This is a genomic window from Hespellia stercorisuis DSM 15480 (assembly GCF_900142165.1).
GTDB classification, from domain to species: Bacteria; Bacillota; Clostridia; order Lachnospirales; family Lachnospiraceae; genus Hespellia; species Hespellia stercorisuis.
Genome location: NZ_FQZY01000038.1, coordinates 1 through 42977, shown reverse-complemented (window position 1 = coordinate 42977; position 42977 = coordinate 1). Strand labels below are relative to the sequence as shown.

Genomic DNA, 42977 nt, shown 5'->3' with positions numbered 1-42977 from the left:
CAGAAGTCACAACCAAAAAGCGTGGTCGAAAGAAAAAGACCAAGGTACTAAATCTAATTGACAGACTTGTGAATTACAAGGCATCAGTCTGCTTATTTATAAAGAATCTCTGTGTTCCGTTTGATAATAACCTTGCGGAACGTGATTTGCGCATGATTAAGGTTAAAACCAAGGTCTCAGGATGTTTTCGCAGTGAGGAAGGCGCACAGGAATATCTTACAATCATGAGCTATATTGGGACTGCTCATAAGCATGGAATAAATGCTTTTACAGCAATCAGAGAAGCCCTTTTAGGGAATTCCGATATCATCTTTAACTAATGGAGTTCTGAACAGTTACGAATTTCTTATAATAAGCATTCTCCAGCGGCACATCATATTCATCGATCAGAATAATTGCTTTCTTCCCGTAGCATTCATACAAGCACTTTGACAAAAATTTCAAAGATGTCAGGTACGATGCGTCCTCAGCTGTTCGGGACATGATATTATAAAAAAGTGTCTGATCAGACTCTAACTTTAAACTCTTCATGACATCAGCATGCCTCTGATACTCCTCCGCAATCGCCTCTTTCATTCTGCCAAATGCATCAGCATAATCCTTTTGTTTCGCCGACTTCAACGTAAGTGTAATCACCGGATACTGCTCCTGCTCCGAGGTATACTTCTCGCCTGCATCCATGATCCGCAGCCCCTCGAACAGGTGCTTTCGGCTCGTCCCATCCAAAGGCTTCTCAAAAAAATACCGGAGCATACTTAAGTTCAATGTCTTTCCGAAGCGGCGCGGACGCGTAAACAGGTTCACTTCCCCCTTCTTATCAAGTAACTCCTTGATTAGCAGTGATTTATCCACATAATAATACTCTTTCGTAATAATCTTTTCAAAATCATCAATCCCTATTGGTAATGGTGTATACGTCATCACAGAACCTCCCTTGCGTAAAAAACTGTTATATATGTTTTCATCTTAACATCTATAACAGTTTTTATCAATGTGTCAATCTTGTAAATAAGCATTTCGGTTCTTGACTCTGGAACGTCTGCTTTACCGCCTGTTCAGATTCGCGATCTCTTCCTCTGTCATATTCATCATCGCAGACATCAGGCACACTCCCGCTGCACCGCACGCAAATGTTTCTGCCATATTCTGCTCTGTGATTCCTCCGATTGCATGTACCGGAATCTTTACGCTTCCGCATACCTCACGCAAAAACTTAGTCCCTCTGGGTGCAAGCCCCGGCTTGCAGCTTGTCTCATACACATGACCGGCTGTCACGTATGCTGCACCGAGGCGCTCCGCCTCCACCGCTTTTTCCGCAGAGTGCACGGAGATTCCCAGTACCCGGAAGGACTGCCTCACCTCCGGATCAGTAGCCCGCGCATCCGGGAGAGAAAGGTGGATCCGGTCACAGCCCAGATGTTTTGCTGCCTGTACGAAGTGATGCAGCATGCACTCTGTATCGTATTTACTACAGATATCCAGCACCTTTCCGGCAAGCTCCTCATACTCTGACTCTGTCATATCCTTTTCCCGCAGGATGATCCAGTCCACACCGCCCCGACACAGCACTTCTATCTGCTCCAGGAAATCCCCCCGGCACAGCTTCCGGTTCGTCACGGCTGTTACCATCCGGTTTGTCTCCCTACACATAGATATAATCGCTCATGACCGGCTGCAGTCCTTGTGCCTGAATTGCCGCATAGACTTCCTTCACACTTCGACCGTCCGAGATCTCGAACTGCTCGTCTCCCCTGGCGTCCTCATCCTCCAGATGTTCGCCGATTCCGACCGATACTCCCGCTGAGATCTTCGTCGCCGCGATTTGGATCAGATGATTCCGCACCCGCTCGCACTCTCTGGTGGAGATTGTAATGCTCGCAAAGGGCATGAAAATGCGGTATGCGGACACCACCTGCAAGAGTTGCTTTTCGTGTACATCCATCGGATTGATTTTGTCGTTGTTCAAAATCGGGCGCAGTCTCGGACAGGAAAATGCGATCTCTGCATGGGGATATTTCCGCTGGAGAAGGTAAGCATGATAGCCTGTCGCCACCGCATCCTTTCGGAAATCATCCAGTCCCAGGAGTGCCGCGAATCCCACGCCGCGCATGCCCCCTTTGATGGCCCGCTCCTGTGCGTTGAACCGGTAAGGAAAGATACGCTTATGCCCGGACAGATGCAGTGTCTCATATTTATCGGAATTATACGTCTCCTGAAATACCGTCACGTAATCCGCGCCGCACTGATGAAGATATGCATATTCATCCGAGTTCATAGGGTATACCTCCAGACCGATCACTTTAAAATACTTTCGTGCAATCTTGCACGCTTCTCCGATATACTCCACATCTGACATCTTCCGGCTCTCCCCGGTCAGAAGCAGTATCTCCTGCAGTCCCGATTCTGCGATCACCTGCATCTCCTTCTCGATCTGCTCCGGGTTCAGCTTCGCGCGGTGAATCTTGTTGTGGCAGTTAAATCCACAGTAAATACAGTAGTTCTCACAATAATTGGCAATGTAGAGCGGCGTGAACATGAAGGTGGAATTTCCGAAATGTTTCCTTGTCTCAAGCTGTGCTCTCTGCGCCATCTCCTCCAGAAACGGGAGTGCCGCCGGGGATAGCAGTGCCTCAAAATTCTCCGGGCTGCACACCTCTGATTCCAGTGCCCTGCGCACATCCGCCGCTGTGTAGCTGGATTCGTCGTAGGCATTCATCCGGTCGATCACCTTTTCCTGAATATCGGAGTCCAGCACCTCCATTCCCGGAAGATACGTCATGTGGTCAATTCTGTTTTTCTTCTGTAATTCTTTGATTTCTTCTGTCAAAATGCTTTCGTTTACTTTATTTCCCATCTTACTGCTCTCCCTGTTCTTTCAAAAATCCGGTCAATGGTGAGGATGCCGAGCCGCCCTTGTTGATCACACGTCCAAGGCCTGACAGATATGCCGCCCTTCCGGCTTCTATTGCCTTCTTGAACGCCTCCGCCATCACCGGAATATTTCCCGCTGTGGCAATCGCCGTATTGGCCATCACGGCTGCTGCTCCCATCTCCATCGCCTGGCAGGCCTGAGACGGGGAACCGATTCCTGCGTCCACGATGACCGGCACATCTACTTCATCGATCAGAATCTGGATAAAGTCTTTGGTGCAGATTCCCTTATTAGAACCGATCGGCGCGCCCAGCGGCATGACGCACGCCGCACCTGCCTGCACCAGGTCTCTCGCCACATTCAGGTCCGGGTACATGTAAGGCATGACCACAAATCCCTCTTTCGCCAGGATCTCTGTGGCTTTGATGGTCTCGTAGTTATCCGGAAGAAGGTATTTGGTATCACGGATCACTTCTATTTTCACAAAATCACCGTATCCCACTTCTCTGGATAATCTGGCGATCCGCACCGCCTCTTCCGCTGTTCTCGCACCGGAAGTGTTGGGAAGCAGCGTCACATTTTTCGGAATGTAGTCCAGAATGTTGGCACTTCCGCCCTCGTTCGCCCTTCTGAGCGCCAAAGTGATGATCTGTGCCCCGGCATGCTCCACCGCCGCCTCGATCAGTTCCAGGGAATACTTTCCCGAACCCAGGATGAATCTGGAATCAAATTCATGGCCTCCTAAGATTAACTTGTCATTTGTCTGTGCTGCTTTTGCTGTTGTCTCCATTGTTTTCCCCTTTTCTATTGTCTGCTATTTTCTCTCTTCATTGTTATTTTGCACTTTCATATGATTCTTGTTTCAGGCCTCCGCTTCTCCCACCAATATGCGCAGAATCATATTCGCCTCATGGGCTGCACACACACCGACCCGCGGTGCCATCAGGCTGCCCCCGCTCTCCAGTCCGTTGGTCTCATCGCCGCACAGATAGAACCGGGAATTAACCTTTCTCGTCCGAATCAGATTGCTGCTGTTAAACCCGGCCATTCCGGACGCTGCCACCAGCATTTTCTCCCGGGACAGTTCCTCGAAAAACACATCCGTCAGCATGGCCTTCTCCACCGCCTGATCAAAAGCCTCGCATATGATATCCTCCTCCGTAAACAGTGCTTTCGCATTCTCCGCTGTGATCTTCACGGTGTCTGTCTCAATCTTCAGATACGGATTGATCTCTCCGATAATTTCACGCAGCGCCTCCGTCTTATATCTGCCTATGTCTTTCATTCTGTACTGTTGGCGGTTCAGATTGCTCAGGTCGACTCTGTCAAAATCAATCAGATGGAGCTGTCCCACTCCTGCTCTCGCCAGTGCGACTGCCACGGTGGAACCGAGCCCTCCAAGTCCCGCGACTGCTACGCGCCCTGCCGCCAGTTTCTCCTGCACTGCTCTTGTGTGGCGCACACAGAGCGTCTCATATACCTCGTCCCTTGTCGGAATCATCTGCATCACCCTCCTCCCACAAATGTCACGACTTCCAGCGTGTCATATTCGCTTAAAAAACAACTCTCATACTTTGATTTTGGAATAATTTCTCCGTTCAATTCCACCGCAATTTTTTTCAGCTCATATCCCTTCGCTTCTACAAGCATTGCCAGAGACATGTTTTCTGAAATATTTTCCTGTTTTCCGTTTATTTCGATCGTCATTCACTTCTCCTTCCTGAATACGCAGTGAGAGCCTGTGCTCCGCCCTGTTTCTTCCAGTGCACTGGCGTGTCCACTAAAAAAGAGGTTCACAAAGAACTACACCCGCGGTGGTGTACCCCTTCATGAACCTCTGATTCACTCTACGTTTCTCTTATGCAGTTTAAGCCTTCTCTAATAAAAAGGCGGTAAAAATAAAAACGATGAGCCTGATAGGGACTCATCGCATAAATGTCAATTATCTCCCTACGTTAGCATTACCTAAATCAGGTTCACGGTCTAAGCAGTATCAGCTTACTCTCAGCCCACTTCTGTGAGCTCCCTGTTTTTATTTCTATATGTCATTATAGCAGATTTTCTTTGGATTACAACTATAAAACAGATAAATGTGGTTTTTATTTTGTTCATGCTTGTACACTTTTTACAATTTTTCATCCAAGTAAATGATAATTTGCACCAATTGACCAACTGCTTTTTGTTTGCTATACTGTAACAGAAACATTGCTCTTTGAAAAAATCATATCTATATCACTGTTTAAAACATAGCTGGACTCACACGATATTTCAGGTACACTCCTGAAAATTGGACGCTTCGTGAACGTCCGCACCGCCAGCAGTATACCAGTCTTATAGTTATATGAAACAAAGATGTTTATGAACTTACATTTAGGAGGTTAATCATGAAAGAAACCCTATTAGTAAAAAACGTAAAATATCTTGTTACATGTGACGACAATGACCGATTGCTGGAAAATGTCAACATCTTCGTGCAAGATGGAGTCATCACCTACATTGGTGAGGATACTATGGAAGCAGATGATACGATTGATGCATCCCGGATGATTGTATATCCGGGTTTGATAAACACCCATCATCATCTATACCAGACATTCAGTCGGAATTTACCACAGGTACAAAATATGGAATTATTTCCATGGCTGAAAACTTTATATGAAATTTGGAAAAATCTTGATGATGAGGTAATCTATTATAGTTCACTTACCGGAATGGGCGAGTTGTTAAAATCAGGTTGTACAACTTGTCTGGACCATCATTATGTGTTTCCACAAAAAACAGGTTCTAATTTAATTGATACACAATTTCAAGCTGCTGATGCGCTTGGGATTCGTTTGCATGCAACAAGGGGCAGCATGGATTTAAGTGTCAAGGACGGCGGTCTTCCACCAGATTCCGTGGTACAGACTGTAGATGAGATTCTTGCAGATTCAGAGCGTGTGGTAAAAGCACACCATGACCCCAGCCGTTATTCCATGCATCAGGTGGCTCTGGCACCTTGTTCGCCATTCAGTGTCACAGGCGATCTTTTGAGAGAGTCTGCTCTGTTGGCGCGAACACTTGGGGTTCGCCTTCACACACATCTTGCAGAGACCCGCGATGAAGAAATTTACACACTGACACACTATCATCAGCGTCCGTTAGAATACATGGAGAGTCTCGGCTGGCTTGGCTCTGATGTCTGGTATGCCCATGGTATCCATTTCAACGAGGACGAGCTGGCACTTCTGGCAAAAACAGGAACCGGGGTTGCCCACTGTCCGATTTCCAACATGAAGCTTTCTTCCGGTATTGCGAAGATTCCGGAAATGCTGCGGCTTGATGTCCCTGTGGGACTGGCTGTTGACGGCTCTGCAAGCAATGATGGCTCCAACCTTCTGGAGGAAATCCGTGTTGCCTATCTGCTTCATCGTCTAAATTCAAGTTCAGACGCCCCTACCGGATACGACATTCTAAAACTTGCAACCCGGGGAAGTGCTCGAATACTCGGCCGCGATGACATTGGATGTCTCGCTGTTGGGATGGGTGCTGACTTTTTCATGATTGACATGAATCGGATCTCTTTGATTGGCACACAATTCGATCCCAAATCATTACTCGGAACCGTCGGGTTTAAGGGTAATGTCGATTACTCCGTCATAAACGGTAAGGTGGTCGTAAAAGACGGTCGTCTGTGCACGCTCGATGAGGATTCTATCATCTCCAAGGCAAATCAGGTAGTTTCGCACTATCTGGAAAAATAGTATTCTTTCCTTGCTAAATTTAAAACCTAATCCTCATACACCACTTCACCATCACAAATCGTATACTTCACCCTGCCGGACAACTTCATTCCGGTAAAAGGTGAATTGCATGCCTTCGACTTAAAGTCGGTGACCGTCCACTCCTCATGCTCATCAAAAATCACGATGTCTGCCGGTTTTCCCACTTTCAGTGCACCCGCATTCATGTGGTAAAGTTCTGCCGGCTTTGCTGTCATCTTCTCCAACAGGTGCATCATGCTCAGATGCCCCGCATGTACCAGATTGGTGATTCCCAGTGCCAGAGAAGTCTCCAGCCCGATCATTCCGCTTGGTGCTTTCTCCAGACCGCGCGCCTTCTCCTCCTCAGAATGAGGCGCATGATCCGTGGCAATAATCTGAATGGTGTCATCCTTTAAGCCCTCGATGATATCCAGTCTGTCCGCCTCTGTCCGTATGGGCGGGTTCACCTTCGCCAGAGCGCCCTTTTCCAGCACGATTTCTTCGGTCAGTGAAAAATGCTGTGGCGTGGACTCTGCCCAGACATCCGCCCCCAGTTTTTGTGCTGTCCGCACCAGTTCTACGGACGGGCCGGAACTGATATGCTGGATGTTGACGCGCGCGCCGGTATCCAGCGCCAGCATGCAGTCTCTCGCAATCATCACCTGCTCCGATACCGCAGGTGCCCCGCCAAAGTGCAGTTTTTCCGACACGGCTCCCTGATTGATTCCGCTGGATGCGATAAAGGCCGGATCCTCCTCATGGAGACTGATCGGAATGTCCAGTTCCTTCGCACGCCGCATGGCCTCCCGCACCACCAATGGATCCCGCAAAGGAATCCCGTCATCTGTGAGGCCTGCCGCCCCGGCCTCCGTCAGTGCCTCAAAATTCGTAAGTTCCTGTCCCTTGAATCCCTTGGAAACAGCTGCCGCCGACAACACGTGGATCGGTGTCGCCCGCCCCTTGTCGAGCACATAAGTCAGTGTATCCAGGTTGTCGATGACCGGCTTTGTATTCGCCATGCAGACTACAGTGGTGAATCCGCCCGCCGCTGCCGCTGCCGCACCAGTCGCGATGTCTTCCTTGTACGTAAATCCCGGATCCCGGAAATGTACATGAACATCCACCAGCCCCGGCGCCACGATCAGCCCCTTTGCATCGATCACCCGCTCGTAAGCATCCCCCGGTTTCCGGTCTCCGATGGAGACAATTCTGCCCTCTTCTATCTCTATATCGGTTGTCTTTTCCAGCCCCGATTTCGGGTCGATTACGTATCCGTTTTTGATAAGTATCATATGAACTCCTTTCGTTTTTGCAAATCATGCTTTACACTTTGCCGTGCAAATCTGATATCCATAAGTATACTATGAATCTTTCCTCACAACAACTCGAAATATTTAGTATAAGTGACATTCGAAATATTTCGTATAAGAGGCTAATCTGCTTTTGCCATTTTCCTCCAGTTAATGTAGCCATACACCGAATTGAACAGATACGCGGACCACATTACGACCAGTGTAATCGCCCCGGAATCGCCTTTCATCAGCGCCATGCCCCACAGGATTACAGATGCCACATTTACAATGACCCACATCACCCACTGCTCGGAGTATCTCGCCAGCATGAGGAGCGTAGCTATCACACTCAGCGTTGTGGATGTCGCATCGATCATGGCGAAGCTGCCGCCCAGCATTTTTAATACCATGCTGTAGCCTGCCACTGCCGCAATCGAGCCGATGATCAGGATGATCCAGCCCTTCGGGGTCAGATTTCTCGCCTTTACCTCTTCATTTCCAGATGCCATATTTTTTCTCCAGCTGATGAAGCCGATAATGATCATAGGCACCATCAGGATATTGTACATTACTTCGCCGTAAATGTGGGACTGAAAACAGAGGAACGCATAGGTTACCGCCTGAAACAGACCAAATGCATAATTCTCGATTTTCCCTTTTGCACACAGTACCACACTGATCGTTCCCGCCAGACCGCTGAGCAGCGCAAGGATACTATCGCCCCAGATAAGAGACAGCACAATCATTAAAATACTTGATATGGTCAGCCATGCCTTTTCAAACATCGTCCAATCACCAAAAAACTTCTTTACTCTCTCCATCTACTTTTCCTCCTGTGCTTTCCATTTTTCAAATACTTCTTTTGTTATTGAGGGACCTTGAACGCTCACTACCAGCGCCGATATCTGGTTGGCGGTGCGCACTGCACTCTCTGCTTGCGCCCCTGACTGCTCCATTGCGATCACCGCTCCAATATGGGAATCCCCCGCTCCGATAGTGTCAGCCACAACAGCCGTTCCTGACTCGATGATTCTTGTTTCATCCTTCTCCCGCAGAAGTGCTCCTTCCCCTCCAAGGGTGATGATTACTGTATTCTTTGTGCTTTCCTGCAGTTTTTCTGCCGCCTGCGCTGCATCCACTGCTCCGGTGTAGTCCAGCGCCTCCTTCTCATTGAGGTGCAGGACCGGATGAAGCTGAAAGATGCGCGCATGTTTTTCTTTTTCTATATAGCTAATTCTCGGGCCAGGTGCATAGTAGACCTTCAGTTCCGGATGCATTTCCAAAAACCGGATAATCTTCTCTCCGCCGGCTCCCTCGATCTCGTATCCGCAAATATATACCGAATCATACTCTTTTGTATCTATGAGTTCGAACCATTCTGCTTCAAATGTACACTCGATTCCCGGAAGGGTAAGGAATGTCCGCTCTCCGTCCGCCTCCACCATGCACAGGCAGTACCCGTTGTCACTTTTCTCACTCCGGATCGGGCTGACGTGGCCTGCCATCTCCAGTTTTCGTTCCACCATCTCAGCGTACATACCGCTCCCGATCGGTGCAAACAGTGTATACGGCACTTGAAAATGCTTCAGGATATCCGCCACATTATAGGCGCAGCCGCCTACCGTCATCTCCTGTGATTTTGCGTAAACATCCTCCCCGGTCTTAGGAAGTCTGTCAATCTGCATCACGATATCCAGCATTGCAGCTCCGATTACAAGACATTTTTTCATTGCAGTTTCCCCCGTTTCTCTTCTATTTTTTCCGCGTACTCTGTAAAATCCACTTCATTTGCCGTCTGAATCAGTCGTAGATCCGCTTCCGCAATTCCGTCGATTCCTTTGATCCCGCCGCAGATCGCGGTTGCCATGGCTCCGATGGTGTCCGTGTCTCCCCCCAGATTTGCACACATGAGGGCACACTTTTTCACATCAAAGCTGTAGTAGGCAATGGCAATTGCGCAGGGAACCGAATCCACCGTATTCACACCGGCCCCCATCATGTCATAGAGTTCCTGTAAAAATGCGGTCTCATCCTCCGCGTGTCTGTGCGCCAGCTCCACACCATAGCGGATGCGGGTTCCCAGCGATGCCGATACGGTGCTGGCTCCCAGCGATAACGCATACTCCTCAATTTCCAGAACATCCTGAATCATCGCATCCCGGTCTTCCTTCTCCATTACCGATGCAACTGCCATCGCGATCATGGCTGCACCTGCGATCGTGATATCACTGCTGTGGGTCACGGAAGAGACCTGCTTTACATAATCACACAACGCCTTTTTCTGCTCCGCACAAAAGAGTGTTCCGATCGGCGCGATACGCATGGCCGCACCGTTGGAAAGCGCCTGATCTGAGTAGACGCTGGCGTCTTCCCCTTTTTCAAACAGATCCAGTGTAATCTTCGACGTTGGACCCAGAATATTATTCTCAAACGCATTCTCCCGCTTTGCCCACTCCAGAATATGCCTTGCAATGTTTGCCCCATCCGGACGGAAGTCCGTCTCTATGAGACTGTCAAGAATCGTGATTGCCTGCGCTGTATCGTCCGTAAAATTTCCCCGATGATACTGATAAGAAATCTCATTTTCCGGATCCCCCTCCAGAAAATCCGTAATCGTTCCATATTTCTCAAGCACACGCCTGCGGCTCCACAGCTCCGGAGGCATTCCCATTGCATCTCCGATAGCCATCCCATACAATACACCTAAAATCTTTTTTCTCATGTTCTTCTCCTTTTTTTCTTTCCTTGTTCTGCTTGTTATAATAAGTCTTTTATCTTATTATGTCAATTGTGTAACTTAGATCAAAAACCACATTACAATTTGTGCAATATTGACAAAGCATTTACTTTTTTGGTTTTACATATTATACTGAGTGTAACAATATTACAGGAGGTATTTCTATGGGAACACAGCCCAAATATGAACTCATCAAAAATGATCTCATCCAGGCAATCACCGACGGCGTATATCAGCCCGGATGCGAACTGCCCAGCGAAATTGAATTAATTGATACCTACCAGGTGAGCCGGATCACTGTCCGGCGCGCCATGGATGAATTGTATCGTGCCGGATTTATTGAAAAGCATCAGGGAAAACGTGGATATGTAAAAGAAGCTGCCAAGCCGCAGGAATTGACCCGGGTCTCCAGCTATACCGAAGAAATTCTAAGACAGGGGATGACCCCCACCAGAAAAGTGATTGCATCCGGCCTGCGCCTGTGCACAAAAGCAGAACAAGCCACCTTGTCTCTCGACAAGGCAGCTCCTGTTTTTTTCTTGAACCGTATTATATATGCAGACAATAAACCGCTTTGTTACACATCCACCAGTCTGCCCTACCAGCTGTTCCGCGATATCGAAACGTATGATTTTGCTGAGAACTCACTCTATGATGTCATCGAGAATCAGTACGCAGTCAAAATCTCCTCTTCAAATGTCAAGCTGAAAGCCGTTCCCGCCGAACACGAGGTTGCCGAGTATCTTGATGTTGAGAAAGATGTACCGCTTCTGCACTCCTCCGCAGTCACATTCGGCATCAAGGATCATACCGAGTTTCCGATTGAATCCTTCTGCACGTATTATCGGACAGATCTGTTCGAGTACACACTGACGCAGAAGCGATAAATTAAAGCCTGTGTCCAGGTGTTATCCGTAAGACCGGCGGTCTGAAGCGGCAGGTCAGATACACAAAGTCTGCATCACTGAATCAGCGGCATAATATACGTCGACCAGACAAACGACAGCGGCATCACGATCACCATCGCCGGGATCATATCCGCCACCGGAAAATCCTTCACCTTGATCATACGAAAGCCGGTCGCCAGCAGAAGGAAACCGCCGCAGGCCTTGAAATCGTTGATCATGGCCGGTGTCGTCATCGGATAGATGATCACCGCCACATAAAATAATATCAAAAAAATAACTGCCTGCGGGATGGCGATCAATGACACCACCGCTCCCAGATTGCAGGCAAAGATTGCCGCCGTGAAGATATCCAGAATAGACTTTGATATCAACACGGTGTGGTCACCGCTCATCCCGGATACGATGGATCCGTAGATTCCTGTTCCACTGGCACAGAACAGTACGATGATGGTCACAAACGTATCGATAAACTCTTCCTCCGGCATGTCCGGATTTGAGTTCTTCACGATTTTTGATATCCCTTTCTGCATCAATACGGCACCCGCATTGATTCCTCGGCCGAGATGAATGACCAGACCGATTCCGGTTCCGACCACCATCGCAAAGATAACTGCAGGCATATTCTCCATCAGCCCGATGGTGCTGATTCCCATTCCCATGGAACAAACGCCGAATACCATGGTAATGCTGGTCTTAAATTCATGACTTAACTTATGTCCCGCCACTGTTCCCAGTACTCCCCCGGTCAGAACTGAGAACACGTTAATAATTACTCCAATTGGCATATTCATCGCTTACACTTTCTCCCCCTTAGAACGAATCTCTTCTTTGTATCTGTGATAAAAATCATTGGCTGCCCATTTTCTATTTTCCTATAATACCCTACTTCAAAATCTCCAGCAGTTCTTCCCGCGTAAAGCTGCCGCTGTCCAGCCCCTCGCCGCTCAGTATCTGATCGGCGAGTTCTTTCTTCCGGTCCTGCATCTTGACAATGTTCTCTTCGATACTCCCCTTTACGATCAGCTTGTACACATTCACCACATGCTCCTGGCCGATCCGGTGTGCGCGGTCTGTCGCCTGATTCTGTACGGCAATATTCCACCACGGATCATAGTGGATGACCACATCTGCTGCCGTAAGATTCAGCCCTGTTCCACCGGCTTTCAGGGAAATACAGAACACGGAGGTGTCGTCCTGATTAAATGCATTTACCATCTGTCTTCTCTTTTCCTTGCTGGTGGAACCGGTCAGCATATAATAGCTGATCTCTGTTTTTTTCAGTTCTTCCGTCAATTGGTCAAGCATCGATGTAAATTGGGAAAACAAGAGCACTTTGTGTCCGTTGTCCACTGCATTCTGTATAAATGTAACACACATCTCTTTTTTTGCGGAACCGCCCTTGTATCCATCCAGAATCAGCGACGGATCACAGCACAGCTGCCGAAGCCTCGTGAGTTCCGACAGAACTACGATCTTCGAAGTCTTAAATTCCTCATCGGTCTGTTTGTCCAGAAGAAGCTTCAGCCGCTGTACATGTGCATCGTATATCTTCTGCTGTTCTGTGTCCATTTTCGCGTAGACATTCTCTTCCAGCTTATCCGGAAGATCTTTGAGCACATCCTTCTTTAATCTTCGCAGCACGAATGGTTGGATCATCTTCCTGAGACGTTCAGTTGCTGTCTCATCCCGGTTCTGCACAATTGGAGTCTCCAGCTCTTCGCGGAATTTTTTGTATTTGTACAGAAAGCCTGGCATCAGATAATCAAATATACTCCACAGCTCACTCAGTCTGTTTTCGACCGGCGTTCCTGTCAGTGCCAGCTTAAAGGATGCGTTGACTGCCTTCACCGCCTTTGCCGCCTGCGTGTTATGGTTTTTAATGTACTGGGCCTCGTCGATGAATTGTGCCGCAAATGTAAGCTTCTCATATAATTTGATATCTCTTTTTAAAAGATCGTAGGAGGTGATCACGATATCGCTTTCTGTCAATCCTTCCAATGTCTGTTTTCTCTGGGCTGCGCTGCCCACCGCCATACATACCGAAAGCTCCGGTGCGAATTTCTGAAATTCTTCGTACCAGTTAAACACCAGCGAAGCCGGTGTCACGATGATCGTGCTTCCGCACCTTGGATTTTCCTGATACTCTGACACCAGAAATGTGATGACCTGGAGAGTCTTTCCGAGTCCCATATCATCTGCCAGCACACCGCCAAACCCATTCTGCTTTAATGTTTTCAGCCATAAAAATCCCTTTTTCTGGTATGCTCTCAATGTTTTATCCAGAGAATCCGGGATTTCAAAATCATTATCCTCCACGGTCTTCATGTTGCGGATCAGCTCCCGAAAGCTTTTATTCCGGACAGACGCGATTGCCGGGCTTTCCTTGAGCTGTGCATCCACATAGAGTGAGCGGTACTTGTCCACCTGAATGTTCTCCTGAGCAAACTGTTTATCTGATATCTGAAGCCCCTCCTTGAGCTCGAGCACATCCTCCAGTCCGGAGTTCTCCGCATTGATAAAAGAGCCGTCCTTTAGCCGATAGAACTTTTTCTTTCGATCATATTTTGACAGAATGTCAATCAACTCTTCCCGCGGCATTTCCCCGGAATCCAGCGTCAGGTTCATAAGCCCGCTTTCGATGGAAACGCCCACCGTGATCTTCGGCGCGGATTTTACTTCCATCCGTTTGATCGTGTCGGATACAAATACCTCCGCAATCTGCTGCATCCGTGGGATTCCATAGACAAGCAGTTCGTAGATGGCTTCTTCATCATCGATTGCCACAATGCAGTTCTCTTTGCTGTCAAAGGCATTGCCGTACTCATGTACCAGTGTCCGCACAGCGTACTCTTCTTCCATATTTCGGTTTGAAATATCCGTCGTCTCATAAAGTGAATACTTTGTTTCGCCATACTTTACGACCGGCCTGCATGTAATCATATTGGTCTGCGGTGCATCCAGATAGATCATAAATTCCGGAATCTGCACCCCGTACTGTTCCTTGTCAAAATTTACGACCTCACACTCGTAATGCTCCTCAAGCGCAGGCAGCAATTCTCTGCAAAAAGCCGGAATATCCGCATTTCCGATGAACGCATTTCCGCTCTGGAGCTGTGTCATCGCACCCACAAATTCCCGGAGGACTTCATTTTCTGTTATCTGTTCGATATATACATATCCGTCATGGAAAAACACCGTGGATCGATTTAATTTGTACCCCGGATATAACGAGACCTCCAGATTTACTCCGTCCTTGTTCCCCGTCAGCTTTAGCTTTTTGGACAGTGGCTTTTCCGAAATCTGCCATGTTGTGTATGGCATCCCCATCACCTGTGCCTGAAAAGACTGCCCGCGCATCAGATTCAGATAGTTCTCCAACGCGTCTCCACTCAGATACATCTCCCTGCTCTTTGGAGCCGAACGTCCATAACTGTAATAGCCATAATAGCTGTCGTTCCGGTATTGTTCCGCATTCTCTCTGGTCCACTGCTCCAGAAATTTCACAAGCTTTCGAGAGGCTTCGTCAAACGCTTCCATAGAATGAAGGAACTCCAGTTTCTTTCCATATCTGTACCTGTCCCGCCTGTCAATGTGATTTATAAGTTCAAACACATCCTTTACAACGTACATCTGCGTGATACCAATTTTAAAGGAGACATAAACACTGTCAGCCTCACAGAACATCGTCGGTTCCAGATGTACCTGCCCGTATGTATCCTGCTCCAAAAGCGGCAGCATACGCTCCTCCTGCCTTTTTCTGAGAAGCTGGCCAAGCACCGGTGTTGTCTCTGGCTTTATTCCCTTTTGAATCTTAAACCTGCTGCCCTGAAATATCCCCTCTCCATTCTCTGAGCATAATTCCTGCTGCCAAGTGTCGGAAGAATCCTCCATGTATTTCAAAAGAACGGCCACGCAGTGCTTGCAGATTCCACTGTAAGAGGCAAATGCCGGACACTCGCAATCTATATCTTCAATCTCATCGTCCAACAGGTTTACACTCATGGTCACTTCGTAGAGGCTGCCACCACTTCCCGCCACCACTGCCGCGATCTCATCATATTCTGCGTAGTCGTCCTCCGCAGCCGAAAAATGAAGGATCTTATCCTGTCTGTAAATCTGTTCTCCGCGGGAATATGAGCGGGGCCCTGCAAGTCTGGCTATCTGTTCTTTCTTAATCATCGGTTTTCTCCATGTTTTTTCTTTTATTTTACTTAACTGTTAATTCTCTAATTTCCGCTATATCTAAAGACTGGATGCATCTGGCGACCTTTTCAATCGAATCGCCTTCTCTCAACATGGCGAGCGCATTTTTTCTGGCTACTTCTTTGGTCACTTCTTCGGTCACTTCTTTAGTCACTTCTTTAGTCACTTCTTTGGTCACTGTTTCTGTCACAATTTTTCTGGTTGTCTTCACAGCCTCTTCCACAGCCTCCAGCTTTTCTTTTTCAAACAATTTTGCTACTTTCGTCATCATAATCCACTCCTTCATTTGATTTGCGACTTCATTATCAATTACTTTGTCCGAAAATACAAGAATACCACTCAGCAAAAAAATCTGTGTCTTCTCATCCTCGATTTCCTTTGCCGCAGAAAACAATTCCTTGATCATTTCTTTTTTCTTCTCTTTTCCCACATATGTAAGTGGCAAAATGACAAACGCCATCAATTCCTTATCCGTTAATTTCTCGTTATTTTGAATTTTTTCATCAAGTCTCACTCTTATTTCTTCCGAGTCCAATTCTGATAAAAATGCCTGCTCAATACATAGACTCACCGCCCCGGCATCCATCACTGCTTCTGTCTCCTGCGGTCTGACATCCGCAGTGTAGAGAACAATCATCCTCACCTTAATTTTACCACTTTTCTGATAACGCCGCAGTATACGCACAATATATTCCAAATATTTAAGTTTGTTTTTGGCTTTGTACGCACTCTCATAATCAATAATTGCAAAGCTCCCATCTTCCAGTCTGAAAATGTTGTCAATCCGAAGTTCATTTGCCCTGACTGCCGGAAGGTTTGTCGGTAATACTTCTACAATTCGGGGCAAGTGCACTCCATAGACTTCCAATGACTGTTTTGGAAACATCTCCGCAAATGTTTTGGAGAGAATATCCTTATTCTGATACGCTACTTCTTTCTTTTTTCTCATATGCATTTCCTTTCTTTTACATTCCTGATATGCAAAAGAAAGAAATACCCGTCTTTTTCTAAAGTATATCAGAGTATGCTGTTTTTTTAAACTGGTTGTTGAAAATATTGGTCGAAAAGACCGATGATATCGTCCTATATATTTCTGACGATAAAATGCTTTTACTTAAGCGAGAACTGCTGTAAGTAAAAGCATCATAACATACAAATCTATATTTGGCAATCAGGCAATTGGGGACGTAGTAAAGTTGCAACTTTACTACGTCCCCAATTGTCTTTCAACCTGTCCCTTATATACAAATCTATATTCTACTATTCATTTCATCCGAACGCCGGAAATATTTTGTGAACAGAAATCCACCAAATATCAGTCCATTCATAATCAGTGCCGGCAGGAGTTCTGACCATCCTGCCTGCTGATTCTGCAGCACATCCGCACTATAGTTCGCCGTGATGACCGGGATCAGATTATTATTCAGATAGTGTAGGATAACAGGCACCCAGATATTTTTCGTTTTCATGTATGCGTATGCCATGAAAATTCCAAGGGTGATACAGGTAATCTGCTGTCCTGCCGCACTTGCAAGTCCGGATCCCAGGCTATAATAAAAGAAATTAATCGGAAGATGCCATAACCCCCAGACGACTCCCACAACAATCACACCCAGGCGAAGTCCAAATCGTTTCTGCAGAAGCGGCTGCAGAAAATAGCGCCAACCATACTCCTCACCAAAAAATGCAAGAAATACAAGAAAGAAGTTGACCGGCAATGCCGCCAATGTGATCCATGTCATCGGATTCCCTGTAATCTCTTTTATAGCTGATAACTGTCCCTCGAGCGCATACGCAATTACCGTGCGCAAAAGATACAGGAAAACAAACAGAACAACGCAGAACACTGAACTCTTCCATTTTCTGAACCGGAGGCCATAAGCTTCTCTTTTTTCCTTTTTTTCTGTCAGGAGTAGAATCCATCCCAGAACACTTCCGGCCATAATCATCAGCTGTGCTGCCAGGATCCACATATTTTCCGACGGAGCAAACACACTTACAATGCTCATGACCGCCATCAAAGCTGTAAAAATCACCACCATCACAAAAAACCGTTTTGGAATCCGCAAATCCTCTTTTTTTGTAATCATGTACGCCAGCATCACTCCCGCCGCCGGGTACATCATCTGTGCATTCGCGAACACGCTCAGATCCACACCCTTCGTACTCCCATACCACATCAGCAGCCCCAGCAGATAGGGGGTTCCGAACGCAATCAAAACATAGATCAACAACTGTTTTTTCTCTTTTTCCGTAAACCGCATCCTCTTCACCTCATATTCCTTCATAATATTGCGTAAATTTCACTCTGTAACCTTACTTTATATTGAACTGCACCAGCTTCATATCCTCATCAAATCCGATTGTAAACTGTATCTTTCCATTTTCATACTGCCCGACCATCACGACGCCGCCATATGCCTCACCGGTCTTTTTATTCTCACTTCCCATCGTCACAGTCTTTATCACTTTCTGAAACGCTCCGTCCTTATCCAGATAGGGATCGCCCTGCTTTGCGAACTCTTTGGCAGTGATTGCGTCTTTCAGCTCCTTATTCCCCATGTCAATGATCTTCTGATACTCCCTGTCATTGAAATATTCAACCGCCTTCATTGACTCAGCCTTCACCGTCTCCTCATCAAATGCATTCGAAAGTTCTGTTCCGGCCGAACTGCAGCCTGTAAGCAGCACCAGCAAAATTCCAAATACCATAAGTATCGCTATTGTTCCTCTCTTCATTCTGTCCTCCTTTTTCCCTGCCACACCACTCAGGATGCATTCATGTTTTCCACTCTCTCCACATAGCTTTTTCATTTTCTCCGCTCCTTACCTTTTATGACTCTCTCTGGATTTTCTCCAGTTTCTCCGGAAACACCAGCGTAACAGCAAACATATGATCCGCCTGCGTCACCTGCATCTCCCCACCGTATTTTTCTACGGCGCCCCGTACATTTGTAAGACCCAGACCTTCATGCCCTTTTTTTGTAGTTCCCTCCGTGCTGCATTCTCCCGCAAATGGGTTGGTGAGCTTTATCATCGTAAAATCATGAATCTGTTCCCCCTGAATCCGAATGCTTCTCGTCTCCCTATCCGGCTGCGCCTCCACAGCATTATCCAGAAGATTTGCAAAGATCGTCGTGATGTCCATATCTGATATAAATTCCAAACTGATCCCCCCCAGACGGCACTCCACATGCTCTGGAAGAAACTCCTTGAATTTATCATTGAGTACGATGTTGAGCATCTTTGATTCCGCATAGAATTTCATTCCCAGTGAATTGAGCATTGCATGCATGTCTTCAATGTAGGGACTGTTCTCCATCTTCTCCGCCTGCTCGAGAACGGTCAAATGATTTCGGATATCGTGGATTATCTTTCTGGAACGGCTGTAATTGTCTTCCAGATCTTCATAGTACTGCAGTGTCAGCTCATTCTGCTGCTGAATCAGTTTCAGCCGATGCTTCAGTTCTCTGTTTTTTGCCACATCATACCAAAAATACAGACAGTACACATTGATCACGATCAGCAGTCCATCAAACAGCAGCATCCAGCCATACCCGTATCGAACCAGGAACACTTCTCCTGAAATCGCATAGAGAAACATCAGTGCAGTGCTGAACACCGGAACAATAATCATTCCCCTGATCTTCAGCTCTTTTCCGGCATCTGTGTAGCGGCTTTTCAGAAGCCGCCGCATCACAAACGTCACCGCCATGAGAAACGCAACCCGCAGTATAATCAGCAGAACTATTGTCAGCGGATACTCCACCTGTACGGCCATTGTAATCACAGCTACAGCATAGGCTGCCATATACTGTGCGGCCAGAAATTCCATCCAGAATATGATCTGGTAAAGGATTCCCGTCTTATTCTTATAATACAAAGTTCTTCCGATTCCAACGTAAAAGAGTGTCATCACGACTGTCGTCAGAATATCATTGCGAAATAACGGCAGCACCGTGGCCAGAACTCCATAAAAAATCCACGCGATTACCTTCTTCCATCTATCCACATCCTTTTCTCTCGGAATCGCATGAAGGAAACTCACAGAACAGCCCATGATTGCCAGCATGTCAAGCACAGTGAATACCAGCGACACAATTTTTACCATATTCCCCCCTCCATTCTCTCTGACAGATAAGATACCAGTTCCTGTTTCCATCCTTTCTGCTTCTTCTGGGCAACAGGAATCTCCAGCCCATTATCCAACAGGATAACGTTTCCCCGCACATTCTTCACATGAAACATATTTACTACAAAGCTTTGATGCGGCATGGAAAAGCCAAAAGGTTTCATCCGCTCCGCCACCGCTCCAATCCTGTCCTTCAGGTAATAGCTTTCTTCCCCTGTGACAATGCGCACTCTGCGATCTTCATATTCAAAGTAGCAGATATCCTCTGTCGCAAGGCACACCAGCCCTTTGACTGTCTCAAAATCCAGAATCGTCTTCTTTTTCTCCGCCATGGAATAGCGAAATATTTCCTCCAGCACATCCCGGATTTCCTGTTCTTTTACCGGTTTCAGCAAATACTGGAATGCATGAACACCAAATGCACCGGATACATAATCCCGATATGCTGTCAGATACACAATCCGGGTCTCCCTGTCGGTCTCACGAATTTTTCTGCCCGTCTCGATTCCATTCATCCCCTTCATATCAATGTCTAAAAAAATAGCATGATAGGGACGGTATCCTTCAAGCAATGCCTCACCAGACTGAAAGCAGTCCACCTGTACCTGCGGATTCCAGCCTTTTATCAGTCCGGACACCTCATCTGTTATCCTTTTTTCGTCGTCACAAACCGCAATCTGATACATTTTCTTCTCCCATCTCATTCTGTTGAATTTAGTGTAGCACAAATGTTTTTCTCTCAGAAGTCACTTTACCTGATTGCCGGAAAACATGTATTAAAATACCCTGGTGTTTTCCATATTGGCTCCGCAGGAGTCTTGTCTGCAACTCCCCCCCGGCAGCAGCTTCTGTATAAATTGATATACAAAAAAGAAGCGGCGGAATATACTGTTTCATATATTTCCCGCCACTCCACTGTACCCATCCTCACCAGGTTTCCTTCCAGAAGCGTTGAACTCCGTTGAACTCTCTCGTATGTTCTCATATGCTCTTTTATCCACTCCATCACTCGCAGAATCTCTTCCTCTTCTTTTCACTTGATAGTGACAAGTAATGAATGTAATGCTGTACTTACAGAACCTTCTCCATCATATAACCTTCACGGACTCCACCTGCTGCCATCTGGATTTTTCTACACCTGCAATAATCGTTGATTGTGTCCAGTACGATCATTCCCGGAATAATCGTGTGGATTCGATCTGGAACGATCTTGAGGATTCTGGCCATTCCTGCCTTCTTCCCGTGTCTTAATTCATTCAAAAGCTCTTTGATTTTGTCACATTCCATCACCGTGTTATCCACTGAACAGTCAAAATACTCATTGTACAGCTTCAGACATGCACGGTTTGTTCCGCCAACGCCAAGTGCCAGCCTCTGTTTTCCAATCTGCAGCTTATCCAGTTCTTTTCTCACGTGCTCTCTGATCTCTTCGTCCTCATCTTCTGTCGGGAACAGTCCCTCCACATATTTAGAAAATGCTTTCAGCGAACCGATCGGTATAGAGTCTGCACTCTCCACCTTCTCATCTTTGAAACACACCAGCTCTGTACTGCCGCCACCGATATCGATCACGATCCCGGTCTCAAAGTCCGTACCATATGTAGCTCCGGCAAAATCATACATGGCTTCCTTTTTGCCGGATATAATCTCCACCTCAATTCCGGTCTTGTCATAAATCTCTTTCACGATTTTTTCCGTATTATCCACGTTTCGCAGTGATGCAGTCGCTGTAACATAGAGGCGGTCCAACCCGATGCACATGATGATTTTCTTAAAATCATCCAGCGTATCGACCACTTTTTTGATGCCTTTCTTGCTCAGGCAGTTGTCTTCATCCACATATCCGGCCAGTCCTGCCATACTCTTTTTATGGAATGTGGGTAATAATTTTTTATCCACGACGCGGTAACAGGAAAGACGCATCGTATTCGATCCAATATCAATAATTCCGTACATAATTTCCCTCCAATTTTACATAATCTAGTTACAGGCTAAATTCCACAGTGTCGTTCGATTCCGCTTCGCTCCATCTCCTCGCGGGCTTTTGTTTACTTGCATTGTGCTGGTTGCCCGCAGTGTCGTTCGATTCCGCTTCGCTCCATCTCACTCGCGGGCTTTTGTTTACTTGCATTGTGCTGGTTGCCCGCAGTGTCGTTCGATTCTGCTTCGCTCCATCTCACTCGCGGGCTTTTGTATGCTTACATTGTGTATGTTGCCCGCAGTGTCGTTCGATTCCGCTTCGCTCCATCTCACTCGCGGGCTTTCGCCCTATCAGCAGATGACAACAAGCATTTACTTATGTGCGAGCACAACGTAAACGCTTGTTGTCATCTGCTGGCACTGCTCATTGCTGTCGCGTACATTATACCATATCTTCTGTTCTTTCGAATACTGTTTTTTCTTGAAAAGGCAAAAAGGTAGTGCAGAGTTTCCTCTGCACTACCTCGTTAAATATTATTTTGATTCGCTGGTTCTGAGCACTGTGTCTTACTCTGCAACATCTGCGTACATGAAGTACCAGTAACCGTATGGTGAATGCCAAGAACCTGTGATTTTGTCACTCTGTAACCAGAAGTCATTGTAGTAAGCAATCGGAATACATCCGTTGTTCTCCATCAGCACATCCTCTGCTTTGTGGAGTGCCTCTGATCTCTCTTTTGGATCCAGTGTTTCCGCCGCTGTCTCCATCGCTGCATCGTAATCCGGATTAGAGAACTTACCATCGTTGTTTCCGTTGCCGGTTGTGAACAGTTCCAGAATGTTGGAAGGATCTGAATAATCTCCTACCCATCCGTTACGGGAAGTCTCATAGTCTCCGGCACGTCTCATCGGTGTGAAGCTTGCCCACTCTACGATCTCTACATTGAGTGTGATGCCGATCTCTGCCCATGCCTGCTGAAGATACTCTGCTACCACTTTATGATAAGCCATATCGTTTGTTGAGTATGTGATGGTCGGGAGGCCTTCTCCATTCGGATATCCTGCTTCGGCAAGTGCTGCCTTTGCTTCTTTCAGGTTTTCATCAAATGTCTTAGAATCAATGTATGGTTTTCCGCCATTCGCATTTTCTGAGAATTCAGAACCATCGGTGTCTAACCATCCCGGGCCAACGATAGATGTTGCCGGTGTATAGGTTCCCTGCATCAGTTCATTCGCCACATATTCTCTGTCGATAGAAAGGTTTAATGCCTTACGTACCAGTGCGTTGTCAAATGGTTCTTTTAAGTCATTCAGACTTACATAATATGTTCCGATAATCGGATCAATGTAGAAGTCATCCTGTCCATCCAGAGAAGGAATCTCTTCTGTCGGTACGTCCTTGATCATCAGAACTTCTCCGGTCTGGTATGCACTGTAGGCTGCATTGGAGTCTTCCATCAATACCCATTTGATGCTTCCAAGTTTAATCGCATCTGCATTCCAGTAATTTTCATTCTTGCTCATGATGATGTGTGAACCAGGAACCCACTCTGTTACGTTGAAAGGCCCGTTGGATACATACATCTCAGGATCTGTTGCCCATGCATCGCCATTTTTTTCGATTGTTGCCTCCTGTACAGGGCTCAATGTTGCAAATGCTGCCAGGCTCTCGAAATAAGTACATGGTGCTGAGAGTTCTACCACAAATGTCTTGTCATCCGGAGCCGATACCGCCAGCGCATCCAGGTCACCTGCTACCGCTTCGTCAAATCCTTTTACCACGCCAAGTACGGTGGATGCATAAGGTGCTGCTACATTCGGATCACATACACGTTTCCAGCTGTAGACAAAGTCGTTTGCTGTCAGATCACTTCCGTCTGACCACTTCAGACCATCGCGCAGGTGGAAGGTCCATGTGAGACCATCCTCTGAGCTCTCCCATTTTTCTGCCTGTCCGGGAGCAATCTGATTGTCCTTATCTACTGTCAGAAGACACTCAAAGTTGTGCAGAATCATGTTGCCTCCGTCTACCGCCGAGTTCAATGCCGGATCCAGTGTCTCCGGGTTCGGTCCAACCTGCACTGCGAGCTGCTTTCCTTCTGATGATCCTGACGATGATGTGGATGCTTTATCCTTAGAGCCTCCGCATCCTGCCAGACTGCCGACAACCAATGCCATCGCCAGCAATAATGCTACTTTCCTTTTCATTTTTACCTCCTCTTGAAAGCATGAAATACTTTCTTTTTATTTATTGTACTTTGTGGCACGCCACATAGTGACCGGTACTTACTTCACGCCATGCCGGTTCCTCCGCCGCACACTGCTCTGTAGCGTATGGGCATCTAGTACGGAAACGACATCCGGAAGGCGGATTCAGGGGACTTGGTACATCCCCCTTTAAGATAATTCGTTTGCTTGCTCTGCTCAGCTTCGGATCCGCAATCGGGATCGCCGAGATCAGGCTCTGTGTATATGGATGCAGACTGTGCTCTGTGAGCTCGTAGCTGTCTGCCAGCTCCACCAGCTTTCCGAGATACATGACACCGATTCGATTGGAAATGTGTTTCACGATCGACAGGTCATGAGCGATAAACAGATAGGTCAGTCCCATGGACTCCTGCAGCTCCTCAAACATGTTGATTACCTGCGCCTGAATGGATACATCCAGCGCAGAGATCGGCTCATCACACACGATAAACTGCGGATCTACCGCCAGGGCACGGGCGATTCCCACACGCTGTCTCTGTCCGCCGGAAAATTCATGTGGATACCGGTTCGCATGTTCGGAGTTCAGTCCTACCTTGCGCAGCATCTCTATGATCTTGTTCTGTCTGTCCTCTTTGCTTGCAGCCAACTTATGAATATCGATGGCTTCTCCCACGATATCACCGACCGTCATACGTGGATCCAGACTTGCATAAGGATCCTGAAATACGATCTGCATTTTTCTGCGATAAGGGAGCATGTTCTCCGCTATCTTTTTCTCACTGTCAAAAATCACTTTCCCGTCGTATGTGATACGCCCGGAAGTCGGCTCATACAGACGAAGAAGCGTACGTCCCGTCGTCGTCTTTCCACAGCCGGATTCGCCTACCAGTCCCAGTGTCTCACCCTTATTAATAAAGAAAGAGACATCATCCACAGCCTTTACATATTTTTTCTTCTTTCCAACTCCACCTGCCGGGAAGTATTGTTTTAAATTATCTGCCTGTACTAATATTTCACTCACTGTACGTTACCTCCCTCAAACTCTTTCTTCTGATGCATCCAGCAGCTTGTATAATGTGTATCACTAAATTCCGTAACAGGCGGCATCTCGCGAAGACAGATCTTCATACAGGAGTCACAGCGCGGTGCAAACGGACATCCCTTCGGCGGATTCAGCATATCGATCGGTGTTCCCTCGATTGGAACCAGCTTCTCATGCTCCTTCGCATCCAGTCTCGGAATGCTCTTGAGCAGCCCCTTGGTATACTCGTGTCCGGGCTCATAGAATATCTCATCTGTCAGACCGTATTCAATGATCTTTCCGGCATACATGACTGCGATCTTCTCGCACATATTTGCAACAATTCCCAGGTCATGGGTGATCATGATGATTGCCATTCCCAGTTTATTCTTCAGTTCTACCATCAATTCCAGAATCTGCGCCTGAATCGTAACATCCAGCGCGGTCGTCGGTTCATCCGCGATCAGAAGCTTCGGCTCACAGGCCAGTGCAATGGCGATCATCACACGCTGTCTCATACCACCGGACAGTTCATGCGGATACTGCTTCAGACGCTTCTCCGGCTCGTTGATTCCAACCAGCGTGAGCAACTCGACTGCACGTGCCTGAACCTCTTCTTTTGATTTATCCGTGTGGAGCTTGATCACTTCTCTGATCTGATTCCCGATCGTAAACACCGGATTCAGACTGGTCATCGGGTCCTGGAAAATGATTGCAACTTCTTTTCCGCGGATGGTGCACATATCCTTCTCCGTCATGTCGTTGATCTTGTGTCCGTTGAACTCCAGTGTTCCGCCGATCAGACGTCCCGGATGTGCAGTCAGTCCCATCAGGGAATATGCAGTTACAGATTTGCCGGAACCACTCTCTCCTACGATTCCCAGCACCTCTCCCTCTTTCAGACGCAGGGATACGTCATTTAAAGCCTTGACCTCTCCAGCAGGTGTGAAGAAAGAAAGGCGTTCATTCTCAATATTTACCAGATATTCACTCATATCAATTCTTCCTTTCTTAGTTCTTCATCTTCGGATCGAATGCGTCACGCAGTCCGTCTCCCAGAAGGTTAAAGCTCAGTATGATCAGACTGATCAGAAGAGCCGGTGCAAAGAGCAGATACGGATAGGTGTTCAATCCGTTGATTGCATCACTTGCCAGACTTCCCAGCGACGGAAGGGGAACTGCAACACCCAATCCCAAAAAGCTTAAGAAACTCTCTGTAAATATAGAGGAAGGAATCTGTAATGTCGTGGTAACGATCAGTGTTCCGATACAGTTGGTCAGCAGATGCTTCTTGATGATACGTGCATTGCTTGCTCCCAGCGCTCTCGCCGCGGTCACGTACTCACTCTCCTTGAGCATCAGCACCTGGCTTCGCACCATACGTGCCATTCCGACCCAGTATAAAAGTGCGAACACAATGAAGATACTGATCAGGTTCTTACCCACAATCTGGATCCAGGTGAATCCCGGAACCTGGGAAAGTGATTCCAGTGGTGCCTTCAGTGCAAAAGAAAGCAGTACAATCAGCAGAATATCCGGTATGGTGTAAATAATATCTACAATACGCATCATTATCATATCCGTCCAGCCCCCGAAAAATGCAGCGACCGAACCATAAATGGAACCGATCAGCAGAATGATTGCCGTTGCAACCAGTCCTACGATCAACGAGATCCGGCTGCCCATCATAACACGGATTGCATAGTCACGTCCCAGCTTGTCCGTTCCCAGCACGTGTGGGAATACCTTCTCTCCCGCATCAATTGCCTGCTGTTCATTTGAAGAATAGGTCATCGGTGAGAGGTTGTTTGCTCCCTGAATCTGTGTTTCATATGAATATGGGTAAAAACTCGGCACAATAAACGAAAAAATCATGACTAATACGATTACGACCAGGCTTACCATTGCTATTTTATTCTTTTTCAGGCGGCGCAGACCGTCTTTCCAGAAGCCGACGCTCTCCCGCATGACGGTGAGGCTTTCTTTCTCACTGTCCGATGCCGGTGCAAAATCTTCCGGTTTCAGTTTTAATTGAAAACTTAATGGATTCTCTTTCATCTTCTATCTCTATCCTTCCTTCTACTTTAACTTAATACGTGGATCAACCAGCTTATAGACAATATCCACCAACACGTTCATGACGATCATCAGTGTTGCAAGGAAAATGGTTGTTCCCATAATGATTGGGTAGTCACGGTTGTTGATGGAACCGATAAACTGGCTTCCAAGCCCAGGAATCGTGAAGATTTTCTCCACAACAAAGCTTCCAGTTAAAGTATAAGCCATCATTGGTCCCAAATAAGTAACAACAGGAAGGACTGCATTACGCAGTGCATGCTTAAACAAGCTGATAAACTGTGTCAGACCCTTGGCACGTGCTGTTCTCATATAATCCTGTCCTAGAACATCCAGCATGGAAGAACGCATCAGACGCATAATGTATGCCGTTGGATAGAATGCCAGCGATGCAACCGGCATAATATAATTTTTCCAGGAGGCTAGCCCGAAGGTCGGAAGTAACTTCAGGTGTACTCCTAAGAAATACATCAGCAGTGTACAAATAACAAAACTTGGCACTGCGATACCACAGGTCGATATGACGCTGATCAGATTATCCAGAAACTTCCCTCTGTTCAGTGCCGCAATACAGCCCAGCGGTATACCGAGACAGACTGCCACAAGTATTGCCAGTCCTCCCACCTTTGCTGAAACTGGAAATTTAGATAGAATAATCTGTGTCACTGTACGTCCACGCTGCTTCAGGCTATCCCCAAAATCTCCGTGAAGCGCGTCTGTCATATATGTAATATATTGCTGTCCCAATGGTTTATCCAAACCATACTTCGCCTCGAGTGCGGCCTGTGCCTGCGGACTGATTGCTTTCTCCGACATAAATGGTCCTCCGGGAACCAGATTCATCAGAAAGAAAGTCAGCGTCGCTACGATAAACACCGTAACAATCGCCATTAAAACACGTTTGATAACATATTTCTTCATTTGTTGCCTCTCTCCTTCATTTCTACTTGTACATTTTGCCCGTCTTAAAACGGTATATAACCTTTATTATATAAAAAAAGCACAGCAAATACAAGAACAATTATTTTTTCAGAGTTAATTCGGTCTAAATATTAGTATATTATTCCATTTTTTTATATTAAATATAGCAAAAAAAGGGCTTTAAATCCTGAACTGACGGTTTTTATATTTTTTCTTCTATAAACATGAATGGAATATTTTCCCGGCGGCAGACGGGACTGTATACTTCTGTGCTCTGCACAATTGAAATGCAGGATTTACTTACGGACAGTCCATCTCGTAAACTCTGGCCTCATACGGTCGCAGCAGTCTCCATGTTTTTCCAGCCCCATTTTTCCTGCTGCCTTTCCCGCCGCTTTTCCCGTAGTTGCACAAAACCAGCTTTTTCCGCCATCCCCGGCATTCTTTCGGCATTCTCCACCTCAGATTTTTGGTGCTGAAGGAACACACGATCAGCAGGCTCTTTCCATGATAGCGGCGCTCATACATATAGATGCGGTTATCATACTTTCGAAATTCCCGGTAATCCCCCCACAGTGCCGTCTCGCTTTTCTTCCGGTAGTGCAGGCATCTGCGATAAAAATTCAAAATGCTGTCCGGTTCCCGTTCTTCTTTTTCCACATTGATTTCTTTATAATTGGGGTTCACATAAAACCAGGGCGTTCCCGTCGTAAAACCGGCATTGGACGAATCGTTCCACTGCATCGGTGTTCTGGAGGAATCACGACTCGACGCGTGGATCCTGGCCATCCGTTTTTCCCTGCTCTCCCTCCGATGAAAGCTGTGATAATTATTTTTGGAAGACACATCCATGTACTGATCAATAGAATCGAGGTGGATGTTGAGCATCCCGATCTCCTGCCCCTGATAGACAAAGGGCGTTCCCTGCTGAAACAGGTAGCAGACTGCAAGCATGGTTCCGCTCTCCCGCACAAACGCTTCATTTCCATAACGGCTGATGACCCGCGGATGATCATGATTTTCCAAATAGAGTGTATTCCACGCCTTGCCGTTGAGCGCGTGCTGCCATTTCCGAAAGGCGCGCTTGAGCCGCGTCAGCTTAAACGGCCGCTGTATATATTCCGTGAACAGACAGTCTGCCATCATATGATCAAAATGAAACATCAGATCCAGCGATTTTTTCTCGCCCGTCATGTAGGACAACGCGGATTCAGTGGTCGTCATCGGACCTTCCCCCAGCTGAAAACAGTCGTATTCCTCGCATACCTTTCGAAACTCTGCGAGATATTCATGAATATGCGGACCGTCTTTATATAGATGCATTCCGTTGGCCGCCGGGATGAGGGGCAGACCATTCGGAAGTCCGTCCGCCTTCGATATAAATGTGATCACGTCCTCGCGAAAGCCGTCCACTCCCATAGACAGCCAGAAACGCATAATCTCCTTCACTTCCTCCCGCACCTTCGGATTATCCATGTTCAGGTCCGGCTGTTTCTTCGCAAACAAATGAAGATAATACTGATTCCGCTCCGGCGCATACTCCCACGCCTTCCCCTCAAACAGACTGTTCCAGTTATTGGGCAGCCTGCCATTTTTGGCATCCTTCCATATATAGTAGTCACTGTATGGGTTGTCCCTGCTCTTTCTGCTCTCCACAAACCAGGGATGCTCATCAGACGTATGGTTGATCACCAGATCCATAATCACCTTCATTCCCATCTCATGTGCCCGGTCGAGCACCTTTTGAAACTGTTCTAAATCTCCATAATCCGGATGAATATTTTTATAATCAGAAATATCATATCCAAAGTCTGCATTGGGCGACGGGTACAGCGGCGAAAACCAGATGCCATCCACACCAAGTGACTGAATATACGGGAGTTTTTCGTATACTCCCGCGAGATCACCTATTCCGTCCCCATTTCCATCGTAAAAGCTGCGTATCCAGATCTGATAAAAAGACATTCGCTTATACCAGTCTTTTTCCATGTTCTCACCTCGATTTTCAGTATCTAAAACCACTTTTCAAATTCTTCCCTGATTTCATCCCGGAGTTCCCCGCCCGCTTCACTCACATTGTCTCGCATGTCGGAAAACAGGCGTCTGGGACGCGCCAGCATCTCCTGCGTATCCTCCAGCAGTTCCGCCGTAAATTCCCGGAAATGTTCTGCCACCATCTCACTTTTCCTGAGCATCTGTCCGCTCTTCTTTGCGTCGATGATCTGCCCATACCGCTCATGCGCCTCATGCACACTCTCATCCCAGGAAATATAGATCTCGTTCATGGCATTCTCTCCCACCTGACTCACATGAGGCATGTCCCTGCACACGTCCCGGAGCAGCGCACACATCGCTTCGGCGGTCTCCTCAATGATGAATCCGTTCCGATCATGTGTGATCCCCTCCGCGGCACAGCTCCCCTGAATCAGAACACTCGCAAGCCCGCATGCCGCAGCCTCCCTGACAACGATCCCATTTGTGTCATAGGTCGACGGAAACAAGAACAAATCCGCCCGGGTGTTCCACGCGCGAAGCTTATCACGGTCATATACCGGTCCAGTAAATATGCATGCACCCGGTCTGCTGCGATCTGTTTTTTCAAAAAGTCCGTATTCTCTGGCCTTCCCCTTCAGTTCCTCCTCATCCGGTCCACTTCCCACAAATACCATACGGAAATCCTGCCCGCTATCCGCAAGCTTTGCGAGCGCATCCAGAATCAGCGGAAGTCCTTTGTACTTGATGATACGTCCCACGAATAAAAACACCGGAATATCCGGCGGCAGATCATAACCTGCCGTCACCTGTGCCACCTGTGCAGAATCCACTCTCCCTTTTGCAAAATCCACACCGTTATTTACCACGCGGTAATCCCCCTCAAATCCGAGTGAGCGGAGATTCTCCCCCGCGCCGTGACTCACGACCCAGACCTCGTCGCAGGCCTCAATATTGCTGACAAGTGCCTCAATTGCCGTCCGCTGGATAAACCGGGACTTCACTGCTTTTGCAATGTCCACATCAAATTTTGTGTGATACGTAAATACCAGCGGAGCGTCTGTTCTCGCGCGGAGCATTCTGGCCAGTACTGTGGAGGAAACCGGACAGTGACTGTGAATGATATCCGGTTCAAACTCAGCCATATCCCCCAATTCCTTAATGTCCAGCGGATTTCCCGCACGGTACCCCTTCACGATTTTTGTGGTATCAAAGCTCTGGTAGGGAACCACCCGATACGGATAGACCGAGTAGTCTGTTCCCGGATACTCCGGCGTTCCCACCAGAACCTCCGCCAGATTCTGATTCTGCAGAATTTTTGCGTAATTCATAACAACATTTGCCACACCGTCAATGACGGGTGGAAAGGAATCGTTTAATAAGCATACTTTCATTTGAAATTGTCCTTTCTTTTTTGCCGCATCCAATACTTCTTTTCCTCTCTAATTATACTCAACTCCACACTTTATTACAATCAAATGTATCCCTCCCATTTTCCCTGCTTTCTCTCGAAAAAAAATGCAATACATCTGCAGCAGTCTGTTTTGCTGTCAAATATATTGCATTTTTTTCTTCACCGTTCAGGCGTATCACATGTATCTGTCTTTCACATCCTCCTCACGGATAACACCACATCCTATTTTCTCCCCGGCATTTCCCGAGGGCTGTGTCGTGAAGTCGTCCGGATGCCCGTGTACAATAACCGAACGCCCGATAATTTCTTCGATCGTGATCCTGCTGTCGTAGAAAGCCGACCAGGCATAACCTTTATTTCCAAGCAATGGCAGCATGTCGCCGCTGTGGTACGGATGCGGGGCCGGCTCTCTGGAATAGTGGTCTCCCGTCTGATCAAACGGAATCCTGCAGTCTCCTTTTTCATGAATATGCATCGCATAATAACCGGTATCTCCTCTGTCATTATTCTTTGGGAGGCCGAAGATCTCAGCTTCTATCAGTACTCCTGCATAAGGGGTATCGTAGAACTTCACCAGCCCGCTCAGTTGGGGATAATCGGTATTCCCCTGAATCCATGCCATCGCTTTCGGATGCATTTTATTTAAAATAGCGGTAAAAACTGTTCCGGGTGTATTGTCGCGCATAAAACACCTTTTTTATTCATTATATTCCGCCCGGCTGCTTTTGTCATTCTATGTTCTGTCATCCGTACTGGTCTGTCACGCCGCCCTCTACTCTGCCATCCGCACTCGTTTACTCTGTCACGCCGCCTTCTACGACCAGCTCATCCTCATAATCTGCACCATAGGTATCCACCAGAGTCTCTTCATAATCCTTGTGGAAGAACTGCTCTTCTCCCAGACTCTTGATTTCCCCGTTAATTGCATCGAGAAGTGTCTGATTTTCTTTTGTCACTGCCGGTGCGATGGTGTCCTTGCTCCCCAATGTCGCGATGCCGACTTCGTAACCATCGTTTTCACTGGCAAATGCAAGAACCTCCGTATTGTCGTTGACCCAGGCAACGCCGTTTCCATTCTCCAGTGCATTCTTGGCGTTGGCATAGGTATCATATTTCTGGAGTGTCAGATTCGGATAGTTTTCAATGAGATATGTCTCTGCTGTTGTTCCGGAGATCACAATGACCGGATCATCGGCAGTCAGATCATCTAAGCTTTTCACCACTTTGTCCGACGGTGAAACAACACCAAGGGATACATTCATGTACGGAAGTGCAAAATCCACCTCCTCTTTTCTTTCATCCGTCACCGTAAAGTTTGCCAGTATCACATCCACTTTTCCGGTCTGCAGATATTCGATACGGTTTGCTGCCTCTGTGGAAACGTAATTGGCCTTCACACCCAGATCCTTCGCGAGTCTGTCTGCGAAATAGATATCATATCCTTGATAATCCCCGTTTTCATCTACGTAACCGAAAGGACTTTTGTCTGAAAATACTCCGATATTAATTTCTCCGCTCTCCTTGATTTCGTCTAACGTGCGAAACACCTGCCCGCTTTTTGACGTATTCTCTGCTGAGCCCGATGCCAGTTCCGTTCCCGCCGCACCTGTCGATCCGGCTGAAGCCGCTGCTCCCCCGGAACCTCCGCATGCTGTAAGACCAAGTGTCAGTGCCACTGCTGCCCCGATTGCCGTAAGTTTTTTAAAATTTTTTATCATTCTGATTTCCTCCATAATTCCTTTATTTTTACACTGCTCCTGACGTGGAGACTCTAAATTCACTCCGCCGCTTCTTTGAAAGGCTATACAACCTCCTGGTTTCGCACGGCCTCAAATTCAAATATATTTAAAAACTGTTTTGTCCGCTCTTTCTTTGGATGTGCAAAGATCTCCTCCGGCGTTCCCGCCTCCAGAATCTTTCCTTCATCAAGGAAGAGCACTCTGTCTGCCACTGCCTTGGCAAACTGCATTTCATGTGTCACAATAATCATCGTACGCTTCTGTCTTGCAAGCTCCAGCATGACATCCAGAACCTCCCGCACCATCTCCGGGTCGAGTGCTGCCGTGACTTCGTCAAAGAGCAGAATCTCCGGATTCATGCAAAGAGCCCGGACAATAGCGACTCTCTGTTTCTGTCCTCCGGACAACTGCCTCGGATAGCTGTCCGCCTTATCCTTCAGGCCCACCCGTTCCAGGAGCTTTTGTGCCTCCTCCTTCACGGCGGCTTTCTCACGCTTCTGTACCTTCAACGGAGCCAGCATGATATTATCCAGAACCGTGAGATGCGGAAACAATTCGTAATTCTGAAACACCATTCCTATCTTCTGCCGGATCTGGACCAGATTCGTGCCCTCCGCTTCTATGCTTTCTTCCCGTAATTTTATGGATCCGCTCTGAATCTTCTCCAGGCCGTTCAGGCATCGAAGCAGTGTACTCTTTCCGCATCCGCTGGGTCCGATAATCACCACCACTTCTCCCTTTTTCACGACCAAATCCACATCGTTTAAAATCAGGTGATCCTCATATTCTTTTTTCAGATGACTGACCGTCAGTATCTGTTGTTCCACCGCTCTCACCTCCATTTTTGTTCCAGATATTTTGCCATCAGACTGATGGGCCAGCACGCCAGAAAATACAGGAAAAACACTACCAGATATATTCCAAACGCTGCATTGGGACTTGCCATTCTGTTTGCCTCGATAATCTGCTGTGCCACCTTGATCATCTCCACAACTCCAATCATCAGAATCAGACTTGTTGTCTTGATCATCCTCGTAATCAGATTGATCGATAATGGAATCAATCTGCGCACCGTCTGAGGGATGATCACGTACCGGTACGTCTGAAATCTGCTCAGACCAAGTGCCTCACTGCTTTCATATTGATGCACCGGTATACTGATCAGTGCACCTCTGACCAGATCGCTCATTTCCGCCGCACCCCAGAGGGTAAAAACTATGATCGCTGATAACTCACCGGTAGGCTGCCAACCAAACATCCGTGTGCTGCCAAAAAACACGATAAATAAAAGTACCAGCTGCGGCATGATCCGTATAAATTCCAGATATAATTTCAGAATGAACTTTATGACAACATTTTTCCCGGTCATCAGCGTTCCCAGCAGAATCCCCAGCGGAATGCTGACTGCAACCGCAATCAGGCTGATGCGAAGCGCCACACCGAGTCCGCCGAGAAGTCTGAGAAGGTTGCTGCCCTTTAGTAATACATTAATTCCCAAATCCGGCATACCGCACCCTCCTCTCCAGCCATGCTCCCAAAAGTGATACCGGCAGAAGAATCATCAGGTAGAACGCCACTAACAGCACCAGACTTTCTGTTGTCTTATAGTATAACCCTATGAGATCCTTCGCCGTAAACATCAAATCCATCAGGCTGATCGCTGAAAATACACTCGTCTCTTTCAACAGAAAGATTATATTCGCCAGAAATGCAGGAACACTGACGGAAACCGCCTGCGGCAATATCACATAGCGCATGACCTGGCAGGAGTTCATTCCCAGACTGAGCGCACTTTCTTCCTGTATCTTCTCAACAGCCTCAAACCCGCTTCGAAAACTTTCCGCCATGTAACTTCCACCTAAGAATGTCAATCCTGCAATTCCACACATTTGTGCATCTGTCGCAATACCGATTTTCGGCAGCCCATAATATAGGAAGAATAATTGTACGAGAAGCGGTGTATTTCTGCTTAATTCTATATAAACTGCCACAATTCTTCTGAGCACCGGTATCCGGTAATATTGGATCACCGCACAGAACAGACCCACCAGAATCGCAAGAAGGATTCCGGCAATTCCCAGTTTCAGAGTAAGCAGTGCCGCCTTTTCATACATCGGCAGGTATGTTTGTATGTATTCCCAGTTCATCGGAATGCCCTCTTTCTATACGCACAGTCTATTCTTCAAATGGAATAACAGCACCCTCATACGTATCATTGATATACTGCTTGATCTCATCTGATTTCAGAACCTTTACCAGTTCCTGAATTGCTTCGTTTTCTTCATTACCCTCTTTCACCGCAATGATATTCACATAAGTCTTCGCCGCCTCTGAATCAGATTTCTCATATGCAAGCGCATCTTTGTTTACGGTATAGCCTGCTTCCAGTGCATAATTTCCATTTAAGACCACGAATGCAACTTCACCGGTGACACGTGAAACTTGTGCTGCTTCCAGCTCTTCAATCTGAATGTTGTGCGGATTTTCTGTAATATCATTGACCGTTGCCTCCAGACCTGCATCTTTGCTCAGTGTGATCAGTCCATTGTCCTGGAGCAGAAGGAGCGCTCTCGCCTCATTTGTGGTGTCGTTCGGAACTGCAATAGTATCGCCATCTGCCAGATCATCCAGACTGCTCTTTGTTCCCGGATAAATACCGAACGGCTCATAATGAATGTCTCCGGCATCCACTAGATGCGTCCCTTTTTCTTCATTAAAACTCTCCATGTACGGAACATGCTGTGTATAATTGGCATCAAACTCACCGCTCTCTACAACTTCGTTGGGCTGTACATAATCGTCAAACACGGTAATGTCAAGCGTATATCCCTCTTTCTTCAGAATCGGCTTCGCCTGCTCCAGAATCTCCGCATGGGGTGTCGCTGACGCCGCAATCTTGATCACTTTTGTGTCACTTCCTGAATTGTTTCCTGCGCTGCTCCCCGAACCACTGTCTGCTGTCTGTCCGGCATTACTGCCGCAGCCCGTCAGTGCCGCCACAACAAGACTTCCTGCTACTACTGCTGATAATAATCTCTTTTTCATAATCTTTCTCTCTCCTCTTTTTTGTTCTTTCGTATTATTTACTTGTTTCCAATTTATCTATGATCAAATTTTGCTGCGAGATTCATCCCAACGATCTGGAATAACTGCACCAATAAGATCAACAAAATTACGGTTGCTATCATGATGTCCTCCTGATAGCGATAATAACCATAGCGGACTGCAATATCTCCCAGTCCGCCACCGCCGACCGTCCCCGCCATCGCGGAATATCCCAGGATCGTTCCGATTGCGATGGTTGCGCCTGTGAGGATTGAAGTTCTGGCCTCCACAAGCAAAACCTTCCATATAATAGTCAGCGTGGATGCGCCCATGGATCTGGCTGCCTCAACAACTCCACTGTCCACTTCTTTGATGGATGATTCGATCATTCTTCCGATAAACGGTGCCGCTGCAATCACCAGCGGGACGATGGTCGCTGTGGAGCCATAGCTTTTCCCAACGATGGCTCTTGTAAATGGAATCAACAGGATCAATAAAATCAAAAACGGAATGCTGCGCAGAATATTAGACAGCACATCCAGTATCCGGTAAAGGAATGCATTGGGCCTGATGCCGTCTTTATCCGAGACTGCCAGAATGATGCCCAACGGCAGCCCAAGAAGATATCCAAATCCCGTAGAAAATATCGTCATATAGAGTGTTTCCCCGATTCCTTTGATAATCATAGATAGTACTTCACTATTGAACATGTCTGTCCACCTCCTCAACTTCCAATCCTTTTTCCGTCAGATAGTTTTCTATCTCCCGTCTCCTGTGTTCTGGAATCCCCAGAAGCATTTCGCCTTTGGCAATTCCATTTACGTTTTTCGTATCTGCCCTCAAAATGTTAATAGGCTCTCCAATGTGGAGAATCATATTGGCAATCACCGGTTCAAACGCCGAATTTTCTGTAAATACGATCCTGAAAATCACCTCCGTCTCCATCCGGTTTCTTTCTTCCGGCTTTTCCAATTGCCCCTCTTCCGGCTGTCCGGCCCCCAACTGGGAGCCTGCAGCCGCATCTCCTATAATCAATCGCCTTCCCGCATCTGATTTCGGATGATTGAAAATCGCCTCCACATATCCCGATTCCACCACGCGGCCCTGTTCGATAATCGCCACTTTTTCACATATTTCCCGGATAACATCCATCTGGTGGGTGATCATCACAATGGTAATTCCATATTCCTGATTGATCTGTCTTAGAAGTCTCAATATCGACTGTGTCGTCTGCGGGTCAAGTGCGCTGGTCGCCTCATCACAAAGCAGAATGTGAGGATTGGAGGCAAGTGCCCTTGCAATTGCAACCCGCTGCTTTTGCCCTCCCGATAACTGGGATGGATAGTCTTTTTCCTTTTCAGTTAATCCGACCACCTGCAATAATTCCTTTGCCCGCTGTCTGGCCGCACTCTTTTTCTCCCCCTGAATGAGCAGGGGAAACACGATATTGTCCAGAACCGTCTTTTGCATCAGCAGATTAAAGTGCTGGAAAATCATGGCAATGCTGCGTCTTTTTTCCCGAAGCTGCCGTTCCTTCAGACTGCCCAGTTCATTTCCCTCGATGAATACTTTTCCATCCGTAGGTTTCTCTAAGTAATTCAAACATCGAACCAATGTGCTTTTTCCAGCTCCGGACATTCCGATAATCCCGTATATTTCCCCTTTTTCAATCTCAAGGCTGATATCCTTCAGAGCATCTACATTTCGCCCATCTGCCACGAACCTTTTTGAAATGTGGTCTAAAATAATTTGTGCCATCTCTTCCTCCTTTTGCATTCCCTTCCCCTGAACTCTCCTATTTCATAAAGCGGGCGTTCTGCCGCTGTTTCGAAAACCTGCAATTTTACTATCGCTTCATTTTGGTAGTTATAAGGGCATAATAATAGCAGATACACATATGCATATCTGCCTCTCCAAGTCTTATTTCCGCCATTTTACCGGTTTCGCTGACTTACTGAATAAACAGGTAATAAACACATACGTGAAGAAGCCACCCTGCACATGCACATCATGGTACACATGCCTTTGCAGCAGATCATCATATTCTTTCTTCTTTTTAATGTATTCATATGTGTTTCCCCTTTCTTTTTTATTTCATACTTTCTTGATAGGATTAATATGTTTTGAATTATACTCAGGAATCTGTCGTTTGTCAACACTTTATTTTAAAAAAGAAGCTTGCTTGCAAGATTATCCGCCTGCGGCGGGTCGATTTATCGACAAATTCCCTTCCGCCGCAGTGCGAACCCCGCGGAGCGTTTTTATATCCTGGGACATTCGAAGAAATTTCCCAGGATATAAAAAGCCCCTCTATCAGATTACAATCTGATAAAGGGACCTGGCTTACATATCTTTTCAATTTCTTCTTTTCTGCAGCTGCACTACCATTTAGTAGAGATTATATAATTTTATTCTTCTCTTTTATTCTCCGCCCCATACCACCGAATGGATGGCAGTTCGTTGTTCACTCCTTTTGTCATCAGTATTTGATGAATATCAATGATTCCATTGTGGAAGGTCGCTGCGCATGCGCTCAAATACAATCTCCACATGCGGATAAAGGTTTCATCAAACATTTTTTTGATTTCTTCCAGATTCTCCTCAAAATTTTCCAGCCACTTCAGAAGTGTCCGATTGTAGTGAAGCCGCAGATTTTCAACGTCCAGCGTATGGAAATTGTAGTCCCCCATATAGGACATCATTTCACGTAGGCTCGGAACGACCCCGCCCGGAAAGATATACTTCTTTATCCACGGATCACCGGGATGCTCCTGAAGTGCACTGATAAAATGCAGCAGAAATACTCCGCCCGGTTTTAATACCTGATTCGCACATTCCATATAAAGTCTGTAATTGTCACGGCCGACATGCTCCAGCATTCCGATGCTCACAATGCGGTCAAACTGCCGGCCGTATTTTGGCAGATCACGATAATCCATCAGTACAACTGTCAGATACTCCTGCAGGCCTTCTTCCTCGATCCGTTTTTGAAATTCCTTATACTGTTCCTTGCTCAGTGTGATTCCCATCCCATGTACTTTATATTTTTTTGCTGCTTCAATCAGCAAGTATCCCCAGCCACACCCGATATCAAGCAGGGACATCCCCTCTTTCAAGCACAGCTTTTCCAGGGTGTAATCGATTTTATTTAACTGTGCCTGATACAGGGAATCCTCTTCATTCAGAAAGTATCCGCAGGAATAACTCAGCGTCTCATCCAGCCACAGCTTGTAGAAATCATTTCCGATATCGTAGTGACTGGTCACTTCCTGCTTTTGATTGCTCTTGGCCGTGGAAGAAAACATCAGCTTTTTCAGTGCATTTTCATCTGTGGAAAACTTTCCCATCTGCCCCAGGAAATGATCCAGCGCCTCATAAAGGTTCCCCTCGATATCAAGGTCGCCCTGCATATACGCTTCGCCAAGCGCTAATGACGTACTCTTTAAGAGCTCTGCCATCGGAATCGCCCTGTTCAGTTTCACGGTAAATGCCGGCTGTCCTTCACCGATCATATATTCGTGGTTCTTAAACTTCACGCAGAATGGATTGTCACTGAACCGCTCAAGAAATTTTACCATTGCCTTTTCTTCTGCTATTTCTTCTACCTTTAACATGATATCCTCCATTTTTTTCACGAAATTCATTAAAACCTTTACACGCTACATATCCCATTATTCACTCAATTGCGCCTTCTATACCGGTTTTAATTCTTTTTGATCTTCTTATTCCGTTTTCTCATCTCCGCAATGATGAAGATGATTGATAACGGGAGGATTATCATATGGATTTATCTAAAGGGATTTCTACTCTGTTCTGAAAAATGCAAATCAGCTTTGTAATTACCTCCATCCATTCTGCAGTTTAATGAGAGCTCTGGGCAATATACGCACAAACCAAATTCACCACACCATCCGCTCCCACCCGGCTTTCATCGATACACAGATCGTAATTGCCGCCAAATCCCCACGTCTGCCCGGTATAGTATTTATGGTAAGACGCTCTTCTCGCGTCCGTCTCCTCCACAAGCCTCTTTGCTCTCCTCCGGGAAATATCATGTGCTTTTTCCATCTGCTCAATCCGGTAGTCCATCGGGCCGCACAGAAATATCCGGACCACATCCGGTTCCTCTTCATATACGAAATTTCCACATCGTCCAATAACTACGGCCGGTCCATTTCCGAGGGTGGTCGTAAGTGCCTTGATGGCAGTCTTCTGTGCCATGTCCTGCGGCATGTCCGCTGCGATTGCTTCGAGGAAAAGATTGGTCTCCCTCTCCTCAAAGAAACCGGGGTATCGCCCTGCCATGCTGCATTTTTCTGCCAGCTCTCTGATATGTTTTTTATCATACAGCGGCAGTTCGAAGTGTTCCGCCAGCTTCGCGCCGACAAGGTCTCCCTGACAGCCACACTGTCTTGCTATTGTAATAATCATAGGTTTTTTCCTTTCACTAAATAAACATTCCAAAAACAGATGCACCGACAACAGTCAGAATCCCCGACACTGCGATCGACAGCGAGCTCATGGCTCCCTCGATTTCTCCCAGTTCCATTGCCTTTGCCGTTCCAATGGCATGAGCGGCTGATCCCAGCGCAATACCCTTTGCTATGGGTTCCTTAATGTGGAAAATCTTCAGGATTATTTCACCGAAAATGTTGCCGAGCACTCCGGTAATCACAATCGCTGCCACCGTGATCGTAACATAACCGCCGAGTTCCTCCGAGATGCCCATTCCGATTGCCGTTGTGACGGATTTCGGAAGAAGTGTGACATATTCCTGATGATTCAGTCCGAATAAAAGTGCCAGAACAAAGACCGTAACCAGGCTGGTAAACACTCCGGATACGATTCCGACAATCACCGCCTGATAGTTGTCCTTCAACAGCTGAATCTGCTCATACAGTGGAATTGCAAGACAGACTGTAGCCGGCGTCAGAAGCCAGCTGAGATACCTGGCACCTGCGTTGTACGTATCGTAATCCACTCCCGATAGAAGCAGCAACACCATGGTGAACAGAATTGCCAAAAGCAATGGATTTAAAAATCCAAATTTAAATTTCTTCTTTAGATACATGCCGAGCAGATAAAACAGAATGCTGATCGTTACTCCTGCATATGCGGATGCTGTCAAAAAATTATTCATCTTTCAAATCCTCTTTCTTTTTTCTTGTGTGCTGCACGATCCACTGGGAACTCAGCCCGCTCACAGCCATGACTGTGATGATTGCAGCCATAATAATCACACTGACCGGAAGAAGCATCGGCTTTAATATCCCCCACGAAGTCATAAGCCCCACTCCCGCCGGCACAAACATGACGGGCATGATCTCAATTAAGAAGCGCCCTGCCTCTAGAATATCCTGCACCCGTATGATTCCCGTCATTAAAGATACAAAAAGAAGCGCCATACCATAAATGCTCGCCGGAATCGGCAACGGCAAAAAAAAGTTCAGCGCTTCTCCTATAAATGAATAAAGCAAAATAATTAGAAACTGTTTTAAAATTTTCATGATACATTCTCCTGTATAATATGCAGCGTCCCTCGCAGGTATTCAGTAGTAGTTTGTCTGGGACATTTCTCATATGAAACTTCGTTTCCTATGATTTCATCCGGTCAAAATCGTATGCAAAAAAACACGATACACTCTAGTTTACCCCTTTTCACAGAGAAGTCAACCATGCAATTTTAACCACTTTTTATCTGAAGCGTGACCCCAAAAAGATACGATAAAAGCACTGGTCCTGCCAAGACTTCAATACACCTCGGCAGTGCGACCCCCGCGGGCGTTTTTTTGTATCACCGGAAGTTCGAAGGAATTTCCTGTGATACAAAAAATATAGACGCAGACAAACGCCGATCTTGTTTTTGTCTGTGTCTATATTATAAAATTCCTTTTATTTTATATCAAATACTTGATTTTTATAGGCTTCCACACCCTAAACCATCACTTCCTTCATCAGCCTGTGCCAATTTTTGTATGTGATTTTTTCAATCTCTTCCTGATTGAATCCGGCTCTCTTCAACTCTTTTACGAGATTGGGAACACAGGACGCATCTTCCAGTCCGATCGTACATGTCGTATCCTGGCTGGCGTACAGACTCAGCGTATCTCCGTTTAGGTACTCCGAGAAATCAAAACCAAATCCGATATGGTCTACTCCGATCAGCTCTGCCATATGGACCACATGTCTCACCAGATTTTCAACCGTCTGGCTTCTTTCTTCCCTATGCACAAATTCATTGAAAGAATTTAGGCCCACAACGCCTCCTGTCTCTGCAAGGGCTTTCAACTGTTCATCCGTCAGATTCCTTGGATGATTGCAAAGTGCCCGACAATTTGAGTGAGAGGCAACAACCGGTCCGCCCGCCGCATCCATAACTCCCCAAAAGGACTCGTCATTTAAATGGGAGACATCCAGTAGCATTCCCAGATCCTGTATTCTTCTGACAGCTTTTCGCCCTGCTTCTGTAAGCCCACGTCCGGGTGTTCCTCTGACTCCTGTTGCCAGCAGATTTTCTTCGTTCCATGTAAGACCTGCATGTCTTACGCCAAAATCATAAAACTCATTGATGAGATCTATATTCTCACCAATACACTCTATCCCGTGAACCCTCACATGACTGAAGTCACGTGCTTCCTGTTTCGGCGTAAATCCCCACAATAAATGCTGGTCTTATGCTTACTCCACAGGCGTAGATTATACTGTTTGGACAGTTCCTGCCCTACAGTTTTTTGTTTGCTTTATAAGAATTTTT

41 protein-coding genes and 1 riboswitch are annotated in these 42977 nt (G+C 46.7%); of the genes, 3 read left to right on the top strand and 38 right to left on the bottom strand.

Annotation, left to right across the window (positions count from 1 at the left end; translation table 11 throughout):
• A partial coding sequence (locus BUB85_RS12795; RefSeq protein WP_143160656.1) for an IS66 family transposase occupies window positions 1–320 on the top strand: 320 nt, incomplete at its 5' end.
• Here BUB85_RS12795 and BUB85_RS12790 read toward each other — a convergent pair.
• From BUB85_RS12790 to thiS, 6 genes are all read right to left on the bottom strand, one after another.
• Window positions 313–921 (bottom strand): AAA family ATPase, encoded by a 609-nt coding sequence (locus BUB85_RS12790; RefSeq protein ID WP_073111086.1) that lies wholly within the window; start codon window positions 919–921, stop codon window positions 313–315. The two genes, BUB85_RS12795 and BUB85_RS12790, sit on opposite strands and share 8 nt — an antisense overlap.
• A gap of 123 nt (window positions 922–1044) precedes the next feature.
• Window positions 1045–1629, bottom strand: coding sequence for a thiamine phosphate synthase (locus BUB85_RS12785; protein WP_242945420.1), 585 nt, complete (start codon window positions 1627–1629; stop codon window positions 1045–1047).
• Between the two features lie 13 nt (window positions 1630–1642).
• Window positions 1643–2854, bottom strand: coding sequence for a 2-iminoacetate synthase ThiH (gene thiH, locus BUB85_RS12780; RefSeq protein WP_073111081.1), 1212 nt, complete (start codon window positions 2852–2854; stop codon window positions 1643–1645).
• 1 nt (window position 2855) lies between these two features.
• Window positions 2856–3662: a thiazole synthase gene (locus BUB85_RS12775; RefSeq protein WP_073111078.1), complete on the bottom strand. Its 807-nt coding sequence runs from the start codon at window positions 3660–3662 to the stop codon at window positions 2856–2858.
• 72 nt (window positions 3663–3734) lie between these two features.
• Complete coding sequence (thiF, locus tag BUB85_RS12770) at window positions 3735–4373, bottom strand: sulfur carrier protein ThiS adenylyltransferase ThiF (protein WP_073111098.1); 639 nt, start codon at window positions 4371–4373, stop codon at window positions 3735–3737.
• 5 nt (window positions 4374–4378) lie between these two features.
• Entirely contained in the window at window positions 4379–4579 is a 201-nt protein-coding gene (thiS, locus tag BUB85_RS12765) for a sulfur carrier protein ThiS (RefSeq protein ID WP_073111077.1), read from the bottom strand.
• Between the two features lie 223 nt (window positions 4580–4802).
• Window positions 4803–4910, bottom strand: a riboswitch (TPP riboswitch).
• A 346-nt stretch (window positions 4911–5256) separates the two neighbouring features.
• Between thiS and BUB85_RS12760 the strand changes: the two genes are divergently transcribed.
• Entirely contained in the window at window positions 5257–6615 is a 1359-nt protein-coding gene (locus BUB85_RS12760) for an 8-oxoguanine deaminase (protein ID WP_073111076.1), read from the top strand.
• Between the two features lie 26 nt (window positions 6616–6641).
• On the opposite strand, the gene BUB85_RS12755 is transcribed toward BUB85_RS12760, so the two are convergent.
• The 4 genes from BUB85_RS12755 to BUB85_RS12740 form a co-directional block, all read right to left on the bottom strand.
• The gene (locus tag BUB85_RS12755; RefSeq protein WP_073111073.1) at window positions 6642–7907 is read right to left on the bottom strand and encodes a dihydroorotase; all 1266 of its coding nucleotides are present in this window, start codon (window positions 7905–7907) and stop codon (window positions 6642–6644) included.
• A gap of 140 nt (window positions 7908–8047) precedes the next feature.
• Window positions 8048–8728, bottom strand: a complete 681-nt coding sequence (gene pnuC, locus BUB85_RS12750; RefSeq protein ID WP_073111071.1) for a nicotinamide riboside transporter PnuC — start codon at window positions 8726–8728, stop codon at window positions 8048–8050.
• The gene (locus BUB85_RS12745) at window positions 8729–9637 is read right to left on the bottom strand and encodes a PfkB family carbohydrate kinase (protein ID WP_073111069.1); all 909 of its coding nucleotides are present in this window, start codon (window positions 9635–9637) and stop codon (window positions 8729–8731) included. It lies immediately after the preceding gene.
• On the bottom strand, window positions 9634–10629 hold the full coding sequence (locus BUB85_RS12740; protein ID WP_073111067.1) for an ADP-ribosylglycohydrolase family protein: 996 nt from the start codon (window positions 10627–10629) through the stop codon (window positions 9634–9636). Before BUB85_RS12740 ends, BUB85_RS12745 begins: the two co-directional genes overlap by 4 nt.
• 179 nt (window positions 10630–10808) lie before the next feature.
• Here BUB85_RS12740 and BUB85_RS12735 point away from each other — a divergent pair, with 179 nt between their 5' ends.
• Window positions 10809–11531 (top strand): GntR family transcriptional regulator, encoded by a 723-nt coding sequence (locus BUB85_RS12735; RefSeq protein WP_073111065.1) that lies wholly within the window; start codon window positions 10809–10811, stop codon window positions 11529–11531.
• A 74-nt stretch (window positions 11532–11605) separates the two neighbouring features.
• Here the strand turns inward: BUB85_RS12735 and BUB85_RS12730 are convergent, their stop codons facing one another.
• The 28 genes from BUB85_RS12730 to BUB85_RS12590 form a co-directional block, all read right to left on the bottom strand.
• Window positions 11606–12343 (bottom strand): DUF554 domain-containing protein, encoded by a 738-nt coding sequence (locus BUB85_RS12730; RefSeq protein WP_330392319.1) that lies wholly within the window; start codon window positions 12341–12343, stop codon window positions 11606–11608.
• Between the two features lie 91 nt (window positions 12344–12434).
• Window positions 12435–15731 (bottom strand): DEAD/DEAH box helicase, encoded by a 3297-nt coding sequence (locus tag BUB85_RS12725; RefSeq protein WP_073111063.1) that lies wholly within the window; start codon window positions 15729–15731, stop codon window positions 12435–12437.
• Between the two features lie 28 nt (window positions 15732–15759).
• On the bottom strand, window positions 15760–16704 hold the full coding sequence (locus BUB85_RS12720) for an RpnC/YadD family protein (protein WP_073111061.1): 945 nt from the start codon (window positions 16702–16704) through the stop codon (window positions 15760–15762).
• A gap of 301 nt (window positions 16705–17005) precedes the next feature.
• Complete coding sequence (locus tag BUB85_RS12715) at window positions 17006–18019, bottom strand: CPBP family intramembrane glutamic endopeptidase (RefSeq protein WP_073111059.1); 1014 nt, start codon at window positions 18017–18019, stop codon at window positions 17006–17008.
• A gap of 52 nt (window positions 18020–18071) precedes the next feature.
• On the bottom strand, window positions 18072–18569 hold the full coding sequence (locus BUB85_RS12710; protein ID WP_073111057.1) for a DUF3887 domain-containing protein: 498 nt from the start codon (window positions 18567–18569) through the stop codon (window positions 18072–18074).
• A 19-nt stretch (window positions 18570–18588) separates the two neighbouring features.
• Window positions 18589–19866 carry a sensor histidine kinase gene (locus BUB85_RS12705; RefSeq protein WP_073111055.1) on the bottom strand — a complete coding sequence of 426 codons (1278 nt, stop codon included), beginning with the start codon at window positions 19864–19866 and terminating at the stop codon, window positions 18589–18591.
• Window positions 19860–20573 (bottom strand): LytR/AlgR family response regulator transcription factor, encoded by a 714-nt coding sequence (locus BUB85_RS12700; RefSeq protein ID WP_073111053.1) that lies wholly within the window; start codon window positions 20571–20573, stop codon window positions 19860–19862. Before BUB85_RS12700 ends, BUB85_RS12705 begins: the two co-directional genes overlap by 7 nt.
• 385 nt (window positions 20574–20958) lie before the next feature.
• Window positions 20959–21843 (bottom strand): Ppx/GppA phosphatase family protein, encoded by an 885-nt coding sequence (locus tag BUB85_RS12690; protein WP_084534035.1) that lies wholly within the window; start codon window positions 21841–21843, stop codon window positions 20959–20961.
• Between the two features lie 531 nt (window positions 21844–22374).
• Entirely contained in the window at window positions 22375–24015 is a 1641-nt protein-coding gene (locus BUB85_RS12685) for a peptide ABC transporter substrate-binding protein (protein WP_073111047.1), read from the bottom strand.
• A 40-nt stretch (window positions 24016–24055) separates the two neighbouring features.
• Entirely contained in the window at window positions 24056–25036 is a 981-nt protein-coding gene (locus BUB85_RS12680) for an ABC transporter ATP-binding protein (protein ID WP_073111045.1), read from the bottom strand.
• Window positions 25033–26031 (bottom strand): ABC transporter ATP-binding protein, encoded by a 999-nt coding sequence (locus BUB85_RS12675; protein ID WP_073111043.1) that lies wholly within the window; start codon window positions 26029–26031, stop codon window positions 25033–25035. Before BUB85_RS12675 ends, BUB85_RS12680 begins: the two co-directional genes overlap by 4 nt.
• A 16-nt stretch (window positions 26032–26047) precedes the next feature.
• A complete protein-coding gene (locus BUB85_RS12670) occupies window positions 26048–27094 on the bottom strand; it encodes an ABC transporter permease (protein ID WP_073111041.1) in 1047 nt (348 codons plus the stop codon).
• Window positions 27095–27115: 21 nt separating this feature from the next.
• Window positions 27116–28033, bottom strand: coding sequence for an ABC transporter permease (locus tag BUB85_RS12665; RefSeq protein WP_073111039.1), 918 nt, complete (start codon window positions 28031–28033; stop codon window positions 27116–27118).
• 300 nt (window positions 28034–28333) lie between these two features.
• On the bottom strand, window positions 28334–30022 hold the full coding sequence (locus tag BUB85_RS12660; protein WP_073111037.1) for an alpha-glucosidase: 1689 nt from the start codon (window positions 30020–30022) through the stop codon (window positions 28334–28336).
• A gap of 23 nt (window positions 30023–30045) precedes the next feature.
• Window positions 30046–31419 carry a glycosyltransferase gene (locus BUB85_RS12655; protein ID WP_143160715.1) on the bottom strand — a complete coding sequence of 458 codons (1374 nt, stop codon included), beginning with the start codon at window positions 31417–31419 and terminating at the stop codon, window positions 30046–30048.
• A gap of 195 nt (window positions 31420–31614) precedes the next feature.
• On the bottom strand, window positions 31615–32124 hold the full coding sequence (locus tag BUB85_RS12650) for a superoxide dismutase family protein (RefSeq protein WP_073111032.1): 510 nt from the start codon (window positions 32122–32124) through the stop codon (window positions 31615–31617).
• A gap of 109 nt (window positions 32125–32233) precedes the next feature.
• On the bottom strand, window positions 32234–33154 hold the full coding sequence (locus BUB85_RS12645) for a transporter substrate-binding domain-containing protein (protein ID WP_242945422.1): 921 nt from the start codon (window positions 33152–33154) through the stop codon (window positions 32234–32236).
• Between the two features lie 86 nt (window positions 33155–33240).
• Window positions 33241–34005 (bottom strand): amino acid ABC transporter ATP-binding protein, encoded by a 765-nt coding sequence (locus tag BUB85_RS12640; RefSeq protein WP_278319594.1) that lies wholly within the window; start codon window positions 34003–34005, stop codon window positions 33241–33243.
• Window positions 34006–34010: 5 nt separating this feature from the next.
• Window positions 34011–34685, bottom strand: coding sequence for an amino acid ABC transporter permease (locus BUB85_RS12635; RefSeq protein WP_073111027.1), 675 nt, complete (start codon window positions 34683–34685; stop codon window positions 34011–34013).
• Window positions 34666–35325, bottom strand: coding sequence for an amino acid ABC transporter permease (locus BUB85_RS12630; protein ID WP_073111025.1), 660 nt, complete (start codon window positions 35323–35325; stop codon window positions 34666–34668). Before BUB85_RS12630 ends, BUB85_RS12635 begins: the two co-directional genes overlap by 20 nt.
• Window positions 35326–35353: 28 nt before the next feature.
• Entirely contained in the window at window positions 35354–36223 is an 870-nt protein-coding gene (locus BUB85_RS12625; RefSeq protein WP_073111023.1) for a MetQ/NlpA family ABC transporter substrate-binding protein, read from the bottom strand.
• Window positions 36224–36276: 53 nt separating this feature from the next.
• Window positions 36277–36933: a methionine ABC transporter permease gene (locus tag BUB85_RS12620; RefSeq protein WP_073111020.1), complete on the bottom strand. Its 657-nt coding sequence runs from the start codon at window positions 36931–36933 to the stop codon at window positions 36277–36279.
• The gene (locus BUB85_RS12615) at window positions 36923–37981 is read right to left on the bottom strand and encodes a methionine ABC transporter ATP-binding protein (RefSeq protein WP_073111091.1); all 1059 of its coding nucleotides are present in this window, start codon (window positions 37979–37981) and stop codon (window positions 36923–36925) included. Before BUB85_RS12615 ends, BUB85_RS12620 begins: the two co-directional genes overlap by 11 nt.
• 650 nt (window positions 37982–38631) lie before the next feature.
• Window positions 38632–39837 carry an SAM-dependent methyltransferase gene (locus tag BUB85_RS12610; RefSeq protein ID WP_073111088.1) on the bottom strand — a complete coding sequence of 402 codons (1206 nt, stop codon included), beginning with the start codon at window positions 39835–39837 and terminating at the stop codon, window positions 38632–38634.
• A 247-nt stretch (window positions 39838–40084) separates the two neighbouring features.
• Entirely contained in the window at window positions 40085–40654 is a 570-nt protein-coding gene (locus tag BUB85_RS12605) for a cytidylate kinase-like family protein (RefSeq protein ID WP_073111018.1), read from the bottom strand.
• 16 nt (window positions 40655–40670) lie between these two features.
• Window positions 40671–41363 (bottom strand): LrgB family protein, encoded by a 693-nt coding sequence (locus tag BUB85_RS12600; RefSeq protein WP_073111016.1) that lies wholly within the window; start codon window positions 41361–41363, stop codon window positions 40671–40673.
• Complete coding sequence (locus BUB85_RS12595; RefSeq protein ID WP_073111014.1) at window positions 41356–41730, bottom strand: CidA/LrgA family protein; 375 nt, start codon at window positions 41728–41730, stop codon at window positions 41356–41358. Before BUB85_RS12595 ends, BUB85_RS12600 begins: the two co-directional genes overlap by 8 nt.
• 427 nt (window positions 41731–42157) lie before the next feature.
• Window positions 42158–42883 carry a dipeptidase gene (locus BUB85_RS12590; RefSeq protein ID WP_073111012.1) on the bottom strand — a complete coding sequence of 242 codons (726 nt, stop codon included), beginning with the start codon at window positions 42881–42883 and terminating at the stop codon, window positions 42158–42160.
• Window positions 42884–42977: the final 94 nt, after the last annotated feature.

Coding starts and splice junctions, on each gene's coding strand:
- BUB85_RS12670 (WP_073111041.1), bottom strand. CDS start 27,094: ATGAAAGAGAATCCATTAAGTTTTCAATTAAAACTGAAACCGGAAGAT.
- BUB85_RS12595 (WP_073111014.1), bottom strand. CDS start 41,730: ATGAAAATTTTAAAACAGTTTCTAATTATTTTGCTTTATTCATTTATA.
- BUB85_RS12740 (WP_073111067.1), bottom strand. CDS start 10,629: ATGAGAAAAAAGATTTTAGGTGTATTGTATGGGATGGCTATCGGAGAT.
- BUB85_RS12615 (WP_073111091.1), bottom strand. CDS start 37,981: ATGGCACAAATTATTTTAGACCACATTTCAAAAAGGTTCGTGGCAGAT.
- BUB85_RS12630 (WP_073111025.1), bottom strand. CDS start 35,325: ATGAACTGGGAATACATACAAACATACCTGCCGATGTATGAAAAGGCG.
- BUB85_RS12710 (WP_073111057.1), bottom strand. CDS start 18,569: ATGAAAAAGCTATGTGGAGAGAGTGGAAAACATGAATGCATCCTGAGT.
- BUB85_RS12605 (WP_073111018.1), bottom strand. CDS start 40,654: ATGATTATTACAATAGCAAGACAGTGTGGCTGTCAGGGAGACCTTGTC.
- BUB85_RS12785 (WP_242945420.1), bottom strand. CDS start 1,629: ATGGTAACAGCCGTGACGAACCGGAAGCTGTGCCGGGGGGATTTCCTG.
- BUB85_RS12775 (WP_073111078.1), bottom strand. CDS start 3,662: ATGGAGACAACAGCAAAAGCAGCACAGACAAATGACAAGTTAATCTTA.
- thiF (WP_073111098.1), bottom strand. CDS start 4,373: ATGATTCCGACAAGGGACGAGGTATATGAGACGCTCTGTGTGCGCCAC.
- BUB85_RS12620 (WP_073111020.1), bottom strand. CDS start 36,933: ATGTTCAATAGTGAAGTACTATCTATGATTATCAAAGGAATCGGGGAA.
- BUB85_RS12685 (WP_073111047.1), bottom strand. CDS start 24,015: ATGAAAAGGAAAGTAGCATTATTGCTGGCGATGGCATTGGTTGTCGGC.
- BUB85_RS12715 (WP_073111059.1), bottom strand. CDS start 18,019: ATGCGGTTTACGGAAAAAGAGAAAAAACAGTTGTTGATCTATGTTTTG.
- BUB85_RS12790 (WP_073111086.1), bottom strand. CDS start 921: ATGACGTATACACCATTACCAATAGGGATTGATGATTTTGAAAAGATT.
- BUB85_RS12720 (WP_073111061.1), bottom strand. CDS start 16,704: ATGAGAAAAAAGAAAGAAGTAGCGTATCAGAATAAGGATATTCTCTCC.
- BUB85_RS12735 (WP_073111065.1), top strand. CDS start 10,809: ATGGGAACACAGCCCAAATATGAACTCATCAAAAATGATCTCATCCAG.
- BUB85_RS12690 (WP_084534035.1), bottom strand. CDS start 21,843: ATGTACGGAATTATTGATATTGGATCGAATACGATGCGTCTTTCCTGT.
- BUB85_RS12725 (WP_073111063.1), bottom strand. CDS start 15,731: ATGATTAAGAAAGAACAGATAGCCAGACTTGCAGGGCCCCGCTCATAT.
- BUB85_RS12625 (WP_073111023.1), bottom strand. CDS start 36,223: ATGAAAAAGAGATTATTATCAGCAGTAGTAGCAGGAAGTCTTGTTGTG.
- BUB85_RS12730 (WP_330392319.1), bottom strand. CDS start 12,343: ATGAATATGCCAATTGGAGTAATTATTAACGTGTTCTCAGTTCTGACC.
- thiS (WP_073111077.1), bottom strand. CDS start 4,579: ATGACGATCGAAATAAACGGAAAACAGGAAAATATTTCAGAAAACATG.
- BUB85_RS12635 (WP_073111027.1), bottom strand. CDS start 34,685: ATGCCGGATTTGGGAATTAATGTATTACTAAAGGGCAGCAACCTTCTC.
- BUB85_RS12760 (WP_073111076.1), top strand. CDS start 5,257: ATGAAAGAAACCCTATTAGTAAAAAACGTAAAATATCTTGTTACATGT.
- pnuC (WP_073111071.1), bottom strand. CDS start 8,728: ATGGAGAGAGTAAAGAAGTTTTTTGGTGATTGGACGATGTTTGAAAAG.
- BUB85_RS12660 (WP_073111037.1), bottom strand. CDS start 30,022: ATGGAAAAAGACTGGTATAAGCGAATGTCTTTTTATCAGATCTGGATA.
- BUB85_RS12675 (WP_073111043.1), bottom strand. CDS start 26,031: ATGAGTGAATATCTGGTAAATATTGAGAATGAACGCCTTTCTTTCTTC.
- BUB85_RS12700 (WP_073111053.1), bottom strand. CDS start 20,573: ATGTATCAGATTGCGGTTTGTGACGACGAAAAAAGGATAACAGATGAG.
- BUB85_RS12745 (WP_073111069.1), bottom strand. CDS start 9,637: ATGAAAAAATGTCTTGTAATCGGAGCTGCAATGCTGGATATCGTGATG.
- BUB85_RS12600 (WP_073111016.1), bottom strand. CDS start 41,363: ATGAATAATTTTTTGACAGCATCCGCATATGCAGGAGTAACGATCAGC.
- thiH (WP_073111081.1), bottom strand. CDS start 2,854: ATGGGAAATAAAGTAAACGAAAGCATTTTGACAGAAGAAATCAAAGAA.
- BUB85_RS12665 (WP_073111039.1), bottom strand. CDS start 28,033: ATGAAGAAATATGTTATCAAACGTGTTTTAATGGCGATTGTTACGGTG.
- BUB85_RS12705 (WP_073111055.1), bottom strand. CDS start 19,866: ATGGTAAAAATTGTGTCGCTGGTATTCACTGTGCTTGACATGCTGGCA.
- BUB85_RS12610 (WP_073111088.1), bottom strand. CDS start 39,837: ATGTTAAAGGTAGAAGAAATAGCAGAAGAAAAGGCAATGGTAAAATTT.
- BUB85_RS12650 (WP_073111032.1), bottom strand. CDS start 32,124: ATGCGCGACAATACACCCGGAACAGTTTTTACCGCTATTTTAAATAAA.
- BUB85_RS12655 (WP_143160715.1), bottom strand. CDS start 31,419: ATGAAAGTATGCTTATTAAACGATTCCTTTCCACCCGTCATTGACGGT.
- BUB85_RS12755 (WP_073111073.1), bottom strand. CDS start 7,907: ATGATACTTATCAAAAACGGATACGTAATCGACCCGAAATCGGGGCTG.